At 62.2% G+C, this 55,165-nt stretch carries 54 protein-coding genes, 1 tRNA gene, 1 other RNA gene and 1 pseudogene (2 of these 57 running past the window's edge); 32 read left to right on the forward strand and 25 right to left on the reverse strand.

The window, feature by feature from the left end; all coding sequences use genetic code 11:
- Both D3M59_RS08800 and D3M59_RS08805 read right to left on the reverse strand, forming a co-directional pair.
- A protein-coding gene (locus D3M59_RS08800; RefSeq protein WP_119533266.1) for an NUDIX hydrolase crosses the window boundary here: on the reverse strand, positions 1-60 show its 5' end (the start). The gene continues 696 nt to the left of window position 1, outside the view; the window shows 60 of its 756 coding nt (coding positions 1-60); its start codon is at positions 58-60; its stop codon lies off the left edge, out of view.
- A gap of 100 nt (positions 61-160) precedes the next feature.
- Complete coding sequence (locus D3M59_RS08805; protein WP_119533267.1) at positions 161-430, reverse strand: hypothetical protein; 270 nt, start codon at positions 428-430, stop codon at positions 161-163.
- Between the two features lie 106 nt (positions 431-536).
- On the opposite strand from D3M59_RS08805, the gene ssrA reads away from it, so the two are divergent.
- The 3 genes from ssrA (at position 537) to D3M59_RS08825 (ending at position 3,973) form a co-directional block, all read left to right on the forward strand.
- Positions 537-888: a transfer-messenger RNA gene (ssrA, locus tag D3M59_RS08810) on the forward strand.
- 124 nt (positions 889-1,012) lie between these two features.
- Positions 1,013-3,094 carry an amidohydrolase family protein gene (locus D3M59_RS08815; protein ID WP_233543204.1) on the forward strand — a complete coding sequence of 694 codons (2,082 nt, stop codon included), beginning with the start codon at positions 1,013-1,015 and terminating at the stop codon, positions 3,092-3,094.
- Positions 3,095-3,400: 306 nt separating this feature from the next.
- Complete coding sequence (locus tag D3M59_RS08825; RefSeq protein WP_147416732.1) at positions 3,401-3,973, forward strand: hypothetical protein; 573 nt, start codon at positions 3,401-3,403, stop codon at positions 3,971-3,973.
- A 36-nt stretch (positions 3,974-4,009) separates the two neighbouring features.
- Here the strand turns inward: D3M59_RS08825 and mscL are convergent, their stop codons facing one another.
- Positions 4,010-4,435 (reverse strand): large conductance mechanosensitive channel protein MscL, encoded by a 426-nt coding sequence (gene mscL, locus D3M59_RS08830; RefSeq protein ID WP_119533270.1) that lies wholly within the window; start codon positions 4,433-4,435, stop codon positions 4,010-4,012.
- Between the two features lie 123 nt (positions 4,436-4,558).
- Between mscL and D3M59_RS08835 the strand changes: the two genes are divergently transcribed.
- From D3M59_RS08835 to D3M59_RS08855, 5 genes are all read left to right on the forward strand, one after another.
- Positions 4,559-5,158, forward strand: coding sequence for a LemA family protein (locus tag D3M59_RS08835; RefSeq protein ID WP_119533368.1), 600 nt, complete (start codon positions 4,559-4,561; stop codon positions 5,156-5,158).
- A gap of 1 nt (position 5,159) precedes the next feature.
- Positions 5,160-5,978 (forward strand): TPM domain-containing protein, encoded by an 819-nt coding sequence (locus D3M59_RS08840; RefSeq protein WP_119533271.1) that lies wholly within the window; start codon positions 5,160-5,162, stop codon positions 5,976-5,978.
- Positions 5,972-6,649 carry a TPM domain-containing protein gene (locus D3M59_RS08845; protein ID WP_119533272.1) on the forward strand — a complete coding sequence of 226 codons (678 nt, stop codon included), beginning with the start codon at positions 5,972-5,974 and terminating at the stop codon, positions 6,647-6,649. Before D3M59_RS08840 ends, D3M59_RS08845 begins: the two co-directional genes overlap by 7 nt.
- Positions 6,646-7,161: an NUDIX hydrolase gene (locus D3M59_RS08850; protein ID WP_119533273.1), complete on the forward strand. Its 516-nt coding sequence runs from the start codon at positions 6,646-6,648 to the stop codon at positions 7,159-7,161. The genes D3M59_RS08845 and D3M59_RS08850 overlap by 4 nt, the downstream gene beginning before the upstream one ends.
- An 82-nt stretch (positions 7,162-7,243) precedes the next feature.
- Entirely contained in the window at positions 7,244-9,376 is a 2,133-nt protein-coding gene (locus D3M59_RS08855; protein WP_325048611.1) for a M3 family metallopeptidase, read from the forward strand.
- On the opposite strand, the gene D3M59_RS08860 is transcribed toward D3M59_RS08855, so the two are convergent.
- From D3M59_RS08860 to D3M59_RS08875, 4 genes are all read right to left on the reverse strand, one after another.
- Complete coding sequence (locus D3M59_RS08860; RefSeq protein ID WP_119533275.1) at positions 9,369-10,028, reverse strand: cyclic nucleotide-binding domain-containing protein; 660 nt, start codon at positions 10,026-10,028, stop codon at positions 9,369-9,371. The genes D3M59_RS08855 and D3M59_RS08860 overlap by 8 nt on opposite strands.
- 10 nt (positions 10,029-10,038) lie before the next feature.
- Positions 10,039-10,725 (reverse strand): hypothetical protein, encoded by a 687-nt coding sequence (locus D3M59_RS08865; RefSeq protein WP_119533276.1) that lies wholly within the window; start codon positions 10,723-10,725, stop codon positions 10,039-10,041.
- A gap of 2 nt (positions 10,726-10,727) precedes the next feature.
- On the reverse strand, positions 10,728-12,854 hold the full coding sequence (locus D3M59_RS08870) for an adenylate/guanylate cyclase domain-containing protein (protein ID WP_147416733.1): 2,127 nt from the start codon (positions 12,852-12,854) through the stop codon (positions 10,728-10,730).
- A gap of 125 nt (positions 12,855-12,979) precedes the next feature.
- Positions 12,980-14,050, reverse strand: a complete 1,071-nt coding sequence (locus D3M59_RS08875) for a phosphotransferase family protein (protein WP_119533369.1) — start codon at positions 14,048-14,050, stop codon at positions 12,980-12,982.
- 57 nt (positions 14,051-14,107) lie between these two features.
- Here D3M59_RS08875 and D3M59_RS08880 point away from each other — a divergent pair, with 57 nt between their 5' ends.
- The 5 genes and pseudogenes from D3M59_RS08880 to D3M59_RS12280 all read left to right on the forward strand — a co-directional run.
- Entirely contained in the window at positions 14,108-14,959 is an 852-nt protein-coding gene (locus tag D3M59_RS08880) for a metallophosphoesterase family protein (RefSeq protein ID WP_119533370.1), read from the forward strand.
- Positions 14,960-15,004: 45 nt separating this feature from the next.
- Positions 15,005-15,850, forward strand: coding sequence for a carboxylating nicotinate-nucleotide diphosphorylase (nadC, locus tag D3M59_RS08885; protein WP_119533278.1), 846 nt, complete (start codon positions 15,005-15,007; stop codon positions 15,848-15,850).
- A gap of 68 nt (positions 15,851-15,918) precedes the next feature.
- Complete coding sequence (locus D3M59_RS08890; RefSeq protein WP_119533279.1) at positions 15,919-17,325, forward strand: NAD(P)H-dependent flavin oxidoreductase; 1,407 nt, start codon at positions 15,919-15,921, stop codon at positions 17,323-17,325.
- Between the two features lie 3 nt (positions 17,326-17,328).
- Positions 17,329-17,802, forward strand: a complete 474-nt coding sequence (locus D3M59_RS08895) for an SH3 domain-containing protein (RefSeq protein WP_119533280.1) — start codon at positions 17,329-17,331, stop codon at positions 17,800-17,802.
- A 71-nt stretch (positions 17,803-17,873) separates the two neighbouring features.
- Positions 17,874-17,945: pseudogene (locus D3M59_RS12280) on the forward strand (RidA family protein); the annotation flags it as partial.
- A gap of 11 nt (positions 17,946-17,956) precedes the next feature.
- Here D3M59_RS12280 and D3M59_RS08905 read toward each other — a convergent pair.
- Positions 17,957-18,724 carry a MauE/DoxX family redox-associated membrane protein gene (locus tag D3M59_RS08905; RefSeq protein WP_233543205.1) on the reverse strand — a complete coding sequence of 256 codons (768 nt, stop codon included), beginning with the start codon at positions 18,722-18,724 and terminating at the stop codon, positions 17,957-17,959.
- Positions 18,725-18,795: 71 nt separating this feature from the next.
- Here D3M59_RS08905 and D3M59_RS08910 point away from each other — a divergent pair, with 71 nt between their 5' ends.
- Entirely contained in the window at positions 18,796-19,179 is a 384-nt protein-coding gene (locus tag D3M59_RS08910; RefSeq protein WP_119533281.1) for a MerR family transcriptional regulator, read from the forward strand.
- Positions 19,180-19,219: 40 nt separating this feature from the next.
- On the opposite strand, the gene D3M59_RS08915 is transcribed toward D3M59_RS08910, so the two are convergent.
- Together D3M59_RS08915 and D3M59_RS08920 are read right to left on the reverse strand one after the other, a co-directional pair.
- The gene (locus D3M59_RS08915; protein WP_147416734.1) at positions 19,220-19,669 is read right to left on the reverse strand and encodes a hypothetical protein; all 450 of its coding nucleotides are present in this window, start codon (positions 19,667-19,669) and stop codon (positions 19,220-19,222) included.
- Positions 19,670-19,737: 68 nt separating this feature from the next.
- Positions 19,738-20,922 carry an acetyl-CoA C-acyltransferase gene (locus D3M59_RS08920; protein WP_119533283.1) on the reverse strand — a complete coding sequence of 395 codons (1,185 nt, stop codon included), beginning with the start codon at positions 20,920-20,922 and terminating at the stop codon, positions 19,738-19,740.
- 112 nt (positions 20,923-21,034) lie between these two features.
- Here D3M59_RS08920 and D3M59_RS08925 point away from each other — a divergent pair, with 112 nt between their 5' ends.
- A complete protein-coding gene (locus D3M59_RS08925) occupies positions 21,035-22,180 on the forward strand; it encodes an isovaleryl-CoA dehydrogenase (RefSeq protein WP_119533372.1) in 1,146 nt (381 codons plus the stop codon).
- Between the two features lie 50 nt (positions 22,181-22,230).
- Positions 22,231-23,082: a cytochrome c gene (locus D3M59_RS08930; protein ID WP_119533284.1), complete on the forward strand. Its 852-nt coding sequence runs from the start codon at positions 22,231-22,233 to the stop codon at positions 23,080-23,082.
- Positions 23,083-23,084: 2 nt separating this feature from the next.
- Here D3M59_RS08930 and D3M59_RS08935 read toward each other — a convergent pair whose 3' ends face one another.
- Positions 23,085-25,166 (reverse strand): M13 family metallopeptidase, encoded by a 2,082-nt coding sequence (locus D3M59_RS08935; protein WP_119533285.1) that lies wholly within the window; start codon positions 25,164-25,166, stop codon positions 23,085-23,087.
- 109 nt (positions 25,167-25,275) lie between these two features.
- Here D3M59_RS08935 and D3M59_RS08940 point away from each other — a divergent pair, with 109 nt between their 5' ends.
- The 6 genes from D3M59_RS08940 to cysQ are packed head-to-tail and all read left to right on the forward strand — an operon-like array spanning position 25,276 to position 31,810.
- Positions 25,276-26,877 (forward strand): carboxyl transferase domain-containing protein, encoded by a 1,602-nt coding sequence (locus tag D3M59_RS08940; RefSeq protein WP_119533373.1) that lies wholly within the window; start codon positions 25,276-25,278, stop codon positions 26,875-26,877.
- Complete coding sequence (locus tag D3M59_RS08945) at positions 26,877-27,353, forward strand: nuclear transport factor 2 family protein (protein WP_158581985.1); 477 nt, start codon at positions 26,877-26,879, stop codon at positions 27,351-27,353. Before D3M59_RS08940 ends, D3M59_RS08945 begins: the two co-directional genes overlap by 1 nt.
- Entirely contained in the window at positions 27,350-28,339 is a 990-nt protein-coding gene (gene bioB / locus D3M59_RS08950; RefSeq protein WP_233543206.1) for a biotin synthase BioB, read from the forward strand. Before D3M59_RS08945 ends, bioB begins: the two co-directional genes overlap by 4 nt.
- Complete coding sequence (locus D3M59_RS08955) at positions 28,336-30,207, forward strand: acetyl/propionyl/methylcrotonyl-CoA carboxylase subunit alpha (RefSeq protein WP_119533288.1); 1,872 nt, start codon at positions 28,336-28,338, stop codon at positions 30,205-30,207. Before bioB ends, D3M59_RS08955 begins: the two co-directional genes overlap by 4 nt.
- Entirely contained in the window at positions 30,204-30,983 is a 780-nt protein-coding gene (locus D3M59_RS08960; RefSeq protein ID WP_119533289.1) for an SDR family NAD(P)-dependent oxidoreductase, read from the forward strand. The genes D3M59_RS08955 and D3M59_RS08960 overlap by 4 nt, the downstream gene beginning before the upstream one ends.
- Positions 30,980-31,810, forward strand: a complete 831-nt coding sequence (gene cysQ, locus D3M59_RS08965; RefSeq protein ID WP_119533290.1) for a 3'(2'),5'-bisphosphate nucleotidase CysQ — start codon at positions 30,980-30,982, stop codon at positions 31,808-31,810. The genes D3M59_RS08960 and cysQ overlap by 4 nt, the downstream gene beginning before the upstream one ends.
- 72 nt (positions 31,811-31,882) lie before the next feature.
- Here cysQ and D3M59_RS08970 read toward each other — a convergent pair.
- Both D3M59_RS08970 and D3M59_RS08975 read right to left on the reverse strand, forming a co-directional pair.
- Positions 31,883-31,958: transfer RNA gene (locus D3M59_RS08970), tRNA-Val, on the reverse strand.
- Between the two features lie 69 nt (positions 31,959-32,027).
- Entirely contained in the window at positions 32,028-32,591 is a 564-nt protein-coding gene (locus D3M59_RS08975; protein ID WP_119533291.1) for a helix-turn-helix domain-containing protein, read from the reverse strand.
- Between the two features lie 287 nt (positions 32,592-32,878).
- On the opposite strand from D3M59_RS08975, the gene D3M59_RS08985 reads away from it, so the two are divergent.
- Entirely contained in the window at positions 32,879-33,517 is a 639-nt protein-coding gene (locus tag D3M59_RS08985) for a glutathione S-transferase family protein (RefSeq protein ID WP_119533374.1), read from the forward strand.
- 61 nt (positions 33,518-33,578) lie between these two features.
- On the opposite strand, the gene D3M59_RS08990 is transcribed toward D3M59_RS08985, so the two are convergent.
- The 4 genes from D3M59_RS08990 to rpsF all read right to left on the reverse strand — a co-directional run bounded on the left by D3M59_RS08990 (position 33,579) and on the right by rpsF (position 35,483).
- Entirely contained in the window at positions 33,579-33,962 is a 384-nt protein-coding gene (locus D3M59_RS08990; protein WP_119533293.1) for a hypothetical protein, read from the reverse strand.
- 255 nt (positions 33,963-34,217) lie between these two features.
- On the reverse strand, positions 34,218-34,835 hold the full coding sequence (gene rplI, locus D3M59_RS08995; protein ID WP_119533294.1) for a 50S ribosomal protein L9: 618 nt from the start codon (positions 34,833-34,835) through the stop codon (positions 34,218-34,220).
- A 12-nt stretch (positions 34,836-34,847) separates the two neighbouring features.
- On the reverse strand, positions 34,848-35,072 hold the full coding sequence (gene rpsR / locus D3M59_RS09000) for a 30S ribosomal protein S18 (protein WP_119533295.1): 225 nt from the start codon (positions 35,070-35,072) through the stop codon (positions 34,848-34,850).
- A gap of 3 nt (positions 35,073-35,075) precedes the next feature.
- Positions 35,076-35,483, reverse strand: a complete 408-nt coding sequence (rpsF, locus tag D3M59_RS09005) for a 30S ribosomal protein S6 (RefSeq protein ID WP_119533296.1) — start codon at positions 35,481-35,483, stop codon at positions 35,076-35,078.
- A 188-nt stretch (positions 35,484-35,671) separates the two neighbouring features.
- Here rpsF and D3M59_RS09010 point away from each other — a divergent pair, with 188 nt between their 5' ends.
- A complete protein-coding gene (locus D3M59_RS09010) occupies positions 35,672-36,787 on the forward strand; it encodes an acyl-CoA dehydrogenase family protein (protein WP_119533297.1) in 1,116 nt (371 codons plus the stop codon).
- 4 nt (positions 36,788-36,791) lie between these two features.
- On the opposite strand, the gene D3M59_RS09015 is transcribed toward D3M59_RS09010, so the two are convergent.
- Positions 36,792-37,622 (reverse strand): nickel-binding protein, encoded by an 831-nt coding sequence (locus tag D3M59_RS09015; RefSeq protein ID WP_119533298.1) that lies wholly within the window; start codon positions 37,620-37,622, stop codon positions 36,792-36,794.
- Positions 37,623-37,715: 93 nt separating this feature from the next.
- Between D3M59_RS09015 and D3M59_RS09020 the strand changes: the two genes are divergently transcribed.
- On the forward strand, positions 37,716-38,885 hold the full coding sequence (locus tag D3M59_RS09020; RefSeq protein WP_119533299.1) for an aromatic ring-hydroxylating oxygenase subunit alpha: 1,170 nt from the start codon (positions 37,716-37,718) through the stop codon (positions 38,883-38,885).
- Here the strand turns inward: D3M59_RS09020 and D3M59_RS09025 are convergent.
- On the reverse strand, positions 38,827-40,170 hold the full coding sequence (locus D3M59_RS09025; RefSeq protein ID WP_119533300.1) for an APC family permease: 1,344 nt from the start codon (positions 40,168-40,170) through the stop codon (positions 38,827-38,829). The two genes, D3M59_RS09020 and D3M59_RS09025, sit on opposite strands and share 59 nt — an antisense overlap.
- Positions 40,171-40,252: 82 nt before the next feature.
- Between D3M59_RS09025 and fabD the strand changes: the two genes are divergently transcribed.
- The 4 genes from fabD (at position 40,253) to dnaJ (ending at position 45,160) form a co-directional block, all read left to right on the forward strand.
- A complete protein-coding gene (gene fabD / locus D3M59_RS09030) occupies positions 40,253-41,191 on the forward strand; it encodes an ACP S-malonyltransferase (RefSeq protein WP_119533375.1) in 939 nt (312 codons plus the stop codon).
- Positions 41,191-41,928, forward strand: a complete 738-nt coding sequence (fabG, locus tag D3M59_RS09035; RefSeq protein WP_119533301.1) for a 3-oxoacyl-[acyl-carrier-protein] reductase — start codon at positions 41,191-41,193, stop codon at positions 41,926-41,928. The genes fabD and fabG overlap by 1 nt, the downstream gene beginning before the upstream one ends.
- Before the next feature lie 110 nt (positions 41,929-42,038).
- Positions 42,039-43,979: a molecular chaperone DnaK gene (gene dnaK, locus D3M59_RS09040; protein WP_119533302.1), complete on the forward strand. Its 1,941-nt coding sequence runs from the start codon at positions 42,039-42,041 to the stop codon at positions 43,977-43,979.
- Positions 43,980-44,044: 65 nt separating this feature from the next.
- A complete protein-coding gene (gene dnaJ, locus D3M59_RS09045; protein ID WP_119533303.1) occupies positions 44,045-45,160 on the forward strand; it encodes a molecular chaperone DnaJ in 1,116 nt (371 codons plus the stop codon).
- Here the strand turns inward: dnaJ and D3M59_RS09050 are convergent.
- From D3M59_RS09050 to D3M59_RS11955, 5 genes are all read right to left on the reverse strand, one after another.
- On the reverse strand, positions 45,157-47,745 hold the full coding sequence (locus D3M59_RS09050) for an HWE histidine kinase domain-containing protein (protein WP_119533304.1): 2,589 nt from the start codon (positions 47,743-47,745) through the stop codon (positions 45,157-45,159). The two genes, dnaJ and D3M59_RS09050, sit on opposite strands and share 4 nt — an antisense overlap.
- Entirely contained in the window at positions 47,742-48,278 is a 537-nt protein-coding gene (locus D3M59_RS09055; protein ID WP_119533305.1) for a biliverdin-producing heme oxygenase, read from the reverse strand. The genes D3M59_RS09050 and D3M59_RS09055 overlap by 4 nt, the downstream gene beginning before the upstream one ends.
- Entirely contained in the window at positions 48,275-49,600 is a 1,326-nt protein-coding gene (gene purB, locus D3M59_RS09060) for an adenylosuccinate lyase (protein ID WP_119533306.1), read from the reverse strand. Before purB ends, D3M59_RS09055 begins: the two co-directional genes overlap by 4 nt.
- 94 nt (positions 49,601-49,694) lie before the next feature.
- Positions 49,695-50,168 carry a ferritin-like domain-containing protein gene (locus D3M59_RS09065; protein ID WP_158581986.1) on the reverse strand — a complete coding sequence of 158 codons (474 nt, stop codon included), beginning with the start codon at positions 50,166-50,168 and terminating at the stop codon, positions 49,695-49,697.
- A 93-nt stretch (positions 50,169-50,261) separates the two neighbouring features.
- Positions 50,262-50,456, reverse strand: coding sequence for a hypothetical protein (locus tag D3M59_RS11955; protein ID WP_147416735.1), 195 nt, complete (start codon positions 50,454-50,456; stop codon positions 50,262-50,264).
- A gap of 78 nt (positions 50,457-50,534) precedes the next feature.
- On the opposite strand from D3M59_RS11955, the gene D3M59_RS09075 reads away from it, so the two are divergent.
- The 3 genes from D3M59_RS09075 to D3M59_RS09085 are packed head-to-tail and all read left to right on the forward strand — an operon-like array spanning position 50,535 to position 54,474.
- Positions 50,535-53,867, forward strand: coding sequence for an intermembrane phospholipid transport protein YdbH family protein (locus tag D3M59_RS09075; protein WP_119533309.1), 3,333 nt, complete (start codon positions 50,535-50,537; stop codon positions 53,865-53,867).
- A 53-nt stretch (positions 53,868-53,920) separates the two neighbouring features.
- Positions 53,921-54,100: a YnbE family lipoprotein gene (locus D3M59_RS09080; protein WP_407695444.1), complete on the forward strand. Its 180-nt coding sequence runs from the start codon at positions 53,921-53,923 to the stop codon at positions 54,098-54,100.
- Positions 54,097-54,474 (forward strand): YdbL family protein, encoded by a 378-nt coding sequence (locus tag D3M59_RS09085; RefSeq protein ID WP_119533310.1) that lies wholly within the window; start codon positions 54,097-54,099, stop codon positions 54,472-54,474. Before D3M59_RS09080 ends, D3M59_RS09085 begins: the two co-directional genes overlap by 4 nt.
- Here D3M59_RS09085 and D3M59_RS09090 read toward each other — a convergent pair.
- Positions 54,462-55,165, reverse strand: the 3' portion of a protein-coding gene (locus D3M59_RS09090; RefSeq protein ID WP_119533311.1) for a PdaC/SigV domain-containing protein. 103 nt of this gene lie beyond the right edge of the window; 704 of the gene's 807 nt are visible here — the last part of the coding sequence; its start codon lies off the right edge, out of view; its stop codon occupies positions 54,462-54,464. The two genes, D3M59_RS09085 and D3M59_RS09090, sit on opposite strands and share 13 nt — an antisense overlap.

A 55,165-nucleotide genomic window follows, 5' to 3' on the forward strand; every position in this document is an offset into this window, starting at 1 on the left:
ACCCGCCGGCGGATCGCGCCAGACGACCAGTGTTGCGGCGGGAATCGCATCGTCGCTCATCGCCCAACGGCCCTATCATTCTTCTGCGCATAAAAAAGGGCCGGCAGCCCGAAGGCGCCGGCCCTTTCCGTTCCACCCCCGGGAAGGGAGCGGAAACGGATTACATCGCGTTGACAGCAGCCGCGTTGACGTCGGCTTCGTCGACTGCTTCTTCCTTGGCATCGCCTTCGGCTTCGAGCGCGTCGGCCTGGTTTTCCAGGGCAGCGGCTTCGGCGCCATTGGCGGTGTTGTCGGCCATCGCTTCCAGGTTGTCGGCGGCAGCGTCGTAGTTGTCCTCGATGTTGTCGCCGAGGGCATCGTCACCCTTGCCACCACAGGCGGCGAGAGCAAGCGCGGCGGCGCCGACGATGGCAAACGAAAGCTTCTTCATCAAAAATCCCCTTTTTCCAGTGTGCTGGCGTTCTTGCAGCCTTCACATAGGCCGTTCCAACGCAACCACATCCGTAACGGTTCCGCGCTGCACCGCATTTTGTCAATCACTTGCTTGGGAAAGGCGGAAACCCTATCTTGGGGGCGCCGGGCAACCGGCTATGTCGGTAGAGTATCGGGTGGAATAGGCATTTCGGACCCGGGGGGCAGTACCCCGGCGCCTCCACCACCAGCAGCGACCCTCGCGGTTTTCGATGCTGCTGATGGGGGCGAAACAGGATCGACGAGTGCAATAAAGGCCTGGTTGCCGATCGGTATGAGACCACCGTGACGGCTCGTTCACACAAGTGCCAACGATAACGAGGCTCTTGCTATTGCTGCCTAACTGAGGGCCTAACGGTCTGAAGTTAAGTGGACAAAAGCGCGGTCGGACCCCACCGGGCAACAGAAGGGGATTCCAGCGGCTTGGAGAGCGCCGGGCAACAGAAGCTCTCCACTTTTTCTTCCCCGTTATTGTCCGGCTTGCCGTGCGGCTCGTCCCGTCGCAGGTTCGCGCCTGCAAATATTCCGGGGGAGTCGCATTATGACCGTTCGCCGCCTTGTCCTTGCTCTTGGCCTCGCCGCCGCGCCGCTGGCCATCACGCCCGCCGCCGCACATGAGACGATGGTCGCCTTGGCGGCGGCTGCCGCACCCGTCCCCAAGGACCAGTTGATGAAGCCGCCCGCGGACGCGGCGCACTATGTCGTGGTCTCTGACGCCGGAAAGCATGGCGACCAATGGCGATGGCAGCTCCCGGACGGCAGCACCGCATATCGCTGGTCGCAGGAGCTTCGTGGCTGGATCAGCGAGGTCGACCAGGTAGTGAGGCTCGGCTCCGACGGGATGCCGGAGGCGGTGACCATTCGCGGCGTGACGATCAGCGGCGATGCGGCGGAGACCTTCGCGGTCAAGGACGGAAAGGCCAGCTGGACCAGCACCAGTGACAGCGGCTCTGCGCCGGCTGGAGGCTATTATTTGCCCGCCGGTGGTATCGGGCTTGCGAACAGCGCTCTGATTGAGCGGCTGGTCGCGGCTGGTGCAGCCGGTGTGAATCTGCTGCCCAGTGGCAAGGCGACTTTGGCCTTGGGGCCGACGCAATCGATTACGGGACCGGGTGGGCCGAAGACGGTCCAGCTTGCCTTCGTTCGCGGCGTGCTTGCATCCCCGTTTCCCGTCTGGCTAGACGAGAACAAGCGTTACTTTGCCGACATCGGCGGTATGTCGCTGGTGCCCGCCGGCTATGAAGGCGCCGTCAAGGCGATGCGCGACGTTCAGGAAGCCGCCACAGCCGCGGAAGTTAAGGCGATTGCCGCCCGTTTCCTGACCGCAGAGGCGAAGCGCCCAGTTCTGTTCGACAATGTCCAGCTGTTCGATGCCGACAAGGGTCAGTTCCTCGCGAACCAGTCCGTCCTTGCACAGGACGGGAAAATCGCCCGGATTGGTGTCGCAGGTTCGATCGAGGCGCCCGCAGGCGCGCAGCTGATCGACGGACGCGGCAAGACACTGGTTCCAGGCATTTGGGACAGCCACATGCACATCGGCGACGACTGGGATGTGCTGGCCAACATGGCCAACGGGATGACCAGCTTCCGTAGTCCCGGGACGGAAATCGACCGCGCCAAGTCGACCACGGCGCGCCGGAAGAGCGGTGAGCTTCTGATGGGCGAGCCATTCATTTCGGCGATTGTAGACAAGAAGGACCCCCTCGCGGCGCAAGGAGCCGAAGTAGTCAGCAGCGAGGCGGAAGCGATTGCCGCGGTCCGTAAGATCAAGAATGCGGGATTGTGGGGTGTGAAGTTCTACACTTCGATGAATCCAGCGTGGATCAAGCCCGCCGCGGCTGAAGCTCACCGTCTGGGCCTGCACGTCCATGGCCATGTGCCGGCCTCGATGCGGCCGAGCGAGGCGGTTGCGGCTGGCTATGACGAACTGACCCACCTGAATTTCGTCGTCATGGAATCGATGCCGCAAGAAGTGGTCGACAAAGCGAACACCCGGCAGCGGATGGAAGGGCCGGCCAAATTCTTCAAGAACGTCGACCTGGACGCGGAACCGATAAAAAGCTTCATCGCCGGTTTGGCTGCGAAGAAGACCGTGGTCGACCCGACCATCGTCATCTTCGAAAGCATGCTTACCCAGGACGGCGGCAAACCGGCGCCGGCTTATGCGCCCTACATGAACATCATTTCGCCGGTTCTGGACCGCAGTTTCAAGAGCGGTGGCTATCCGCTGGTGGAGGGCTACACGCGCGATGACTATCGCAAGAGCTTCGCCAACATGGTCAAGCTAGTGGGCAAGCTTCATCAGGCTGGCGTTCCCATCGTCGCCGGAACGGACGGCTGGGGCATCGAACTGGTCCGCGAGCTGGAAATCTATCGCCAGGCCGGAATGTCTCCAGCCGCCGCACTGCAAAGCGCCACGATCGTCCCCGCCCGGGTCGTTGGCGCGGACCAGCGGATCGGCTCAATCGCCGTCGGCAAGGAGGCAGACATGGTACTGGTCGATGGCGACCCATCAAAGGAAATCGGCGCATTGCGGCGCGTCGTGACGGTGGTCAGCGACGGCTATGTGATGGACGGGGACGCATTGCGTAAGGCCGCGGGATACAGCGGCCGGCCGAAATAAGGGGAAAGAGATGAGCGCGTGGGGGAAATTCTTCGTCGCGGCAGCGGCGCCATTGCTGCTGGGCGGATGCCTGTGGGGGCCGGGTAAGTTCACGTCGGACCTGGCGCTGCGCAAGAACGGCACATTCGTGCTGGATTATCGGGGCGAGATCCTGCTGCAGATGCCGGACTATAAGGGTCCGGCGCCGCTGCCGTGGGAAAATGACATGGCGCGCTGCTATGCCGACGGCCGGGCCGAAATTGTGGATACGGAAGTCAGGACTGACCCGGTCGATGGCTCAGATGAAAAAGAGGTGGAAAAGCGCGCTTGCACCGCTGCAGAACTGCGAAGCTCAAGGCGCAGCATGAAAAAGAAAGCGCGGAAAAGGTCGAGCAGCGCCGTAAGGAAGGCGAAAACGTGGCCAAGGTGCTGGGCTTGCCGAGCTCTGATGATGCGTCCAACCGCCGCTTTGCCGCGAACTTGATGAAATACCAAGGTTGGCGCTCGGTGATCTATAAGGGCAAGGGCATGTTCGACGTCGACTATCATTTCGAAGGCCGTGTCGGACAGGACTATGCATTTCCGATGATGCCGGAATCCGACATCGTCATTCCCTTCGTCATGATCCGTCGCAGGCAAGATCGGACCGTTATGGTCACCGCACCGGCGCTGAATGGCGGCTTGGGACCTCTCAGCGGTCGCGCCAAGATGCTGAATCTGCCTGACAAAGGCGACGGCCCGCCCTCGCTCGCCGAAGGTCGGTTCACCATTACAACCGACGGGGAAATACTGACCAACAATAGCGAGGATGGACCGATTGCTGGCACTGCCGGGAAACAGGTCCGCTGGGATGTCAGCTCGGAAACGACAAAAGTGCCGGAGATGCTGTTGAGGTTGTAACGGCCGCTCCCGCTTCGCAGCGGGAGCAAACCGGGGTTACGGACGCTTTTTTAGTTCGTCCCTGATCTCGGTAAGCAGGTCGACTTCGGTCGGACCGGCGGGAGCTTCTTCCCCGCGCTTCATGATCTTGTTCGCATAACGCACGAGCAGGAAGATGATGAAAGCGAGGATCAGGAAGTTAATCAGTACGGTCAGAAACTGGCCCCACCCAAGGACGGGAACGCCAGCGGCTTTCAACTCGGCATAGTTTGCGGGATTCCCCGCGAAGGTGTCGGGGATGGGGCCCAGCGTCACAAAGTGACTGCTGAAATCCAGACCACCGAAAATCGCGCCGACGATTGGCATGATGATGTCACCAGTCAGGCTAGTTGCGATCGTGCCAAATGCTGCGCCGATGATGACGGCGACGGCAAGGTCCAGCACGTTGCCCTTGGCAATGAAGGCCTTGAATTCGGAAAGCATGACTTTTCCCCCGAAGTCGATGGAAGGGACGTCTATCCTGTGTCTGTTCGCCGACAATTGAAAGGGGCGAGACATCGCCTTACCTATCGCCAAGGCACTTTTGCCCGCATGGGGGTTTTTTTCATGACCGCACTTCGCCGCTTTGGACTTCTCGCTCCGGCCGCCGCGCTCAGCGTTGCGGGCTGCGGCCTCAACTCGGTCCCGACGGCCGAGGAAAACGTCAACGCGAAATGGGCGGACGTGCAGAGCGAATATCAGCGCCGCTCTGACCTTATTCCCAACTTGGTCGCGACCGTGAAGGGCTATGCCCAGCAGGAGAGCAAGGTTCTGATCGAAGTAACGCAGGCCCGCGCCGATGCGGGGCGCGTCCAGCTTAGCGCCGCGGATCTCGACGATCCCGAAAAGGTTCGCGCCTTCAATGACGCGCAGAATCGCCTGACGCAGGCGATTATTCCGCTGCAGCGCCTCCAGGAAGCCTATCCCGACCTGAAGTCGAACACGAATTTCCTGACCCTGCAGTCACAGATCGAAGGCACGGAAAATTCGATCCTCGTTGCTCGCCGCGATTATAATGAGGCGGTACAGGCCTATAATACCCGAATCCGCACTTTCCCCGACGCGATCGGCGCGAAGATTTTCTACGGAGCAAAGCCGAAGGTTCCGTTCGAAGCGGCGGCCGGGGCGCAGGAAGCGCCAAAGGTCGATTTCAACACCGCGGGCTAAGATGGCTCGCATTTTTGTCGCGCTGTGGCTGGCGGTCCTTGTGGTCGTCAGCCCCGCCCATGCGCAGACCTTTCCCAAGCTTACGGGCCGGGTCGTGGACCAGGCTCAGTTGCTGACCCCAGCCCAGGTCATCGACATCACCTCAAAGTCCGAAGCGCTCGAAGCTGCGTCGGGGCGGCAATTTGTCGTTGCGACCGTGAACAGCCTCGAAGGACGGACTATCGAAGACTATGGCTACCGGCTGGGTCGTGAATGGGGGATCGGTCAGAAGGAGGAGGACGACGGCGTCATCCTCCTCGTCGCACCCAACGAGCGCAAGGTGCGGATCGAGACCGGATATGGAGCGCGCGTGTTCCTGACCGATGCGGTTTCTAGCGTCATCATCCGCGAAAGCATCCTGCCGCGCTTCAAGCAGGGTGACATGGGGGGCGGGATTGTCGCCGGCGCGGACAAGATCATCGAAATGATGCAGCTTCCGCCTGAAGAGGCAGCCCGCCGCGCCGAACAGATCGGTGCCACAGAAGTGAAGCGGGAGCGCAGCGGCGTCGGCTTCATCCCGGTCATTTTCATAGTCGTCTTTTTCTTCATCATCATTGGTTCGATCGCCAGCAGGGCCGGCGGGAAACGCTATCGCCGACGTAAGGGAGGAATCGATCCTTGGGTGGTTCTGTGGGGCCTCAACGAAATTAGTCGCGCATCACGTGGTGGCGGCGGCTGGGGCGGAGGCGGCGGTAGCTGGGGCGGGGGAGGCGGCGGCTTCGGCGGCTTCTCCGGCGGCGGCGGATCGTTTGGCGGCGGCGGCGCTTCAGGGGGATGGTAATGCTGAAATTGACCGAGGCCGATCACGCCCGGGTGAGTGCTGCCATTGCCGAGGCGGAAGCGAAAAGCGATGGCGAGATTATCGCCATTTCGGCCGATCAGTCCGATGCCTATCACGATGTCGGCCTGCATTATGCAGTGCTCGTGCTCTTTATCGTTCTGGCCTTTTTCGCCGCTTGGCCGCACCAGCTGGAGCTGTGGTGGAGCTGGTTGATGGGCTGGAGCGCAGAGCCTGGTCTCCGCCAGCTGTTGACGCTCCTGCTCGGCATTGCGTTGCTCAAATTCCTGGTCGCGCTGTTCTTGATGAAGTGGCGTCCGCTCCGCCTGTTCCTGACGCCGGCAACCACCAAGACGCGTCGCGTCAGGCGCCGCGCCATCATGCTGTTCAAGACCGGTGCGGAACGTCGGACGGTCGGGCGTACCGGTATCCTGATCTATCTTTCGATGGGGGAGCACCGCGCGGAAATAGTCGGCGATGAAGCGATCACCGCGGTCACGACTCCCGAGACTTGGGGAGAGGCGATGGCAACGCTGATTACCCATGTGAAGGATGGACGACCGGCCGATGGAATTGTCGCCGCGGTGGAACTGATAGGAGAAGTGCTAGCTGAGCATTTTCCGAAAAGCCACGAAGACACCAACGAGATTCCCGACAAGCTGATCGAGCTGTGAGCGGCATCGTCGAGTGGGAAGGCAAGTGGATCCGCATCGTCCGCGATGGACGGTGGGAGTTTGTCGAACGCTGTGGCGGTGTCCATGCGGTCGTCATCCTCGCGGAACATGAGGGCAAGGTGATCCTGGTCGAACAGGCGCGAGTCCCCCTCGGAAACCGAAAATGCCTCGAATTGCCGGCAGGCCTGGTCGGCGACGAGGATCCGGGCGCGACAGTCGAGGACACCGCGATCAAGGAATTGGAGGAAGAAACGGGCTTCACAGCGACGCATGTTGAGCGCCTGGGCGAATTTTTCAGTTCGCCCGGCATGGTGGCCGAGGGATTTACCTTGGTCCGCGCGAATGGGCTGACACGCATCGGCGATGGCGGAGGCACGGAGCATGAAGAGATCGAAGTTCACTTGGTCCCTCGCCCTGACGTTGCCGCCTTTGTCGAGCAAAAGCGCGCTGAAGACTGCGCTATCGACGTAAAGCTACTGCTGCTGCTTGGGAGTGAATTTGGTCGACCCTGACAGCCGCTTGTCGAAACGGTTGCCCTGAGTTCAGCCGCTTCCCGCTAGGCCCTCGCGCGAGAGTCCATTCGGGGAGAATATCTTGAAAACGATCCTTTTGAGCAGCGCTGCTGCTTTTGCCATGCTTGCAGCCGTGCCGGCGTTCGCGCAGCCTGCTGCCGTACCGACCGCTGCCGTTTCGACCAATGTTCTGCTCCAGGATTGGACCGGGCCCTATGATGGGGTTCCGCCGTGGGACAAGGTGAAGCCGGAGCAATTCCCCGAAGCGCTCCAGGCCGGCATCGACGAAATGCTGCGCGAGATCGAGGCGATTGCATCCAACAAGGATACGCCCACCTTCGCAAACACGATCGAGGCGATGGAAAAGTCGGGACAGAAACTCGACCGGGTGACATCCGTGTTCGGCGTCATGACCGACAATATGTCGACGCCGGCCTACCAGGCGCTCGACAAGGAATGGTCGCCTAAGCTGTCGGCGGCCTATGACAAGATCAACCTCAACGGCGCACTTTTCGAGCGCATCCAGGATCTCTACAACAAGAAGGGCGAGCTGGGCCTCGACGCCAAGCAGGATCGCCTTCTGACGCGGACCTATGAGGGCTTCGTGCGGCGGGGTGCGAAGCTCAATGCGGAACAGAAGTCGCAGCTCACTGCCTACAACCAGCAGCTCGCGTCGGCATTTTCCGAGTTCAATTCGCGCCTGCTTGCCGACGAAGGGACCTTTACCCAAGCGACCGCGGCCGAGCTGGCCGGCGTCCCGCAAGACGTGAAGGACGCTGCGGCGGCAGCGGCGAAGGAAGCCGGTCTTCCCGCTGGCAGCTTTGCCATTCGCAACACACGCTCCGCGGTGGAACCGGTACTGAGCTTTGCCACCAACCGCGCTCTTCGCCAGAAGGTGTGGACTGCTTTCGCCAATCGCGGCGACAACGGCAACGCCAGCGACAACAATGCGCTCATCGCGAAGATCGTTAAACTTCGCGCCGATCGCGCGCACCTTCTCGGCTACAAGACCCACGCCGACTGGCGGATGCAGGACACGATGGCCAAATCACCCGCCAAGGCGATGGAGCTGATGATGCGCGTCTGGCCCGCCGCCGTTGCTCGCGTAAAGGAAGAGGTCGCGGACCAGATGACCTTCGCGAAGAAGGACGGGCTTCAGCATATCGAGCCGTGGGATTATCGGTTCTATCAGGAGAAGGTCCGCAAGGCGAAGTACGACCTCAGCCAGGACGAGATCAAACCCTACTTCCAGTTGGATAATCTGGTGAAGGGAATGTTCTGGTCGGCGGAGCAGCTCTACGACCTGAGGTTCACGGAAAACACCGGCAAGGTCCCGGTATTCCAGCCCGACGTTCGTACCTTCGAAGTGACAAATGCGAAGACGGGCGACGTCATCGGGCTATTTTACTTCGACACCTACGCTCGGACCGGCAAGCGATCAGGTGCTTGGGCAACGACCTATCGCAGTCGCGCGCGCCTTCTGGATGACAATATCGTCCTGGGTTCAAACAACAATAACTTCACCAAGCCCGCTGCCGGACAGCCCGTGCTCATCAGCCTCGATGATGCATCGACGCTGTGGCACGAATTCGGCCACGCAATTCACTACTACCTCAGTGACGTGAAATACCCGTCACTGGGCGGCTCGCCCCGTGACTTCGTGGAATATCCGAGCCAGGTGAACGAGAATTGGCTGCTGACCCGTCCTGTGCTCGACAAGTTTGCGCGCCACTACAAGACCGGTGAAGCGATGCCCGACGCGCTTGTGAAGAAGATTGAGGCATCGGATAGCTTCAACCAGGGCTTTGCCACGGTCGAGTATCTATCGTCTGCGCTGGTCGACATGAAGCTGCACACCAAGGAAGATGGCGTGGTTGATCCTGACGCGTTCGAAAAGGCGACACTGGCCGAACTGGGCATGCCCAAGGAAATGGTCATGCGCCATCGCCTTCCGCAGTTCGGGCACCTCTTCTCGTCCGACAGCTATTCGGCCGGCTATTACAGCTACCTTTGGTCGGAAACGATGGACGCTGATACCTGGGCGGCGTTCGACGCGGCGGGGAACCCCTACGACCGCAAGATCGCCGACGGGTTCCGCACCTTCCTCCTGTCCACGGGCAACGAGACCGACCGGGCGGAAGCCTATCGCCAGTTCCGCGGCCGCGATCCGGACGTGAAGGCTCTGCTGAAGCGGCGCGGCTTCCCGACTAACTAGTTGGGGCCGCGGCCCGGTTCATGGCCTCCAGCTTTTCGCGGAGGCTGATGGTGAAGCCATGTTCAAGGGCGTGGCGCGCGTCGGGGTTGGCAGCCAGATAGGCGTTCAACGCCTGCCCCTGCGCGCACCAGAACCGGCTCGGCGCGGTCAGGGTGACGGTCGCGGTTGCCGGCGCATCGCCCAGCACCGTGGCCTCCCCGATCAATTGGCCGGCCCCGACCCGCCCGACGAGGTGGCCGTGGGCACGTACCTCCGCCTCGCCGGTTACCAAATAAAAAAGTTGCGTGGCGTGCTGTCCCTCGCGGGTCAGCACGTCGCCCGGCCGACCGTCGATCCAGTAGCCTTGGTCCAGCAAGCGGCGGGCCTGTGCCCGGCCAAGTCCCTCAAGCGGACCATACAGCATCGCTTCCTCATCCTTGGAAAAACGGGCAGCCCGGTCAGCCCCAAGGACGCTCGCGACCTGCACTGCGGCCACAACGAGGATGATCAGGGGAACGATGCCGCCCATCATTCCGTGCGCCTCAAGCCCGTAGGCAAGGCCGAACGCCCCCGCCAGACCGATCATCAGGTGACTACTCAGCCGGGAACGGCCGAGCAGGCTGGCCAGCGCGGCAATGAAGATGACGATGTACAGGAACAGCATCACCGTCATGGCTTGCGGTCTATCCTTCCGAGCGGGCGCTGAACGTGTCGATCAGCACGTCGAGTTGGGCCTGGCAGTCAGCGCGGATCAAGCTCTGCGCCATTCCCTCAAGGCCGGAAGGAACCGGCGACAGCACCTTTAGCGTCAGCGTCGCCGGGGTCGACAATCCCGAAACCGTGATTCTTGCGCCCGACGTCGCGGGCAGCGCCGCCGGCCATGCAGCGATCGACTGGCCCGCCGCGAAATGAATCTCGGACTTGGCGCCGCTGGCCGCGTCGGTAAGCGTTACGTGAGCTTCAGATCCGCTGTTGGCGCGATACAATCCAAGATCGGCTGGATTGGCAACGCAAACATTTCCGGACCGGTCGAGGTCAGCCTGCCAAACGCTCCGCGTGTTGGTTCCGCGGACTGCCCCGAGCCGCACACGCCGTACGCTGGTACCGGCGGTCGTCGCCGTCTTCACCGGCGCAGCGCTGGCCGATGCGCTGAAACTACCCGGACCCTGGAGCGAGCGTGTTCCCCGCGAATCAAGCAGCACAATCGTGTCATTCGCCTTTAGCTTGAGCATGTGCGTATCGGGCAGAGCCTTTCCTGGAGGATAGGCGCCGGCGGACGGACCGGATGATCGAACCACCAAAACGGCGGCGGCAGCCGATGTGGAAACGAGAAGCGCGGCAGCGGCCGCAACCAAAGCCAAGCGAGCCATTGTCATTTCTCCGTCAGTGCGACCCCACCGCCAGGCCCTGCCTCCCGCAGGCGGCAGGCAAAGGCCGATAATGCGGCATCCTTATCATGGGTTAAGCAAATTTGCTCGATTTCGTCGAGCGCGGTGCGGTCACCGGAATCGAACCTGTCCCATAGTTGGCCGAGCCGGGCCCGAAGCGTTGGGTCGAAGTTCGGCACGGGTTCCCACACGACCACGGGTGTTGAGCGGCCTGACAAAATGATGCGGCCCATAGGGCGAAACACATCGAGGGTCGTGCGGCTTTTTGCGTCGTCACTGACCAGCGCAACGGTCTTTAAATATTTGTTGGCGCCCTCCAGCCGCGCAGCGCAGTTCATTGCATCGCCCAGCGCGGTATAGCTCAGCCGGCCTTCGCCACCGAAGTTGCCAACGACCGCATCTCCGAAATGAAGCCCGGCGCGCGTCCGGCCTAGTGGCGCACCGGCCTCATGATGCGTCTCGGAAAACGTCTGCGTGAAGCGGTTCATGGCAAGCAGCGCATTGGCGGCGCGGTCGGCATCGTCGTCCCGTGCAATCGGCGCTCCCCAGAAAGCAACCACGGCATCGCCGACAAACTTGTCGATCGTGCCGCCATGATCGAGAACAATTTCACTCATCCCGTCGAGATAAGCGTTGAGCAGGGTCGCTACCTTTTCCGGCGGCAGCCGGTGGCTCAACGCAGTGAATCCCTCGATGTCGGTAAACAAGGTGTAGATTGCCCGTTTTTCCCCAGTAAGCGACAGCTTGGCCGGATCGCGAAGGATTTGTGCCGCGATGTCACGCGGCAGATATTTGCCGAGCGCCGATTGCGCATACCGCCGCTGCTCGGACCCGATCGCGCGTACCGCCGCCCCCGTCGCGGCGTAGGCCAGCGTCCAACCGCCAAGCCAACCGAACGCTGGAAGGCCATAGGTGTCGATGCCGCGCCATTCGAGCAGGAACGGCGTCCCAGCGAAGAAGATAAGTTGACCAAGCACCGCAAGGGCAACGACCCATGGCCTCACGTCCAGCATTGCGGTGAACGCGCCGCACAGCACTACCAGCAATGCCAATGCCCACAGCGACACAGATCCGGCAGGGCGGGGCAAGCGGCCGTCGAGCAACTGGGCCAACAAAGTTGCGTGAATTTCAAGGCCACTCATCGTCGGACCGTCGAGCCGCGTCGATGGAATCTCGAACTGGTCACGGTCGGGCAAGTCGCCGCCAATCAGGACCACGCGACCGCGTACCTGGTCAGCCAACAGCGACGCCATTTCAGGGGAAGAGAATAAGTCGATAGGAAGCTTGGCAAAGACGGGCCTTTCCGGGTTTGCCGGAACCCGGAAATCTACGCTTCCATCATATTCGAACCCCTCGCGCGCACCCGCCAGGGCGAGCGGCATAAACTGGGGCAGGTCGTTCCGCATTGCCGGCCAGCGACGAAGGACGTTATCGCCATCCGCTTCGAATCGGACCGAAGTTCGCCGCACCTGGCTGCCCGCCAACTGCTTCGTCCATTCATCCATGAACTGCTGCTGCCATTGCTCGATCTCGGCGGGTGCAGAGGCGCGGGTTGCATACGCAAGCCAAACCGGCGTTCGCATCGATTGTAGCGCGGAAAGGAGTTGGTCGTCCTCGGGCTGTGGCTGGTCGATCAAAATATCGATCCCGATGGCCTTCGCCCCCATCGCGTCGATGCTGGTCAGCGCACGGGCAAGGATGGCCCGGTCAAGCGGCGAGCGCTTGGCCGTCGCCCGCAACGTATCCTGCGTATAGGGTACCAAGACGATGCGATCGTCCTGAACAATCTTCCGTCCGCGTTCACCGACGGCTTGACGTAGGTCGAACAGCGCGCGCTCCGCGTCCGTCGCTATGGGAATAGTTTGCCTCGGCTCGCCTGCGCGGGCCGGAAAGTGCCACTCAGCAGTGCCGTCGTCATCCGGTCCGACACTGACCGGGAGTTCCCAGCTGAACCGAGCGAAGAGTACTGCCCAGGCAATAATCAGCGTCGTGGCCAAGAGTCGCGCCATCGGTACGCGGCGCAACTCACGCATCACGCCTTCCAGCGTCGGCCGATCTTCGTCCTGAAGCGGATCGGGGCCTGCAGCCCATAGGCGGCGCGGCTGGTCCACGCTCAGCGGTTTTCCCAAGACTTGCTGTCTCGCACGACCCTGACCCCCGACGTCCGCGCCGCTCACGACTCGTCGTGATGATCGCGGTTAACTTTCCGATAAAATCTTTTGCGTCGTGGCGCGAGTCAGAGCTGCGCGGCTTGCGCCTGTGTAAGGGCGAGATCGGCCAACAGCTCCAGCTGTCCGACCATCTGCGCGGCATGGGCGGAGGATGCGTTGCCGCGCGCCAACCGGCCCTTGATGCCATGCAGGATGGCCGCCAGCCGAAACATGACGAAGACCATCAGATAGTCGACATGGGGCAGTTGGTCGCGGCCGGTCCGACGGCAATAGGCCGTGACATAATCTTCTTCCGATGGAATGCCGAGCGCAGTGAGGTCGAGCCCAGCTAGGCCAGTGAAAATCCCGGCTGGCATCCGATACATCAATAGGTGGTAGACGAAGTCCGCGGTCGGATCGCCGACCGTGGACAGTTCCCAGTCGAGGACCGCGATCACTCGCGGCTCCGCGGGTGCAAAAATCATATTGTCGCAGCGGAAGTCGCCGTGAACGACCCGGGCATCCCCGCTGTCAGCCGGCAGATGCTTCTGCAGCCAGTCTACCAGTGCATCCATCTGCGGCAGGCGGCCGGCATCATTGTCCTGTACGTACTGCTTCGACCAGCGAGCGACTTGCCGCTCGACGAAGCCGCTGGCCCGGCCGTAATCCCCCAGTCCGATTTTGTCGGGATCGTAGCTGTGCAATTGGGCAATGGTTGCGTTCATGGCGTCGAAGTGGGCGGCGCGGGCCTCGCGGGACAATCCGGGAAAGGACGCTTCCCACACAATGCGCCCATCAACCATGTCCATGACGAAAAAGGGTGTGCCGATGACGTTCTCGTCCTCGCACAGGCCGTGGACGTGCGGCACGGGGAACGCCTGTCTGCCGAGCGCGGCCATGACGCGCGCCTCGCGGTCGATGGCATGGGCGCCAGGAAGTAGCTTGCCCGGCGGCTTGCGTCGGAGGACGAATGAGCGACCTGACGGCGTATCTAGGCGGTATGTCGGGTTGGACTGGCCACCCTTGAACTGGCTGACACTCAGTGGTCCTTCGAAGCCCTCGACATGTTCCGCCATCCAGTCTTCAAGAGGGGCCAAGTCGAAGCGCAGCCGTTCGCTTACGTCGCGTGTTCCGCTATTCGCTTCGGTACGGTCCATGTGCCAAAGCATGGAAGCGGTTCGGAGCGAATGCAATCAACCCGCGTTCTCGTCTCCATGGCCAGACTAATCCATCTCTCCGACCTGCATTTTGGAGCGCATGACGACCGCCTTGTTCGGGCGGTCGAGGATCGCATCGACGAAGTAAAACCCGATCTCGTCGTCATCTCAGGTGACTTTACCCAGCGTGCTCGAACCGAGCAGTTCGAGCAGGCATGCCAGTTTCTCGAGCGCCTTAAAGCCGCGGGGCATGAGGTGCTCGGCGTACCGGGGAATCATGACGTTCCGTTATACGATGTCCTGCGACGTTTCCTGTCGCCGCTGACGCGTTATCGTCGCTACATCGACGAGACGCTTTGCCCATTCCACGAACTGCCCGACGCCGCCGTTCTCGGCATCAATACAGCGCGGTCGCTCACTTTCAAGGATGGGCGCATTAACAATGAGCAGGTCGCCTACATCAATCAGACCTTCGCCAAAACCCGTGATGCAGCGACCCGCATTCTCGTGACCCATCACCCCATGTTCGCGCTTCCGGTCGGCGATGGGCCGGAACTGGGCAAAGCCATTGGGCGGCAGGAGCTTGCGCTGGGCGCGGTAGCGGATGCCGGGGTCGACCTGCTGCTGGCCGGTCACAACCATCGCGCATCGGCCCATCATGCCAAAGATCTGGTAACCGACGCAGGGTCCGCGCTGGTCGTGCAGGCCGGGACAGCGACTTCGACCAGACTTCGTGACGAGGAGCAGAGCTTCAACCTGATCGAAACGGGACAAGGCGAGGTGACTGTCGCGGTCCAGGCATGGGACGGCAAAGGATATGCGAGTCAGGATGCTACGCGTTTCGTGCGACGCGGTGAGCATTGGGAGACGGCAGGCGGCGAGCAGTTAGCCGAGGCGCCGGAGGGTTGAGTCCGCTCTCCAATCCCGACTAATGCCGCGAAAACAGGAGAGACGATGGACCTGCCTCACTTCGACCTCGGTGACTTCGTCCGCCGGGTGCTTGCCGAAGACCTAGGATCGGGCGGCGATGTGACCTCAAAGGCAACTATCGACCCGACCGCCCGTTTCACTGCCGAAATGAAATGCCGCGAGCCAATCGTGGTCGCGGGTCTCGACATCGCTCTTGCTTTCTTCAAGGCACTCGACGGCGAGGTGCTGATCGAGCGTCTAGTCAAGGATGGCGACGCGGTGGTGGCCGGGACGGTTCTCTTGCGCCTGGAGGGCAACGCGAGGGCGATGCTCGCCGCCGAGCGATCGGCGCTTAACACGCTGCAGCATCTCTCAGGGATCGCGACCATGGCGCGGCGCTACGCCGATGAAATCGCGGGGACTGGTGCAACTTTGCTTGACACTCGCAAGACCATTCCTGGTCTTCGCCTCTTGGAAAAATATGCGGCACGTATGGGCGGGGCTGAGAACCACCGGATGCGGATGGATGACGGCCTGCTCATCAAGGACAATCATGTAGGCGTGCGCGGTGGCGTGGCCGAAGCAGTGCGCGCGGCGAAAGCTTATGACAGCGGATTGCAGATCCAGGTCGAGGTCGACCGAATAGAGCAGATAGAACCGGCTCTCGAAGCCGGTGCGCAGCGGCTGCTCCTCGATAATATGAAGCCCGAAACATTGCGGGAGGCCGTCGCGCTGGTTGCTGGTCGAGTTCCGCTCGAGGCATCGGGCGGCGTCAACCTTGATACGATCCGAGCAATTGCCGAAACCGGCGTCGATTATATCTCGGTCGGGCGCATTACCCAGTCGGCCCCTGCAGTGGACATTGGGCTGGATTATGTGCTGAGCGCCTGACGCATTTTTTCCGCGCCAAGCGGGCCCTTGCGGCTTATAGGGGCCTCAAACGACATGTGGAGAGGCAATTGTTCAAAGGGTTGAAGCCCATCCTGTATGGCGGCCGTGAAGTCTGGCCGCTGGTTGAGGGCGGAAAAGGCGTTTCGGCGACCAACCATGCCAGCAGCGGCGCTTGGGCCGCAGCAGGTGGCATCGGCACCGTGTCCGCGGTCAACGCCGACAGCTATGACCCCGAAGGCCGCATCATCCCGCAGGTCTACAAGTCTTTGACGCGGCGCGAGCGTCACGAGGAACTGATCCAATATGCGATCGACGGCGCCGTAGCGCAGGTCCAGCGCGCGCATGACATTGCCGGTGGTAAGGGCGCGATTAACATCAACGTCCTCTGGGAAATGGGCGGTGCGCAGCGCGTCCTCGAAGGCGTCCTGGAACGCACCAAGGGCCTGGTCGCCGGCGTTACCTGCGGCGCGGGCATGCCCTACAAGCTGAGTGAGATCGCTGCGCACCACGGCGTTACCTACCTACCGATCATTTCGTCGGGCCGCGCATTTCGTGCATTGTGGAAGCGGGCCTATTCGAAGGCCGCCGAATGGCTGAGCGCTGTTGTTTACGAAGACCCGTGGCTGGCGGGCGGTCATAACGGCCTGTCGAACGCCGAAGATCCGCGCAAGCCGCAGGACCCCTATCCCCGCGTCGCTGAGCTTCGTGCCGTAATGCGCGAGGGTGGCATTTCCGACGACGTGCCGATCGTCATGGCGGGCGGCGTGTGGCGGCTGGACGAGTGGAACAACTGGATCGACAACCCCGAACTTGGGCAGATCATGTTCCAGTTCGGAACCCGGCCGCTGCTGACGCAGGAAAGCCCGATCCCGCCGGACTGGAAGGCGCGGTTGATGACGCTCGAGGAAGGCGACGTCCTGCTCCATCGTTTCTCGCCGACCGGCTTTTATTCGTCCGCCGTACGCAACCCGTTCCTTCGCAACCTGGAAGCGCGCAGCGAGCGGCAGATCGCTTTCACCAAGGAAGCGATCGGTGACCATGCGTTTGAGCTGGACGTAGGCATTGGCACTAAGAAGAATTATTGGGTGACCAAGGGTGACCTCCAGCACGCCCGCGAGTGGTATGGTGCCGGGTTTACCAACGCGATGAAGACGCCGGACGACACGCTGGTGTTCGTCACGCCGGAGGAAGAAAAGATCATCCGCAAGGATCAGGCGGACTGTATGGGCTGTCTTTCGCAATGCAGCTTTTCCAGCTGGGCGGACAACGAGAAGAATAGCACCGGGCGCTTGGCTGACCCGCGCAGCTTCTGCATCCAGAAGACGCTGCAGGACATCGCGCACGGCGGACCAGTCGAGGAAAACCTGATGTTCGCAGGTCACGCCGCGTTCCGGTTCAAGTCGGACCCCTTCTATTCGAACGGGTTCGTTCCGACCGTGAAGCAGCTCGTCGATCGTATCCTGACCGGGGCCTAGGCCGTGAAGCGGGGGCTTTTCATCGCCGGCTTGCTGACCCTCGCCACCGTGGCGAGCGCACAGGACAAGACGCCACCCTATTGGGCGTCGATTGCATCGGGCGAGGCGATGATGCGCACAGGGCCGGGGCGCAACTACCCTGGCGTCTGGCTTTACCAGCGACGCGACCTGCCTATCCGCGTGATTCAGGTCTATCCCAACTGGCGCAAGATCGAGGATCCCGACGGTCAGCAGGGATGGATGCTGGTTACCCTGCTGAGCGACCGCCGCACGGGCATTATCAAGCCTGGCGAACCGCGTGACATCCGGGTACGCGCCGACGGATCAGCTCCCGTGCGTTACCGAGCCGAGGCGGGCGTCGTCGGCCGCATCGACAATTGCGACGGAAGCTGGTGTCACATCCAGATCGGGAAGCGCGAAGGCTATATCGCGCAGACCGATATCTGGGGCGTCGACGCAGGCGAACAACTCGATTGAGGCAAAGGGCCCTTGGCGTCTCTGGCTGGCGTTGACCAAAGTCTACGTCAGCTATTTCGGTGACGCCCAAGCCGGCACGGAGCGCGTTCGGCGCTGACGGCTTGGCATTGGACGCATTGCCGGAGGTCGAATGCATAGCTTGAGCGGGCATGCGCTAGAACAGCATCCGTCCCATCCACATTGCCATCGCGACCATCATCACATTTTCGGTCAGCGAGACGAAGCCGAGCGGGACGTTGGAAGATCCCCCGACGCAGGCGCATTTCAATTCGCGCTTGTCAACATAGACCGCCTTGAACACGGACACCGCGCCCTCCAGTCCGATGAACAGTGCAATCGGCACCGACAGCCAAGTTAGCCGGTCAGCGACCATGAGTACGCCTGCTGCGCCTTCGAGGAATGGGTAGAGGCTTGCGTAGGGCACCCAGCGGCGCGACAGCAGGTCATAGTTGAGGAACATAGACGAGAATTTCTCAACGTCCTGCAACTTCAGCAAGGCAAGCACGGTCATCGAAAGGCCGATGAACCATTCGCCGGCCCGCACGGTCAGCGGTGTCCCGAAGACCGATGCGCTGAGCGCCAACGCCGCTAACGCAGTCATCGAGAAGAGCGCGATCACGGGTACATAACTGGTCGTGCCGGTCGGCCGCACGGCCTTGCCAAAAAATCGGTTTAGCTCGTCGAAGCCGCCGACCCTTTCTCCGCCGATGAAGATTTGCGGCGTTGTGGCCACGCCATGCGTCGCCTTGAATGCATCGACAGCTTCGCGGGTGGTCAAGTGGCGGTCCTCGACCTGGTAGCCGCGACTTTCGAGCAGGTGCTTCGCTTTCAGGCCGAACGGGCAGATATGCCCGGGCATTACCATTCGATACAGCGTGGCCTTCCTCACCATTTGGGATTCGACATATTCAAGCTTGGTCATCGGGGGTCGTCCTTCCCTGTTCAACGAGTCGGACATGGCTTTAGCTCCCGTACCATGGTACGGAGTCAAGTATGGTAGATTTGACCATCGGAACGCTGGCAGCCCAAGCAGGCGTTGGGGTGGAGACGGTGCGGTTCTACCAGCGAAAGGGGCTGCTAGCCGTCCCGGCGCGCGCGGGGGGCATCAGGCGTTATTCGACGGCGGATGTCGAACGCATTCGATTTATCAAGCGGGCGCAAGCCGCCGGGTTTACCTTGTCGGAAATCGCCGAACTGATCGCGCTGGATGCCGGTGAGGACCGGGCGCGGGCTCGCGAACTCGCAGGCTCAAGGATCGCCGCGCTTGACGAAAAAATTGAAGAACTGAAGCAGGCGCGCGCATCACTGGCCCGACTTGCCCGCGAATGCAGCGAGGCCGGGCAGGGGCCGTGCCCGATCATCGCGTCGTTCGAGTGAGGGTTTGGCAGCGCTCTCCGAAGCGCCGCCCGAATGCGTTTTACTTGGCCTTCACCGCGTCCGGCGCAGCCATATAGGCGACGCGCTTCACGGTCAGTTTTTCGCCCTTGTCACTGGTGGTTTCCATCGATTGGCCGATCTCGACCGGCGAGGTCGTCCAGCAGGTCTCGCCTTCCTTGTCCATCGCGCTGGTGAAGCAGGCCTTGCCGTCCTTCATAACCGACGTGCCATGGTCGACATGCTCGGTGCCTGACCAAGCAATGTAGTTTCCACTGGCGTCGACCGTTTCCATCATCGGCTTGCCGTCCTGAGTGAACTCCCAGGTCGTTTCGTTGAGTTGGAAAGCTGCGGGCGTCGCCAAGTTGGCGTCCATCACATTTTCATCCATCGCCATATTTTCTTCGGCGATGATTTCGTTGGTGGTGTCTGCGGGCTTGCTGCACGCGATGAGCGCCAGCACGGCCAGTGAGGTCATCACTATCCGCATCATCTCTCTCCCTGTTGTGACGAGGGGAGTCGCGTTAGCAGTTTTCGGCGCCTAGCGCACGAGCCGAGCGGTCAGGCCAGTTCGACCGCGATCGCCGTAGCCTCGCCGCCGCCGATGCACAGGCTGGCCACGCCGCGCTTCAGCCCCTTGGCCTGCAGCGCACCGATCAGCGTGACGAGGATGCGCGTGCCGCTGGCACCGATCGGATGGCCTAGCGCGGTTGCGCCGCCGTGGACGTTGATCTTTTCGTGCGGGATGCCGAGGTCCTTCATCGCAAACATGGCGACGCAGGCGAAGGCTTCGTTGACTTCCCACAGATCAACGTCGGCGACGGTCCAGCCGGCCTTCTTCAGCACCTTCTCGATCGCACCGGCGGGAGCGACGGTAAATTCGCTGGGTTCGCGCGCATGGGCGGCGCTGGCGACGATAGTTGCGATCGGCTTCAGGCCTTTCGCCTCCGCATCCGCCTGACGGGCGAGCACAACGGCCGCCGCGCCGTCGCTTATTGACGAGCTGGTCGCGGCGGTGATGGTGCCATCCTTGGCAAATGCAGGCTTTAGCGTCGGAATCTTGTCGGGACGGCCACGGCCCGGCGCTTCGTCGGTGTCGACGACAGCCTCGCCACCACGTCCTTGAATGGTGACGGGGGCGATTTCTTTCGCAAATGCGCCGCTTTCGATTGCGGCCTTGGCGCGCGACAGGCTTTCGATGGAATAATTGTCCATCTCCTCCCGGGTCAGCTGATATTCGTCGGCGGTGCATTGGGCAAAGGTGCCCATGGCGCGGCCCGCTTCGTACGCATCCTCGAGGCCGTCGAGGAACATATGGTCATAGGCCGTGTCATGGCCGATGCGCGCGCCCGAACGATGCTTCTTCAACAGGTAGGGAGCGTTGGTCATCGATTCCATGCCGCCGGCGACGATGAGGTCGGCATTGCCGGCCTTAAGCGCTTCCTCACCCATGATGACGGTCTGCATGCCTGAACCGCACACCTTGTTGACGGTGGTCGCCTGCACCGATTTGGGCAGGCCGGCCTTGATCGCCGCCTGGCGGGCCGGCGCCTGGCCGAGGCCGGCGGGCAGAACGCAGCCCATGTAGATGCGGTCGATCTCGTCGCCCTTCACGCCCGCGCGCTCGACCGCCGCCTTGACGGCGGTGGCGCCGAGGTCGGTCGCGGACACGTCCGCTAGCGCGCCTTGCATAGACCCCATAGGCGTGCGCGCGATGGACAGGATGACGATGGGATCGGTGGCCATGTGAAATCGACTCCGTGAAATTTGTTGCACTGCACATAGGCCTGCGGGCTGCCTTGTCCAAGACCTTGCGCCGCGCTAGTCGCCCGTCCGACAGGAGAGACAGATGAGCGACATGCCCGGCCTCGATTTCGACCTTGGCGAATTGGCGGATACGATCCGCGACACGACGCAGCGCTTCGCGGCCGACCGCATCGCGCCGATTGCCGCCGAAATCGACGAGAAGGACGAATTTCCCAAGCAGCTTTGGCCGGAAATGGGCGAGCTTGGTCTGCACGGGATCACTGTCGAGGAGGAGTGGGGCGGGCTTGGCCTTGGCTACCTTGAGCATGTCGTGGCACAGGAGGAAGTAGCGCGCGCGTCGGCGTCGGTCGGCCTCAGCTATGGTGCCCATTCCAACCTGTGCATCAATCAAATCCGCCGCTGGGCGAACGAGGAGCAGAAGCGCAAATATCTTCCCAAGCTGATCAGCGGCGAACATGTCGGTGCGCTGGCGATGAGCGAGGCGGGAGCGGGCAGCGACGTCGTCTCGATGAAGCTGAAGGCGGAAAAGTCGGGCAACGGATATCGTCTTAACGGCACGAAGTTTTGGATCACCAACGGCGCCTATGCCGACACGCTGGTTGTCTATGCCAAGACCGGCGAAGGATCGCGCGGCATCACCACCTTTCTGATCGAGAAAGGGATGGAGGGCTTTTCCATCGGCCAGAAGATCGACAAGTGCGGCATGCGCGGGTCGCCCACTTGCGAACTGGTGTTCGACGACTGCTTCGTTCCGGCCGAAAACGTGATGGGCCCCGAAAACGGCGGCGTAGGGGTGCTGATGAGCGGCCTTGATTATGAGCGCACCGTGTTGGCCGGTATCCAGCTGGGCATCATGCAGGCCTGCCTCGACGTGGTCATTCCTTATGTCCGCGAGCGCAAACAGTTCGGGACGGCGATTGGTTCTTTCCAGCTGATGCAGGCAAAAGTCGCCGACATGTATGTCGCGCTGAATTCGGCGCGCGCCTATGTCTATGCGGTGGCGAAGAATTGCGACGCCGGGCGGACGACGCGCTTCGACGCGGCGGGCGCGATCCTTCTGGCGAGCGAAAGTGCCTTTAAGGTGGCGGGTGAGGCGGTGCAGGCACTAGGCGGCGCGGGTTACACGAAGGACTGGCCGGTCGAACGTTACATGCGCGACGCCAAGCTGCTCGACATCGGCGCGGGGACCAACGAGATCCGCCGCATGCTGATTGGGCGTGAGCTGATCGGGGCTTAGTTTCGCAGGCGTTCCGTGGTAGATGCCCCTTCGCAACGAAGGGGGCTTCAATGCGACCGATCATGTTCGTCCTGGCGGTGGCCGGCTTGGCTGCCTGTGACCGCAACTCAAACACGACCGACGGACCCGGCGTGCCCCTGACGCCTGCGTCGATTAGTTACGATGGCGCGGATTATAGGGATGATGCCGCGAAAGTGGCGCATGGCGAGCGGCTGAGCGTGCTGCTCGGTTGCAAGGGCTGTCACGGTGATGATTTGCGCGGCCGAAACGTAACGGCGGAAGACAAGGCGATGGGCGACTGGTGGGCGCCAAACGTCACGCTCGCAATGGCTAGTTACGACGATGCCGCGCTCGACAAGCTGATCCGCCATGGCCAGCCGAAAGATGGCCGCGCCTTTTACTTCATGCCAGCCGAGAGCCTGCAATATGTGAGCGATGCGGACTATGCGGCGCTGGTGGCCTATCTGCGAACGCTGGAGGCAGGGGGCGATAAGATGCCGCCGGTCAAGAAGGGTCCGCTTTTTATCGAACTGGAAAAGAAGGGCGAATTCGCGCCGTCGACCGAAATGATCCGCCGCTTCCGTGCGCAAGAGCCGGAGGACCTGGGCCAACAGCACAAACTGGGCCGCTACATCGCGATGACCGTTTGCAGTGAATGTCACAACGGCAAGCTGCAAGGCTACGAAGGCTTTTCACCAAGCCTTAATATAGTCGGTACCTACAATGACGCGGAGTTGGCGCGGCTGCTGACGACCGGCGAAGGCAAGGTCAAAAAAGACCTCGGCCTCATGTCGATCACCGGGAAGCATCGCTTTTCAAAGTTCACCGACCATGAGCGGACTGCGGTCGTACGTTACCTGAAGGCCCGCGCCGACCAGCCACAGCCGGCGCAGGCCCAGTAAGTTCACCAGACCCTTACGCGCTGTTCGGGCGCGAGGTAGAGCTTGTCGCCCGGCTTCACGTTGAATGCCGTGTACCAGGCGTCGACGTTACGGACAGTCAACGCACGGAAGTTGCCGGGGGAGTGGCCGTCGGTGGCGACCCGGGCCCGGAGTGTTTCGTCCCGCATCTTGGTCGCCCAAGTCTGGGCGTAAGCGATGAAGAAGCGCTGGTCGCCAGTAAGGCCGTCGATCACTGGCGCTTCCTTCCCGCCCAGCGACGCCTTGTAGGCATCATAGGCGGCGGCGAGACCCGCCACGTCGGCGATGTTTTCAGCCAGCGTCTGGCGCCCATTGAGCTTGAGGCCCGGCAGGGCTTCATAGCCGTTATATTGCGCGACCAGCGCTTGGCCCGACTGGTTGAATTTCTGTAGGTCTGCCGGAGTCCACCAGTTACGCAAGCGGCCTTGGGAATCGAAGGTCGACCCTAGATTGTCGAAGCTGTGACTGATTTCGTGGCCGATCACCGCGCCGATCGCTCCGTAATTGGCAGCAGCGTCCGCGCCGGGGTGATAGAAGGGCGATTCCAAGATGCCAGCGGGAAAGTTCAGTGCATTCTGCAGCGGGATGTTCAGCGCGTTGACGATCTGCGGCACCATCCACCATTCGCCCTTGTCCGGCGCCTTACCCAACTTCGCCAACTGGTGCTGATACTCCGTTAGCTCGGCGCGGCGGTAATTGCCGTAGGCATCGTCGGGCCGGATTTCGAGCGCGCCATAGTCGCGCCATTTGTCAGGATAACCGATGCCGACCTTCATGGTCGTAACCTTTGCCTGCGCTTCCTTCTTTGTGTCCGGTGCCATCCACGGCAGCGCGGCGATCCGCTTGTCGAAGGCAGATTTGATCCCCGCGACCATCGTGTCGATTTCTGCCTTGGACGAAGCCGGGAAATATTTAGCGACATAGGCCTGGCCCATCGCGTCGCCGAGTTGGCCGTTGATCGCATTCTGCAACTGCTTGTCGCGGGGCCGTTCCTGTGGCGTGCCATTCAGGGTCGTGCCGAAGAATGCAAAGTCGTCTTTGTGCATCTGCGTCGGAAGGACGGGACCGACCTGGATAATCTGGTGGAAAGCTAGCCAATCCTTCCAGGCGTCGAGCGGCTCGCTGCCGACTAGCGCCGCGAGTTTGCGCGTTGGCGCCGCGTGCCAGACTGCAATTTCAGGAACAGTCGACAACTGCGCTGCCTGGAAGAAAGCGCCCCAATCCATGCCTGGCGCCCGCGAGGCAAAATCGGACTGCTTCCAGGTCTGGACCTTCGTAGAGTCCTCAGTCTCGACGATGGTCGAGTGCGCCGCCGCGATCTTTGCTTCAAGGTCATAAACCCGCTTTGCACGCGCTTCGGCATTGTCGAGCCCCGCACTGGCCAGCATTTTCGCGATAAACGGGCGATAGGCGTCGCGGAGCTTGGCCATCGCCGGGTCGGCGGACAGATAATAGTCGCGGTCCGGAAGGCTGATCCCGCCCTGCAGGAGGTAGGGGACGTTCTTCGACGGGTTGGCCATCGACTGGGTGACGAAAATGCCGAACAGGTTTTCGGTGTTGAGGTCGGTCGCGTTCAGCGGATCGACGTCGGCGCGGATCGTTCCGCCAATCGCCCCTGCCAATGCCCGCTTGTCGGGGATCGCCTGAAATTTGGCGATGTCAGCCTTCAGCGCCGGAAGAGTTCGCGCATCGATGCCGGCTTGGTCCATGAAAGCAGTGCGATAGTCCGCAAGCTTGCGCTCATTCGACCCGGCGGCGGCCTCGGTCTTGCCAAGGTCGGCCATCAAACCGTCCATCCGCTTTTCGAGTTCTTGCTGAGTGACGAAGAAAGCGCCGATCGATCCTCGATCCGCAGGGATCTCGCTATTCTTCATCCAGCCGCCGTTGGCATAAGCGTAAAAGTCGTCGCCCGGCTTCACGCTCTTATCCATCGCGGCAAGGTTGATGCCCGACGCACTGCCGACCGCCGCTTCGACCTGGTTGTCGGTGGTTGCATTCTTGCAGGCCGCGGCGGTGAGCGCGAGGCTCGCGCTGCCGATCAGCAGGGCCAGTGTCTTGTTGCGCATTTAAGTCTCCCCAAGCCGGGCAGCCTTGGAAGCCGCCGCTTTGCAAGTCGCTTTGGGGACGCTACGCGCGATGCACAGCAAGGTTTCGACGAACGGGGATTTGTCAGGGATGAGCGCACCGCGCCTCGACAGCAAGCTCGACCTCAACAGCGACGAATCGCGCGCCCGGGCTGCGCATAATCGCGCGCTTGCGGAGCAGCTACGTGCCGACGTTGCGGCGGCCGCACTGGGTGGCAATGAGAAAAGCCGGGAACGTCATGTGTCCCGTGGCAAGCTGCTTCCCCGCGACAGGGTGGAGCGGCTGCTCGATCCCGGCTCTCCCTTTCTCGAGATCGGTCAGCTGGCAGCCTGCGACCTATATAATGGCGAAGTACCCGGCGCGGGGATGATCGCGGGGATCGGACGGGTGGCCGGGCGGCAGGCGATGATCGTCGCCAACGACGCCACGGTGAAAGGTGGCACCTATTATCCGATGACGGTCAAGAAGCACCTGCGCGCGCAGGAGATTGCGGAGGCGAACCGGCTTCCGTGCATCTATCTGGTTGATAGCGGGGGCGCGAACCTGCCGCATCAGTCAGAGGTATTTCCTGACCGCGACCATTTTGGCCGCATCTTCTACAATCAGGCGCAGATGAGTTCGAAAGGCATCGCCCAGATCGCCTGCGTCATGGGCAGTTGCACTGCCGGCGGGGCCTACGTCCCGGCGATGAGCGACGAGAGTGTCATCGTCCGTAACCAAGGCACCATCTTCCTTGCCGGGCCGCCGCTTGTGAAGGCCGCAACGGGCGAGGAGATCAGTGCCGAGGAACTGGGCGGCGGCGACCTTCATGCGCGCAAGAGCGGCGTGGTCGATCATCTGGCGGAAAATGATGAGCATGCGCTGACCATCGTCCGCGATATTGTTAGCCATCTGGGGGACGAGACCGGGGCGGGCATCGAACCGCGCGAGCCGCGCCCACCGCTTTACGATACGGAAGAGCTTTACTCGATCATTCCCGAGGACGTCCGCGCGCCTTATGACGTGCATGAAATCATCGCTCGGATCGTCGACGGATCGGAATTCCACGAGTTCAAGCCGCTGTTTGGAAGCAGCCTGGTGTGCGGCTTTGCCCACATCTGGGGAATGCCGGTCGCGATCCTGGCTAACAATGGCGTGCTGTTCAGCGAGAGCGCCGTGAAGGGCGCACACTTCATTGAGCTCGCCTGCCAGCGGCGCATCCCGCTGCTGTTCCTGCAGAACATTTCTGGCTTCATGGTCGGCGGAAAATATGAAGCCGAGGGTATCGCCAAGCACGGCGCGAAGCTGGTCACCGCCGTCGCCACCGCGAGCGTGCCCAAGGTCACCATATTGATCGGCGGCAGTTTCGGTGCGGGCAATTACGGCATGTGCGGGCGGGCCTATTCGCCCCGCTTCCTGTTTACTTGGCCCAACAGCCGCATCAGCGTGATGGGCGGCGAGCAGGCCGCATCCGTGCTCGCCACCGTCCACCGTGACGCCGACAAGTGGACGCCGGACGAGGCAGAAGCCTTCAAGCAACCGATCCGCGACGATTATGAAGCACAGGGCAATCCCTGGCACGCGACCGCGCGGCTGTGGGATGACGGTATCATCGACCCGGCGCAAACACGCGACGTGCTGGGGCTGGCGTTTGCGGCATGCCTCAACGCTCCGATACCCGAACACCCGCAGTTCGGCGTGTTCAGGATGTGATGACCATGATTGACATGCTGTTGGCTATCGCCCTTCAATCCGTTGATCGACTTCCTCCGGCAGGACCGATGCCCGCGCCCGATTTCGATGAAGCCTCCGTGCTCGCGCCGATCAACGAGACATTTCGGGCGCTCGAGAAGCAGGACTCGGCAGCGCTACTTCGCCATGTCTATCCCGAAGGTCGAGTTACGGCTGTCGGTACGCTGCCGAGTGGCGCAACCGGCCTTCGCCTGTCGAGCTGGACCGAATATGCCGCGCGAATGAAGCCCGGCAATGGCTTCAAGGAGCGCATTACCAAACCGGCGATCGAAATGGACGGTGATATTGCGCTCGTCTGGGCGCCGTTCACGATCGAGCGGGACGGCAAGATCGTGAGCTGTGGCACCGACCATTTCGACATGGTGCGCCAAAACGACACGTGGAAAATTATGAATATTACCTTTTCGAGCCGAACCACGGGATGTCCCGGTCAATGACACGCACCGAATGGACCCGCGACGAGATCGCTTCGCTTTTCGACCTTCCGTTCACAGAGCTCGTTTTCCGCGCCTCCGAGATTCACCGCGCCAACCATGCGGCTGAAGAGGTGCAGCTTTGCACCCTGCTGTCGATCAAGACCGGCGGCTGTCCGGAGGACTGCGGTTACTGCTCGCAGTCAGCGCATGCCAATTCTGGGCTGAAGGCCGAGAAGCTGATGGATGTCGATGCCGTGCTCGCAGCGGCGGCGGAGGCCAAGTCGCATGGCTCCCAGCGCTTCTGCATGGGCGCGGCGTGGCGCGAGCCCAAGGACCGCGACATGGGCAAGGTCTGCGAGATGGTGGCAGGGGTGAAGGCGATGGGCCTGGAAACCTGCATGACCCTTGGCATGCTGACCGGCGAGCAGGCACGCAGCCTTAAGCAAGCGGGCCTCGACTATTACAATCACAACATCGACACCTCGCCAGAACATTATGGCGAAATCATCACCACCCGAACGTTTGGCGAGCGGTTGGACACGCTTGAAGAAGTGAGGGCTGCGGGCATCAGCGTGTGCTGCGGCGGTATCGTCGGGATGGGTGAGAGCCGTGAGGATCGCGTGGGGTTCATCCACGCACTCGCAACTTTGCCGCGCCATCCAGAAAGCGTGCCGATCAACGCGTTGGTACCAGTCAAGGGCACTGTGCTGGGCGACATGTTCGCTGGAGAGCGCATGATCGACGATATCGAGTTTGTTCGCACCGTGGCGGTTGCACGCATCGCTATGCCAAAATCCATGGTCCGCCTGTCGGCCGGGCGCGAAAGCATGAGTGAGTCGACACAGGCCCTCTGCTTCGTGGCCGGAGCGAACAGCATCTTCACCGGGGACAAGCTGCTGACCACCGCCAACGCAGGCGACAGCGCCGACGCCGCGATGTTCGCCAAGCTAGGGCTGAAGCCCATGGAGGCCGCGGAGCCGATGCGCGCGATGGAGGCCGCCGAGTGATCCAGTCGTTGCTCATCGCTAACCGGGGCGAGATCGCCTGCCGGATCATCCGCACCGCGCGAGAGATAGGGGTGCGCACGGTTGCGGTCTATTCGGATGCCGATGCCAAGGCACTGCACGTCCGCATGGCGGATGAAGCGATGCACATCGGACCGTCGCCGGCGCGTGAAAGCTACCTCGTCGGTCAGAAGATTATCGCTGCGGCTATGCAAAGCGGGGCGGACGCAATCCACCCGGGATACGGCTTCCTCAGCGAGAATGCTGATTTCGCCCAAGCGGTGATTGACGCGGGACTCATCTGGGTCGGTCCCAAACCGGACAGCATCCGCGCAATGGGCCTGAAGGATGCGGCCAAGTCGCTAATGGCGGAAGCGGGCGTTCCGGTAACGCCTGGGTACCTCGGCGAAAACCAGGACCCGGCATTCCTTGCCGAACAGGCCGCGACGATCGGCTACCCGATTCTAATCAAGGCGGTTGCGGGCGGCGGCGGCAAGGGCATGCGCCGCGTCGATCGGGCCGAGGATTTCATCGACGCGCTTGAAAGCTGCAAGCGCGAGGCAGCCAGCAGCTTCGGCAACGATGTGGTGTTGCTGGAGAAATACATCCTTTCGCCTCGCCATATCGAGGTGCAGGTGTTCGGCGACCGCCACGGCAACGTGGTCCACTTATTTGAGCGGGATTGCTCGCTGCAGCGGCGTCATCAAAAGGTGATCGAGGAAGCGCCGGCGCCCGGCATGGACAAGGCGACGCGCGAGGCCGTGTGCGGCGCAGCAGTGCGAGCGGCGCAGGCGGTGAACTATGAAGGTGCGGGAACGATAGAGTTCATCGCCGACGCGAGCGACGGCCTGCGCGCCGATCGTATCTGGTTCATGGAAATGAACACGCGCCTGCAGGTTGAGCATCCGGTGACCGAAGAGATCACCGGTCAAGACTTGGTCGAATGGCAGTTGCGCGTCGCCAGCGGTGAGAAACTGCCGAAGGCGCAAGACGAGCTGTCGATCAATGGCTGGGCGATCGAGGCACGGCTCTACGCCGAAGATCCGGCGAAAGGCTTCTTGCCAAGCGTCGGGCGACTCGAGCATTTCGACCTGGGTGTCGGTGGCCGCATCGAGACTGGCGTTGGGGAAGGTGACGCGATCTCGTCCTTCTATGATCCGATGATCGCCAAGCTGATTGCAACCGGGGACGACCGCGCAGAAGCGATCGCCGAGCTTGCGGGGATTCTGGACGAGGTCGAGGTCTGGCCGGTCCGGACCAATGCCGGTTTCCTGTTCAACGCCTTGCTGGACGAGGATTTTGGGGCCGCCCGGATCGATACCGCCTTCATTGAGCGCAAGCTAGTCGAGTTGGTGCCTGATCCGGAGCCGGACGAGGACATCCTGCGAGGCGCCGCGGCCATTTCTGTTGCTGTAGGCAACGAGGAATCGTTTGGAGAAATGGCCGGCTTCCGCCTCAATGCCGCCCCCAACCGCAGCGTCGCGTTGGGGAGCGGTGGGACATTTCGAACAATCGCGCTCGACGATGGAAAGCCGTTGGCGGCAGTATCGGGCTTTCGTGACGAGGAGCGCGTCGTCGCCTTTTACGAAGGCCAGGCCTATGAATTCGACCGCGCATCGCGTGGCAGCGTTGGGCATGGCGTTGCAGACGGAGCGATCCTTGCACCGATGCCGGGGAAAGTGACCAGTGTCGACGTCTCGCAGGGCGAAAAGGTTGCAAAAGGGCAACGTTTGTTGACCCTTGAAGCGATGAAAATGGAACATGGGCTGATAGCGCCGTTCGACGGCGTGGTCGCAGAACTGAACGCAAACGCAGGCGGACAGGTGCAGGTGGATGCACTGCTGGCCAGGATCGAGAAGGAAGACGCATGAAGATCGACGGAACTCCCGCAGTCGTCACGGGCGGCGCATCGGGCTTGGGCGAAGCAACCGCGCGAGCGCTTGCCGCCAAGGGTGCCAAGGTCGCTATCTTCGATCGAGACATCGAGAAAGGTGAGAAGGTTGCGGCCGAGATTGGCGGCATTTTTTGCGAGGTCGACGTGACGAGCGACGAGAAGGTTGCGGCGGCTTTCGAGAAGGCACGGACCGCGCACGGACAGGAGCGAATCCTGGTGAACTGCGCGGGTGTCGCCAATGCGGTGAAGACTGTCGGCAAGGACAAGGCGACGGGCGAGCTGAAGCGTTACCCGATGCACCAGTTTGAGCTGGCGATTGGCATCAATTTGGTCGGCACGTTCCGTTGCATCGCCAATTCGGCCTACGGGATGGTGTCGGCCGAGCCGATGGAAGACGGCGAGCGCGGCGTTATCATCAACACCGCCAGCGTGGCGGCGCAGGACGGCCAAATCGGCCAGGCGGCCTATTCGGCGTCCAAGGGTGGCGTGTTGGGTATGGCGCTGCCAATCGCTCGTGACTTGATGAATGATGGGGTGCGGGTGAATACGATCCTGCCGGGCGTGTTCAAGACACCAATGGTCGCGATGATGCCGCCTAATGTGCAGGACGCGCTGGGCGCCCAGGTGCCGTTCCCCAAGCGGCTCGGCATGCCCGAAGAATATGCGCGGCTCGCCTGTTTCATCGTCGAGAATGTCTACCTCAATGCGGAAGCGATCCGCCTTGACGGCGGCATTAGGATGGCGCCGCGTTGATCGAGGACGAAGCAGCTCTTCTCAATGCCTGCGTCGACGCCGCCCGGGCCGCCGGGGCGGAAATACTGAAGCTGGTCGAACGCGGTTTCGAGGTGGAAACCAAGATGGACGAATCTCCCGTCACGGTCTGCGACCGGGCGGCGGAGTCGATCATTTTGAAGGCGCTCGCCAAAGCGGCGCCGGGCGTGCCGGTGATCGCTGAGGAAGAGGTCGCGGCCGGGCGAATTCCGCAGCATGACGATATCTATTTCCTCGTTGACCCGCTCGATGGAACCAAGGAATTCGTGCGCGGCGGGGACGACTATACCGTGAACATCGGCCTGATCGTCGATGGGGAGCCGCGGTTGGGCGTCGTCTACCAGCCGGCATGCGACAAGCTTTGGGCAGGCATAGCGGGAGAAGACGCGTTCCTCGAGGATGGCTCGGGCCGCGTGGCTATCCGGACGAGGGAACTTCGCGAGGAACGGGCGGCCGTTGCCTCCAAGTCCCATTTTACGCAGGCGACGGCGGACTATCTGGCGGAGGCGATCGGGCTTTGCGATCATGTCTCCGTCGGCTCGTCGCTGAAATTCTGCATCGTCGCCGAAGGACGGGCGGACATTTATCCGCGGCTGTCGCCCACGAGCGAGTGGGACACGGCGGCGGGACATGCCGTGCTTCTAGGCGCAGGAGGCCGTGTCGACGGGCTGGACGGCAAGCCGCTGCGTTATGGAAAGACGGCCTTCCTTAACCGCGGATTCTGCGCCACCGCCGGATGGGAAGCACCAGCGATCGGGCCATATATGGAACCGTTCGCTGGCGGCGGCGAATTGCCGCAGGGCGTCTGATCTTAAGGCGCTGAGGCTGCATTACTTAGGGATTGGCGCCGACTACGATGCCGGCTTGGCTCACGACGTTAATGGTGGGCGCTGACGGGCTCGAACCGCCGACCCTCTCGGTGTAAACGAGATGCTCTACCAACTGAGCTAAGCGCCCGCACATGCGGAGGCGCGCCGATGCCACGCAAAGTGCAGTTGGGCAAGAGCTGCCGCACAAATGTCGCCGTTATAACGCCCGGACTAACTTCACCGTGACCGCGATCCAAGGCGGGTCGGTGACGACTTGTTGGCGGCCGCCGGCACCCAGAGGCAGGAGGTGGAGCTTGCCGTCTTCGCGGCCGATCAGGCGGCCGAAAAGAAAGCGGCCGGCCGGGCGGGGCAGGACGACGTCGCGATTCAGCGCGCGGCCGTAATCTTCCGCTTCAAGCCGTTCGCACCAGATTTCGTCGCCGGCGCGGTAATCGCCGATGCTGGCCGACACGGTCATGGCGATCTGACCCGGGCCGACCTTGGGCGGAACGACCAGGGCATGGCGCTTCGGGGCTGTAGTGCCATTGGCTCCGAGGACAGCAACGACAGGAAGCTCTGCCCGGTCCGGGTGGTCCACGAGATCCGCGGCATCGACGCCAAGCGCCGATGCGATTCGGTTCAGCCAGCCCACCGATACGGTGCGCGTGCCGGTTTCCAGGCGGCCGATAGTTTGTGGCGTCGTCGGCGGGCTGCACGCCTTTGCGACATCGTCGAGCGTCATTCCGCGCGCGCGGCGCACTTCCCGGATGCGAGTGATCATGAACGGGGTTCCTTTAGTACGCGAACCAATGTGGTTTCATCCTCTCCTACAGTTTTGCTGCTGTGCCAAGCCAATCTGACTCAAAAGCCGGATGGAGAGAGCAGGGCGGAGGGTGAACCCGACAATTGTTGCAGCCGAACCGGGAACGGGGCGGGCGGCGAGGGCATACGCGACGCGGAAATGACCCTCGCGGGCCAGTGCGGGGAACAGCTGCTACGCGGCCTCGCCCTCGACCGCGTCGCAGACTATTATCGGATTCGTTAATGCTCCACGAAAGGCAATCGGCCATGATCCTCTACGGTTCGACCATGTCGCCCTATGTCCGCAAGGTTGCTGCCTATGCCGCCGAGAAGGGCATCGAGCTGGAAATGAAGCCCGTAGGCATGGGCGATCCCGACCCCGCGTTTCGCGCTGCCAGCCCGTTCGGGAAAATGCCGGCACTGGTCGACGGCGATTATGGTTTGGCCGATTCCAGCGCGATCATCCACTATCTGGAAGCGCGCTTTCCGGAGCCGCAACTGGTCCCCGCTGACCCGCGCGAGCGGGGGCGGGTCATCTGGTTTGACGAATGGGCCGACACTATCCTGTTTGCTTGCGGCGCGAAGATGTTCTTCAATCGCGTTGTTGCGCCGCGTTTCCTGGGGCGGGAAGGAGACTTGGCGGCGGCCGATGCCGCCGAATGCAACGAGCTCCCGCCCTTGCTCGATTATCTGGAGGGCGTCATCCCGGACAGCGGGTATTTGGTCGGCGGCCGATTGACGCTGGCCGACCTGGCGGTGGCTAGCCCCTTTGCCAACCTGCGCCTGATGAAGGTCGACATCGACGAGGCAAGGCATCCCAAAGTGGCGGCCTATACCAAGGCCATTCTCGCGCGCCCGAGCTTCGCGCGGTTCGTGGAGCGCGAGATGGCGTTCCTCGCTAGGTAACGGGCAAAGAAAAGGCCGCGCCCGGCTAACCGGACGCGGCCCAACTTTCAGCGGTTAAGACTTACTTCCCGTCGGGAGCGCCCTGGCCGTCCTTGCGGAATGATTGGTCGTCATCCTTATTAACGAGTTCGCTGCTCGTGTCCTGCGAGCCCTGCGAGCCGACAAAGCCGCTTCCTGCTTCGCCCGTCGATTGTTTGCCGAGCGAGGAGCCTTCCACGTCGCTACGCTGCTGCGTAGCGGTTTCACCGAAGCCCGACTGGGCCGTGCTCGACTGGTCCGACTGACCGGCCGGCGATTGCTGCGACTTGTCGAATTCAGCCTGGCTGCCCTCGCCCGATTCCGGCTGGCGATCCGAGTGCGTAGAGGAAGGCTGTTGCTGCTGCTGCGACTTGCTGATGTCGGAGTGACTGGCGGTGTTGGGGTTCTGGTTGTCGCGATTTTCCATGCTGCATTTCCTCCGTATCTGACCCCACGCTCCTGCCCTGATAAACCAAGGAGTCGGGGCGGCCGTTCCCCTCGTCACGGAGGCGTTGCGACCAGTCGAGGACCATGTCGGGAAGCCGACAATCGCAACGGCGGAATTGCGCCATCGGGCGCGGTGAGGTCCAAGCGGCCTTTGCGACGAGCCGATTAGGCGGACACGAAAAAAGCCGCCGGGCACCGGGCCCGACGGCTGATTTCTTGGTCGAAGGAAAGGGCCTTAGGCCTCTTCGCCCTCTGCGGCAGCTTCAGCCGGAACGGCTTCCGCTTCGTCAGCCTCGGCAATGGTGCCAGGCTCCGCATTTGGATCATAGGCTTCGGTGAAGCCAGCCTCGTCGCGTTCGAACATGGACGCCATCACGTCGACGCCCTGCGCCTGCAGCTCGGCCTCTTCGGGCGAGCGGGCGACGTTGACCTTGACGGTCACGCTGACTTCCGGGTGAAGAGCGACCTTCACCTCGTGCATGCCGATAGCCTTGATCGGCGCCTTGAGCACGACCTGGCTTTTAGCGACCTTGGCGCCTTCAGCTTCCAGCGCCTCGACGATGTCGCGGGCCGAAACCGAACCGTAAAGCTGGCCGGTGTTGGACGCCTGACGGATCAGCTGCACGGTCTTGCCGTCGACGTCCTTCGACGCCTTTTCGGCATCCGAACGCTTGGACGCATTGTCGGCTTCGATCTTGGCACGGTTGGCTTCGAAGACCTTCTTGTTCGCCTCATTGGCGCGCAGGGCCTTCTTGTTCGGCAGCAGATAGTTCCGCGCGAAACCGTTCTTGACGGTGACGACGTCGCCGATCTGACCGAGCTTCTCGACACGTTCGAGCAGGATGACTTCCATCTCTAGCTCTCCTTACTTCACGACATAGGGAAGCAGGCCGATGTGGCGGGCGCGCTTGATCGCCTTCGCCAGCTCACGCTGCTTCTTGGTCGACACCGCGGTGATGCGGCTCGGGACGATCTTGCCACGCTCGGACACGAAGCCCTGCAGCAGACGAACGTCCTTATAGTCGATGCGGGGGGCGTCCTTGCCCGAGAAGGGGCAGGACTTGCGGCGGCGGAAAAACGGACGTGCCATGGATTAAGCCTCCACTTCTTCGCGCTCACGGCGCGGGCCGCGCGGGCCACGGTCGCCCCGATCGCCACGCTCACCACGTTCGCCGCGGTCTGACTTGCGCATCATGGCCGAAGGGCCATTCTCGTGCTCGTCTACGCGGATCGTCATGAAGCGGATGATATCTTCGTTGATGCCGGTCTGGCGTTCCAGTTCGGCAAGCGCCGGAGCCGGGGCATCAATGTCGAGCATGACATAATGCGCCTTGCGGTTCTTGGCGATCTTGTAAGCGAGGCCGCGCAGGCCCCAGGTTTCGGTCTTGACCACCTTGCCGCCGTTGTCGGCGATAATCTTGGTGGCGTTTTCCGCGAGCGCATCGACCTGTGCCTGGGCAAGGTCCTGGCGCGCGAGGAAAACATGCTCGTAAAGCGGCATGTTTATGCACCTATGTTGGCCGATCGCTGACGCCCGCACCATGCGAGACGCCCCTCCGGCTGTCGTTCAAACATTAAGGCCGCGCGAAGACTGGCTCCGGCGGCTGGCGGCCCTATGCCGGAAAGTGGTTCCAAAGGCAAGCCGCGCGGGGACTTGACCGGCGAGGGCAATCGGCGGCCAATGCGGCTATGACGACTCCGATCGACTGGGCGGAGCGTGCCCGGGATGTAGCCGGGATTGTCCGCGGCCATGCCACGGCCCACGACGAGGACGACAGCTTTGTCTCCGAAGGCTATGCGGCGATTAAGGAAGCCAGCTTGCTGAAAGCGATGGTGCCGGTAAGCCTCGGCGGGCACGGCGCCTCGATCGGCGAAATCTGCGAGGCGATCCGGATTATCGGGCAGGTCTGCGGTTCGACCGCGCTGGCGTTTTCCATGCACAGCCACCTCGTTGGGACGGCCGCGTGGCGCCTAACTCACCAAGGTGCGCTTACGGAGCCGCTGCTGCGCAAAGTCGCCGAGGGCTGTGTGCTGGTATCGAGCGGGGGCTCCGATTGGCTGCAAAGCGGCGGTACAGCCACCAAGACCGAGGGCGGCTTCCTGGTCACTGCGCGCAAACCCTTTTCCAGCGGATCGCCCGCGGCCGACCTGCTGGTGACCAGCGCTGTTTACGACGACCCCGAGGTGGGGCCGACGGTTCTCCATTTCGCCGTTCCGCTGAAGGGCGAGGGTGTCGAATATGTCGAGACGTGGCGGGTTATGGGGATGCGCGGTACGGGATCGAACGACATCGTGCTGAAAGACGTGTTCGTGCCCGACGCTGCGATTTCGGGCCGGCGGCCGAAGGGCAAATGGCACATGCTGTTCCACGCCATCAGCATGATCGCGCTACCGTTGATCTACTCCGCCTATGTCGGTGTCGCCGAAAGCGCGCGGGACAAGGCGGTCGAGACTGCTAGGAAGCGACCGCCCGACCGGCACTTGCCGATTCTGGTCGGCGAGATGGACAATGCGCTTCGGGGCGCGCGGCTGGCGCACGGACGGATGGTTGAGTTAGCCGATCATGGGTCGCCGGGTCCCGATACGACCAATGAAGTCACTAGCCTTAGGACCTTGGTTGGTAATGGAGCGATCCGGACGGTCGAGCGGGCGATGATGGTCGCGGGCGGATCGGCCTTTTACCGGTCGTCGGACATCGAGCGGGCGTTCAGGGATGTACAGGCTGCCCGCTATCATCCGCTGCAGGAGAAGGTTCAGCTGGAATATTCCGGGCGAATGGCGCTCGGCTGGGATATCGACGGCTAGCGGATTAGCAGAGGATGCGCACCGAGTGGGTGTGCACGGGCGCCTCGAACCCCTTGATGTCGCGCGGTCCTGCATTGTCGAATTTTAGGCCCTTCCCGATGCACAGGTCGGCGATCACGTTCGAGACAAGCACCTGACCCGGGTCGGCCTGCGCGCACAGGCGTGCGGCGAGCTGGACTGTGGAGCCGAAAAGATCGTCGTTCTGTTCTACCGGCTCGCCCGCGCTAATGCCGATGCGGACCGTCACCGGGTGATCGACCTCTTCATTGTGATCGCGCAGCGCGGCCTGGATCTGGCAGGCGGCACGTACGGCGCTGGCAGCGGAGAAGAAGGACGCCATGATGCCGTCGCCGGTGTGCTTTACCTCCTTGCCGGCATTGGCCTCGAGAGCATCGCGAACAATCTTGTCGTGAGCATTGAGCACGGCGAGCGCAACATCGTCACCGAAACGCGACGTGATTTCAGTTGAGCCGACGATGTCGGTGAACATGACAGTCCGTACACCAGGATCACGTGGGCCCGTCGCAGCGCCGGGGATTAAGGCGGCGCCACCGGCGTCGAGGGCGGAATGCCCCATGAAGCTGTCGACTAGTTCCGGATCAACCTCGATCAGCTTTTCAGCGACCATGCCGTGCGCCTGTTCATGGACGCAGCGGGCGGCTTCCGCCGACGGCGCCTCGACAAGGCAGAACAGTTTTCCGCAATCCTGGTTGAACCAGTATTTCAAATATTCGACATCGTAACGGTCCTGGATTTCCAGATCGGAGATATGCGCTTTGGCAACGTCCTCCGCGTTGGCCCCGCTGACCGTGTGGATGTCCATGTAGAGCGGCATGGGAATTGGCCTCCCCCGTTACGCTAGATTGCATACATTTATTTGCGCAGCGGGCCAATTGCCGTGAGCGGCGTCCGGTGGCATTTTCTGGCGATGGCAACCTCATTGAAGTCCGTCGCCCCGACGCTCGATCCGCTCGACGGCGTCAGCCTGCCAGGCTGGCTTTACCACGACCCCGAGTTTTTCGAGGCCGAGAGGAAGGCCTTCCTTCGCGCGTCGCCTCAGGTCGTGTGCCATGAAAGCGAGATCGCCAGTGCCGGCGAATGGCGATCGATCGATTATCTCGGCGAAAGCGTCATCGTCATTCGCGGAGACGATGGCGAGGTGCGGGCCTTTACCAACGTTTGCCGCCACCGAGGATCACGCCTTGTCGACGGGGAAGGCGGGTGCGCGAAGGTGCTGACCTGCCCCTATCACGCGTGGAGCTACGGCCGCGACGGGCGGCTGGTCGGAGTCATGCACCGGCATGAGTATCCCGGGCTGCAAACGGATAAGCTTGGGCTCGTGCCAGTCGCGCTGGAAAGTTGGCGGGGATTCCTGTTTGTTAGGCTGGAAGAGGGCCTGCCGAGCGTCGCAGAGATGATGGCGCCGTACGACGAGGAAGTGGCGCCTTACCGGTTCGAGGAACTGCGGGCGATCGGGCGAGTGACGCTTCGGCCCCGGGCGCTCAACTGGAAGACCATCGCCGACAATTATTCCGACCATTTACACATTCCGGTCGGCCATCCCGGGCTGACCCGTCTATTCGGCAGAAGCTATGGTGTAGAGGCCGGCGAATGGGTCGACCGGATGCAGGGCGACCTTCGTGAGGACGAGTCCGGTAACCCGTCGGAGCGCGCCTATCAGCGGCTGCTGCCAGACACTCCGCACCTGCCGGAGAGCCATCGACGCAAGTGGCTTTATTACAAGCTGTTCCCCTGTATCGCGTTCGACATTTATCCGGACCAGGTCGACTTCATGCAGTGGCTTCCAGTTACGGCCACCACGAGCGTGATCCGCGAGATCAGCTATGCGCTGCCCGACCACCGCCGCGAGATGAAGGCGGCGCGCTACCTCAACTGGCGGATCAACCGGCGGGTGAATGCCGAGGACACCGAGCTGATCGCTCGCGTGCAAGAAGGCATGGGTAGCCCCAGCTATGTCCCGGGCCCCTTGGGCGTATCGGAAGTATCGCTTCGAAGCTTCGCGCAGAAGCTGCGGCGGCTTATTCCCGAGGCGCGGCTGGAGCGTCCGCCATCGCCGGGCTGGGCCCGGTCGAACTGAAGCGGCGCGACAGCCAACGGATCGGCAGGCCCACGAGCGCTAGCGCAACGCCCCACAGCGTTGCTTCCAAACCGGCGCCGACGAACATCGCCAGAGAGTAGATAAGGGCAATAACTGTGATCCCAGCCCAGCGGCCGGTGGCGCCCAGCTTCAGCGCGGCGGCGGAGCAAACGGCGTAGAGGACAAGCGACGCAACGGTCGAAATCAGCGCAATGAAAACATAGACTGAGACGAAACTCTCCGACGTGCTCGCCAGAACCAGGATGGCAGCCACTACGGCGCCGACCAGCAGGGAGCCGACCGGAACTCCGGCCGCATTTGTCTTGCGGAACAGAGCGGGAAGGTCGTTAGCGCCGGCAATTGATTGCCCGACCTCGGCCGAGAGCAGCAGCAGCGCGTTGCACGTCCCGAATGCGCTGATCGCGGCAATGACGGCGACGATAATGCCGGCGGTAGAACCCATGATCGGCGCAATGGCATCCGCGAAGGGAGCGCTGCTCTTTTCGGCCAGTACGCTGGGCAACAGCATCAAGGTAGCGACCGTCGCGGTGAGGTAGATAATGCCTGTAAAACCCGTGCCTAAAATTGTCGCGCGTGGCACGGTGTGGCTGGCATCCTCAGTCACATTCGCGGTCACGGTCGCTGCTTCGAAGCCGGTCAGCGAGAAGAGCATCAGGGCAGCGGCGGCCGCAATGCCCCCTAGCGTGACGGGTACGTTCTGCAGTGGCTCGACCGGCGTGCCGCTGCCGAACCGCGCCGCGACCAGCAGCACCACCGCGAACAAAGGGATGACCTTGATGAGCGTCGCAGCAAGCTGGACCCAGCCGGCCGAGCGCGCGCCGGTGAGGTTGATGAGGGTCAGGATAGCGATCGAACCCAATCCAACGATCGTCAGGCCGGTGCCGGACGCTGCCCCCGGAACGACGTGGCCCATGGCGCCGGCAACGGCAACCGCCACGGCCGCGACCCCGGTCCATTGGGAGATGAGGTAGCTCCACAAAGTAAGAAACGCTGATGTTTCGCCGAACGCCTGTTGCACATAGGCGAATGGACCGCCCGGGATTTTTGCCGACAGCTTGGCGAAGGCAACGGCCAAGCACATTGTGCCGCCAATGGTGATTAGGAAGGCGATCACCAGGTTGGGGCCATAAGGCGCCAGCGTGGTCGGCAGCAGGTAAATGCCCGATCCGATCATCGTTCCTATGACCATCGCCATGCTCATCCAGCTGCCAAGGCGCTTGGAGGGAGGAGGTGCTGGCGGCAGAATGTCGGGCTGGTCGGTCATTCCGGCGGGCTTTGCACTGTTGGGCGGGGTTGGCAATCTACGATCCCGGGCCTAACCGCGCCACGACGCAAAGGGGAGAATGATGCGAGCATTTCTATTTCCCGGCCAGGGTAGCCAGTCGGTCGGCATGGGCGCGGCGCTGGCCGAAGCAAGCGCCACCGCGCGCGAGGTTTTCGGCGAAGTCGATGAGGCGCTGGGTCAGCACCTGTTCAAGCTAATGCGCGAAGGTCCGGAGGACGACCTCAAGTTAACCGAAAACGCGCAGCCGGCGATCATGGCGCACGCACTTGCTGTCTATACCGTACTAACGCGCGAAGGTGGGTTGTCCCTTGAGAAGGCAGCGCATTTCGTCGCGGGGCACAGTTTGGGGGAATATTCTGCGCTGGCGGCGGCGGGCTCGTTTGACCTCGCCACAACCGCGAAACTGCTGAAACTCCGCGGGCAAGCGATGCAGGCGGCGGTACCCGTCGGTGAAGGTGCGATGGCCGCTCTGCTTGGTGCCGACCTTGAATTGGCGCAGCGGATTGCTGCCACTGCGGCCGAGGGCGAAATCTGCACGGTCGCAAATGACAATGATCCCAGCCAGGTCGTGCTTTCGGGGCACAAGGGTGCAATCGACAGGGCCATTGCGCTGGCCAAGGACATGGGCGCCAAGCGCGCCGTGCCGCTGCCGGTATCGGCGCCGTTCCACTGCCCCCTGATGCAGCCGGCTGCGGATGCAATGGCGGACGCGCTGGCGAAGACCGAGATCGGTGCTCCTATTGTCCCGCTCTACGCCAATGTCACTGCGCAGCCGGTGGCCGATCCCGCTACCATCCGCGACCAGCTGGTCGAGCAGGTGACGGGCATGGTTCGGTGGCGGGAGAGCATCGCCAACATGGCTGCTGCCGGCGTCGAGGAATTCGTCGAGCTTGGCGGCAAGGTGCTCGGCCCAATGGTTAAGCGCATCGCGCCGGATGCAAAGGTGACCAGCGTGGTCACGATTGAAGATATTGAAGCGATTGCGAAGGAGCTCGCCTGATGTTCGATCTTACCGGAATGACGGCGCTGGTGACCGGTGCGAGCGGTGGCCTTGGCAGCGCCATCGCAAAGTCGCTGGCGGTCCAAGGTGCGCGACTTGCGCTATCTGGCTCGAATGAAGCGAAGCTGCAGGCGTTCGCGAAGGAACTGGGCGGCGACCATGCGACGCTGGTCTGCAACCTGTCCGACCCGGGTGAGGTCGATCAACTCGTCCCGCGCGCGGTGGAGGCGCTCGGCAGGATCGACATCCTCGTCAACAATGCCGGAATCACGCGTGATAATTTGGCCATGCGCATGAAGGACGAGGAGTTTTCCGACGTTCTGAAGGTGAATCTCGAAGCCGCGTTCCGCCTAATGCGTGCGGCTATGAAACCGATGATGAAGGCCCGCCACGGCCGCATCATCAACATTACCTCGGTGGTCGGCGTGACCGGTAACCCGGGACAAGCCAATTATGTTGCCTCCAAGGCGGGGCTCATCGGCATGTCGAAATCCTTCGCACAGGAGGTCGCCAGTCGCGGAATCACGGTCAACTGCGTCGCGCCGGGTTTCATGACGTCTGCGATGACCGACGCACTGACTGATGCGCAGAAAGAAGCCATCCTGTCCAAGATTCCGACGGGCGCGATGGGAACGGGTGACGACATTGGAGCGGCTGTCGTTTATCTCGCGTCGAAGGAAGCCGGATATGTTACCGGCCAGACACTCCACGTGAATGGTGGGATGGCAATGCCGTAAGGGCAAGCTATCGCCCTTGTCGCTTGAAAACACGTCCCTATATCGCCGGCAAGTTCAATACGCGGGCGCACCGAAAGTCGCGTCCAAGGGGCAAGTAAGAGGGTAAGAATATGGCGAAAGTGATCGGGATCGATCTTGGTACGACCAACAGCTGCGTTGCGGTCATGGAAGGCGGCAAGCCAAAGGTCATCGAGAACAGCGAAGGTGCGCGCACGACGCCGTCGGTCGTTGCTTTCACAAAGGACGGCGAGCGCCTGATCGGGCAGCCGGCGAAGCGCCAGGCGGTGACCAATCCCGACAATACGATTTTTGCCGTAAAGCGTCTGATCGGACGCCGGTTCGATGATCCGATCACCAAGAAAGACACCGAGCTGGTGCCCTACAAGATCGTCAAGGGATCGAATGGCGATGCTTGGGTGCAGGCGGGCGGCAAGGATTATTCGCCTTCACAGATTTCGGCCTTCACGCTGCAAAAGATGAAGGAAACCGCCGAGGCTTATCTCGGCGAGACGGTCACGCAGGCAGTCATCACAGTCCCGGCCTATTTCAACGACGCACAGCGCCAGGCAACTAAGGACGCCGGCCAGATCGCGGGCCTTGAGGTCCTGCGTATCATCAACGAGCCGACAGCGGCCGCGCTTGCGTATGGTTTGGAGAAGAACGACGGCAAGACCATCGCGGTCTACGACTTGGGCGGCGGCACGTTCGACGTTTCGATTCTGGAAATTGGCGACGGCGTGTTCGAGGTGAAGTCGACCAACGGCGACACCTTCTTGGGCGGCGAGGACTTTGACGCGAAGATCGTCGAATATCTGGCTGACAAGTTCAAAGCGAAGGAGGGCATCGACCTCCGCACTGACCGCCTCGCGCTCCAGCGCCTCAAGGAAGCCGCGGAAAAGGCGAAAATCGAACTGTCGTCGGCCCAGTCGACGGAGATCAACCAGCCCTTCATCACCGCACGCATGGAAGGCGGAGCGACGACCCCGCTCCACCTCGTCGAAACCATCACTCGTGCCGACCTGGAAAAGCTGGTCGCTGACCTGATCAACCGCACGCTCGAGCCCTGCAAGAAGGCGATGAAGGATGCCGGCATCGACGCCAAGGGCATCGACGATGTTGTGCTGGTCGGCGGTATGACCCGCATGCCGCGCGTTCGGGAAGTCGTGAAGGAATTCTTTGGCAAGGAACCTCACACCGGCGTCAATCCGGACGAAGTCGTCGCGATGGGCGCTGCCATCCAGGCTGGCGTGCTCCAGGGCGACGTCAAGGACGTTCTGCTGCTCGACGTGACCCCGCTGTCGCTGGGCATCGAGACTCTGGGCGGCGTGTTCACCCGGATGATCGACCGCAACACGACAATTCCGACGAAGAAGTCGCAGACCTTTTCGACCGCGGACGACAACCAGAATGCGGTGACCATCCGCGTCTTCCAGGGCGAACGCGAAATGGCGGCGGACAACAAAATGCTCGGCCAGTTCGACCTGGTCGGCATTCCCCCGGCGCCGCGCGGCGTTCCGCAGATCGAAGTGACGTTCGACATCGACGCGAACGGCATCGTTAACGTTCATGCCAAGGACAAGGGCACGGGCAAGGAACAGCAGATCAAAATCCAGGCTTCCGGCGGCCTGTCCGATGCCGACATCGAAAAGATGGTCAAGGAAGCCGAGCAGTTCGCCGATGAGGACAAGAAGCGCAAGGAAGCGGCAGAGTCGAAAAACCAGGCCGAAAGCCTGATCCACTCGACCGAGCAGCAGCTCAAGGAGCATGGCGACAAGGTGGACGCGTCGTTGAAGGGCGAAATCGAAACCGCCGTTGCCGAAGCCAAGACCGCAGTCGAAGGCGGCGACGCGGAAGCGATGAAGACCAAGACCGAAGCGCTTGCCCAGGCGGCGATGAAGCTTGGTCAGGCGATCTACGAAAAGACGCAGGCCGAAGGGGCAGACGCGACGGACTCTGCGGGTTCTGCCGACGCCACCGCCGAAGCAGCTCCGGCTGAGGAAGAAGTGGTCGACGCCGAATTTTCGGAAGTCGACGACGACAAGAAGGCCTAAGGGGTCATGACAATGGCGGCGCCGGCGAGTGAACGGTCGGCGCCGCTCGTCATGGGTGGGGACTGATGGCCACGGATTATTACGAACTGCTAGGCGTTCCGCGCAACGCGGACGACAAGGCGATCAAGGCGGCCTTTCGCAAGGCGGCGATGGATTGTCATCCCGATCGCCACGGCGGCTGCACCGACAAAGAAGCGCATTTCAAGGCGCTCAACGAGGCTTACGACTGCCTGAAGGATCCGCAGAAGCGGGCGGCGTACGACCGCTTTGGTCATGCGGCGTTCCAAAACGGCGGGGCTGGCGGTCCGTTCGGCGGCGGCCAAGGCTTTGATGGCTTTTCGGATATTTTTTCTTCGATTTTTGGCGAATTCATGGACCCGCACGCGCAGCGGGCGAGTGCCGCGCGCGGATCTGACCTGCGCTACGATCTCGAACTGACGTTGGAAGAAGCGTTCGGCGGGACCGAAAAGACCATCGCCATTCAAGCGCTGGCCGGTTGCGAAGCTTGCAATGCTTCGGGATCGAAAGGTCATACCTCACCAGCCCGCTGCGGAACCTGTGGCGGCGCGGGCAAGGTTCGTGCCCAGCAAGGCTTCTTCGTAGTCGAGCGGGGCTGCCCAACTTGCATGGGTTCGGGCGAAACGGTTGCCGATCCGTGCGGCGCATGTGATGGCGAGGGTCGGACGCTGAAATCGCGCAAGCTCAACGTTAATATTCCCGCCGGGGTCGATGAAGGCACGCGAATACGCGTTGCAGGTGAAGGCGAGGCTGGCGTGCGAGGTGCGGCGTCAGGCGACCTCTACCTGTTCGTTCACATGAAGCGGCACGCCATTTTCAGCCGCGAAGGAACGACGTTGATCGCCGAAGCGCCGATCAGCTTTACGACCGCAGCGCTTGGCGGCTCGATCGCCATTCCGGGCATCGACGGCGAAAAGATCGAGATAAAGATTCCGGCCGGCGTCCAGTCTGGCGAAACCCTTCGCCAGCGGGGTGCGGGAATGAGCGTGATCAACGGGCGCGGACGGGGCGATCTGATGACCCGCATCCTTGTCGAAACGCCGACCCGGCTCAGCAAGGAGCAAAAAGCGATTCTTGAGCAATTTCGGACCACGGAGACGGGCGACGAGTGTCCGGCCAGCAAGGGCTTCTTCAGCCGGATACGCGAGGCACTCGGCGGCTAAGTCGTCTCGTCAGTTTCGACACCCAGCAACTCGGACAGCCTGCGGCTAACTGCGCCCAAGGTATAAGGCTTCTGCACAACCATTCGGGCCATGTGGTTCGATGGCAGCTGCGCCTGCTCACCGTAGCCGGTGGCGAACATGAAAGGCACACCAAGGGTTTCCAAGCGATCCGCGATGGGGAAGCTGTTATGATCGCCGAGATTTATGTCGAGTACCGCGAGGTCGGGCTGCTCTGTCTCAATCGAGGCGATGGCTCCCGCGACCGTGCCATCCGTATTGACGTCGTCCGCGCCCAACCGACGTAGAATGTCTTCGGCGTCGAGGGCGATAATCAGGCTGTCCTCAACCAAGAGGACACGCTTTCCATTCAGTAAGTCGCTGCGGACCGGCTCGTCGGCGGCCGGCGCGTCGGGATAGTCGATGTGGGGCCCCTTCACATCGGCGGAATCGACGACGTGTTTACCCGGGATGACGAAGCGGGCGCGAAATCCCTCTGGATCGTAATTCAGTTCGGCCCGTCCACCAAGGTCGTAGGGCACGCTATGTTCGATAATAGTAGTCCCGAAGCCTTTACGGGTTGGCTCTTTAACTGTCGGGCCGCCGCTCTCAGTCCAGTCGATTACCAGGTTGCCAATATTATCGTGCTCCCAGCGGATGTCGACGCGGCCGTTGTCACTGAGGCCGCCATATTTGGCCGAATTGGTAACCAGTTCATGCATCACAAGTGCGATTGTCGAATAGGCCTGCGGATTCAGTAGGACTGGTTCGCCCTGAGTGGCGACGCGGTCTTTCTTGGTGGTCAGGAAGGCGGCGGCCTCGGCTTGGATGAGCGCCTTCAAGGGGGCGGGGCCCCAGTGGTCATCCGTGATCTGGTTGTGCGCCCGGGCCAGTGCGTGGACGCGACCGTCGATCATCGACACGAAATCCTCGATTGAGGTCTCGTCGGACGGCTTAGACTGCCGGATTAGGCCTCGGATCAACGAGAGGATGTTGCGGACCCGGTGGTTCAGTTCGGCGATCAACAATTCCTGTCGTTCGTTAGCGGCCTGCCGCTCAACGCTCGCCTCGTCTGACAGGCGCAGGACGACCTCAATCAGCGTGGCGCGAAGCGTCTCGGCAACGCGAAGTTCGGATGCGGTGAAGGGTAGCGACCGTCCTTCGACCAGCTCCTTCCATTCTGCGAAACTCTCGCGTGGCGTCAGGCGCGGGCCATTGGGGCCATATTCCACTGGCTTGTGCGGATCGCCCGCCCATCGGACCGAGCGCGTCCGTTCTTGCCGAAACAACACGACATAGTCGCGTGGGGCCCTGCTGATGGGGATCGACAGCATGCCCGCTGCGATCGAACTGAAGCTGGCTGCCTCCGGCACTAGACCGGCGATATGGTCGGTCGCGAAAACCTTGCCCGCCGAGGCGCCGTTCAGCGCCTTGATAATGCGCGCGAATCCTGCCGTGTCGGGAGTAAGGCCGGAAAACGCGTAGTTCCCGTTGATCCACACGCCGACCCCGTCCGCCGGAATTGTCCGGGTCAGAATTTGCGATAGCCAGTCGGGATCGTTGAGCAGCGTGTCGTCCGATGCCACGGCGCCGAGGAGCTGGTCCGAAATGTCACGCGCGCGCCGCTCATATTCGACCGTTTCCTGCCGCAGGCGGCTTTCGATCCGCATCGCGAACATCTGCGCGAACAGTTCCGCGACGGAGCGGCGTTCGAAGCTAGGACAGCGGGGATTATAATGATGGCAGGCGATCAAACCCCACAATTCGCCGTCGACAATAATGGAAATCGACATGGACGCGCGGACGCCCATGTTTCGCAGATATTCGATATGGATCGGGGAAACGGAGCGAAGCACCGCCAGCGAAAGGTCGACCGGCCGCTTATGCTCGTCGAGCGCTGGGACAATCGGCACCGGTAAGGAATCGATGTCAGTGATGACCCGTAGCAGAGAGCGCTTGTATAGTTCGCGCGCCTGGCGCGGAATGTCGCTAGCGGGATAGTGGAGGCCCATGAAACTGCCAATGCCGGGCTTAGCGCTCTCGGCGACGACTTCCCCTGAACCATCGTTATCGAAGCGGTAAACCATCACGCGATCAAAGCCGGTCAGCGCGCGGATTTGGCGCGCTCCTTCCGCGAACAGGCCGTTGAGATTGGGCGTCTGGTCGAGGCGCCCGACCATGCCGCGCACGGTTCCGGTGGCGTCTCCGTAATTGCGCTCGGTAGAAGGCTCGACCTCAATGATGACTTGGCCACCGATCATGTGCAGCGCAATGTCGAAGTCCGGTCCACCTGCGACGAGAGGGCAACGAAATACGCGCTCGACGGCATCAGGACCACGGACAAGTGCCAGCCGATTGCGCAGGCCGTGTATGGCCTCCCCGCTGAATAGCGAGCTCAGCGGCTGGCCGATTAACTGTTCCGGCGTGGTGTCGAAAAACTCACCAATGTTGGCAGACGTCCGCGATACGATCCAGTCGGAGGACAAAACAATCAGCGCGCCGATCGGCTGGATCGCGCCCAGGAGGTGGATTGGCTCGCGGTCGCAGTTGGTGAGATCAACTGGCTCGGAAGGATCGAGCTGCTTCACTTCGTTAGAACCCTTCCGGCAGCACGCTCGAAACACTCGAATGTCCGTACGGCTGTTGCGCCGGCTGTTGCGCGATCCCCATCCGAGTAGAGCATCTCTTCCAGCATCGCAACGAACGACCTCCAGTGGCCAACGGGTGCCCGGCTTGCAAGAAAACGCGTCGGAAAACCGCTGCCGACGGCCTTATAAAGTATCTTTCCGCCGAGTCGTGAACCTTCCAGAACGTAAAGGCCGCCCAGAAGCTCCGCCCGTTGTTCAAAATCTGGTGCATTCTCCGGCGTCGGGCTGGCGACACCCAGGGCGTGGAGGTCGCTTTTCAGCGCATTCCCCCGCTTGATGTCGTGCCAGCCGGCGATCAGCGCCGCTGCGCCACTGCGCTCCAGCGCGTGCTCGACAGGGAGGAATGCCGCAGCATGGGCGCGAAGGAAATCTCCATAGTCGACGATGGAGGCTAGGTTGAGCGCCGAGAAGCGCCGGTCGAGCCGATCATGGGCCTGCCGTGTAGCGTCGCGAAGAGCAGCGTGTGCCGTCAATCCTGCTTCCCAAAAACGCGGTCGAAGATCATGTCCACACGCTTCAAATGATAACCAAGATCGAACAGTTCCTCGAGCTGGCGCTCGCTGAGCTTGCCCGTCACCTCGGGATCGGCCTTCAGCAAGTCGAGCAGCTGGAGCTGGCCGTCGCTTTCCCACACCTTCATCGCGTTTCGCTGGACCAGCGCATAGCTGTCTTCCCGGCTGAGGCCCGCCTGAGTGAGGGCGAGCAGGACACGCTGCGAATGAATAAGGCCGCCCATCCGGTCCATATTGCGCTGCATCCGGTCGGGGTAGACGAGAAGCTTGTCGATAACGCCGGTCAGGCGGGCGAGGGCGAAATCGAGCGTGATGCAGGCGTCGGGACCGATGAACCGCTCGACTGACGAATGGCTGATGTCGCGCTCATGCCACAACGCGACATTTTCCATCGCCGGGACGACTGCGGAGCGGACGACGCGAGCAAGACCGGTCAAATTCTCGGTCAGCACCGGGTTGCGCTTGTGCGGCATGGCTGAGCTGCCCTTTTGGCCGGGCGAGAAATATTCCTCCGCTTCCAGCACTTCGGTGCGCTGCAGGTGCCGTACCTCAACGGCGAGCCGCTCAATGGACGAAGCGATTACGCCGAGCACCGCAAAGAACGCGGCGTGGCGATCGCGCGGGATGACCTGTGTCGATGTAGGTTCGGGCGTCAGGCCGAGCTCCGCCGCGACATGCTCCTCGATCGCTGGGTCGATGTTGGCGAAGGTGCCAACCGCGCCAGAAATTGCGCAGGTCGCGATATCGGCGCGCGCGGCCTTCAGCCGGGCACGGTTGCGGTCGAATTCGGCATAGGCCTGCGCCAGCTTCAGGCCGAACGTTACCGGCTCGGCATGGATACCGTGGCTGCGGCCAATCGTCGGTGTGAGCTTATGTTCGAAGGCCCGGCGCTTGAGCACGTCGAGCAGCGCATCGAGGTCTTCGAGTAGCAGATCTGCGGATTGTTTGAGCTGCACGGCGAGGCTGGTGTCCAGCACGTCGCTGCTCGTCATTCCCTGGTGGAGCCAGCGGCGTTCCGGCCCCAGCTTTTCGCCCGCCCAGGTAAGGAAAGCGATCACGTCATGCTTGGTCACCGCTTCGATCGCGTCGATCGCCGGCACGTCAATCGGACCTAGCACGTTGGCGTCAAAGGCCTTTCGGATGGTCGCGGCGTCATCTGCCGGGATCATCCCGATCTTGCCCATCGCTTCGGCGGCGAAGACTTCGATCGCCCACCAGATGCGGTAGCGGTTTTCGGACGACCAGATGGCGGTCATGGCGGGGCGGGAATAGCGAGGAACCATGGCGGCGCGGCTAGCAGGGGCCGCGCGCGGGTTCAATCATCGCGCAAAATGTTCAAGAGCGGCGAGGACAGCGATATGTCCCCGCCGCATTGAGTTAGATGTTGGTCGGATGGCCTTCGAGCGAGTGCTTGAGCTGGCTGACGCGGTCATGGCCTTCTCGGACCGACCCGTAGGCGCGTTCGATCGGGGAACGGACATTGGCGTCGAGCGAGTCCGACGAGAGGGCAGCTTCGAACTTGCCCTTCAGATAATCTTCGCCGCGTTCGACTTCGTTGATCACCGCCTTGTCGTCGCGACCAGTGAGGCCCGCCTTAAAGTCCAGCCAGCGCTGGTGGAGGTGGCCAAGGGTGGTGCCGTCGCTGTCGACCGACCCGCCGAGGCGGCTGACTTCTGCCTGGAGGTCGCTCAATGTCCGGCTACGGTCTTCGGCAAGCTGCACGAACATCTGCCGGAATTCGTTCGAATCCACATGTTCGGCTGCGTCGCGATAGCCATTTATGCTGTCGGCCAGCGTGTCAGTCAGGGTCTTGAGAACGGTAACACCGTCATTGTCGTTTCCGAACATCATTGTCTCCATTCAAAGGGGGATGCCGGGACAACGCGGCTGACAGAAGAACGATGCGAACTATTCTTGCGATGGATCAAATAAGGCCAATCGACTTCATGTTCCTGCGCCACTGCCGCTGACCACGGGATGGTCATGAACCTGACCGGCCGATGCCGTCTGGCGTCGACGAACTTGAGTCAGGCGGATGTTCTTGTCGCTGGATATGACTTCGCGGACATGGGCCGCTGCTTCGTCAACGGTGCTGCGCCCATCGCGGTTGGTCCAAGCATCGCGTGCACCGTCGATCATGAGCTGGCAATGGCGGTTCAGATGCCCTGACGCGTTGGCCTGCTAAGCTGACCGGACGCTAGGCAAAGCGTGACATCCATGCAACGCAAGTTTGTGGCGGTGACGGAACGGTCGCTGCGAAGGAGGGTTTCACCCGGGATGACCGGTGGCGGCAAGGACGACGGAGTGCTCGAGGACGTGGCACAGGGCCTCGAGCAGGGAGGCCTCGTCGAGCATGTGCACGTCCGCGACCGGAGCGGCTGGCATATTGCCTGGCGTATTACGCGCTTCGGGCTGCTCGCCATCCTTATACTTTCCCTGCTCGTACTGGCGGCGGTGTGGATTTGGCGAAAGCCGATCGCTGACGATGCCATTCGCGATGAACTCGCCAGGCGCGGGGTAACCGCCAGTTACAAGCTCGACCGCGTCGGCTTTCGCACGCAACAGGTCAGCGACCTCGTTATTGGCGATCCCGCCAACCCCGACCTAGTCGCAAAGCGCGCCGTCATCCAGATTAGAATCAAGCTGAACGGCAGCGTTGAGGTCTATCGCGTCGTGGCGCGCGGTGTCCGGCTGAAAGGCCGGGTCGTCGGCAACAAGGTCAGCTGGGGCGAAATCGACAAGCTGCTGCCACCGCCGAGCGGCAAGCCTTTCACGCTTCCCGACCTCACCGTCGACCTCAAGGATACGACGATTGCGCTGGCGACGCCCTATGGTCCCATGGGTTTTGCGGTGCAGGGCCGGGGCAACTTATCCGGTGGGTTCAAGGGGCACCTAGCGGCGGTGGCTCACAAGCTCACACCCGGTGCCTGCACGCTTGACGAGCTTAGGACGGTTGTTCGGATCGGCGTTGTCGCCCGGCGGCCGCAGGTGCGGGGGCCGGTCGGCGCAGCCAATTTCGCCTGCCAGGCGAGCAATCTGGCGCTCAATCAGCTGCGCATGGAAATCGACAGCAGCTTTTCTGAAGCGTTTGGCAGCTTCGACGGCAAGGGCCGCCTGACTGTCGCGTCCCTGCAGGCCGGAGTGAACGGTTTGGCTGGCGTGACCAGCAACATCAGCTTCAAGGGCGAGCCAACCGACATTCTCGGTCGCATCGACTTGTCTGCACGCCAGGCCCGGCTGGCGCAGATATTGTCACAGCGCACCCGGTTCGACGGGCGCTACCGGCTCGATGCGTCGCGCGGCTCGCTGACACTAGTCGGCGATTATGCTGGCACCGCCGTTGCCTTGGCGCCCTCGCTCACCAGCGGGCTGACCGATCCGCTCAATTCCGCTGAGGAAACTCCTCTGGAGCCGATCGCGAAGGCGATTTCGGCCGCGGTCCGCAATTCGGTGCGCAAGTTCGACGTGTTCGGATCGCTCCGACTGGTGAACCGGCAGGGCGGCGGCGGAGTGCGAATTGAAACCGCCGAGGCGCAGGCGCCGGGCGGTGCGCGCATTGCCGTGTCGGGCGGTGATGGCGTGACTTATTATTGGCCGTCAAATCAGTTGCGGCTGGACGCAAATATTGAAACCTCCGGCGGCGGGCTGCCGAACGCCCGGGTCGCCGTTCGCCAGCCGCGGTCGGGCGGCCCGATGAGCGGGCAGGCCGAAGTTGCGCCATATGCGGCGGGTGGGGCGAGGCTGACATTGGCGACGGTGCGCTTCGCGGCGCGGCCCAGCGGTTGGACACAAGTGAATACGGTGGCTCTGGTTGACGGGCCATTCTCGGGCGGGCGGGTGACGGGGCTTCGGATCCCGATCGCCGGACGCTTCGGAACTGGCGGCGCCTTGCGCTTCGGCGAGGGCTGCATCGACGCGCGCTTCGCCAGCCTGACTGCGGGTTCGCTCCGGCTCGGTCCGACCCGGCTGCCGCTCTGCGCGATTAACGGTGCCATCCTGCAGCGACAGGCGAACGGGAAGCTCTCCATCGGCGTAGTGACTCAGCCGGTGCGCTTGCGCGGGACGCTTGGTAAGTCGCCATTCGCGCTGGATGCGGCGCGGGCACGGCTGATTAACGGCAACGACTTCAACGCCGCTAACGTCGCGGTGCGCATGGGTAAGCCGGATGCGCCGGTCCTCCTGAACGCGGCAACGCTCGCGGGCACCTTCTCGGGGAGTGGCGTGAGCGGAACGTTCGGCGGCGCGGATGCCAAGATTGGCAAGGTGCCCCTCGACCTGACGGACGTGGCAGGCAAGTGGCATGTGAAGGACGGCGATTTGACCGTGGACGGGCGGCTGACTCTGTCCGACCAGGCCGATCCGCCGAAATTCTATCCGCTTAAGAGCGACGACATGCACTTCACGCTGGCCGACGGGATGATCCGGGCTACCGGGACGCTGCGCCATCCGGTCAGCGGTACGCGAGTGACCGACGTTACCATCGCTCACAATCTGGGCAATGGTGAAGGGACCGCCCTGCTCGACGTGCCGGGAATCACCTTTGGAGCGGGCCTGCAGCCCGAGGAACTTACCCGCCTGACCGAAGGGGTGATCGCGCTAGTTCGGGGATCAATTAGTGGGCAGGGGCGCATCGCCTGGAACGGCAACGGTGAAGTCCGGTCGACCGGGCAGTTCACCACCACCAATACCGACCTAGCGGCCAGCTTCGGCCCAGTAACCGGGCTGAGCACGACCATCAACTTCACTGACTTGCTGGGCCTGCAGACGGCGCCGGGGCAGGTGCTGACCGCCACGAGCATCAACCCAGGCATCCTCGTCGAAAACGGCGTGATCCGGTACCAGCTGCTGCCCGACCAGCTGGTGAAGATCGAGCGAGGCGAGTGGCCGTTCATGGGTGGGCGCCTCATCCTCCAAGAAACCATCCTGAATTTCGGCCGGCCGAGCCCGAAGCGGCTGACGTTCGAGGTCGTCGGTCTGGATGCGAAGACCTTCGTTGACTCGATGGGCTTCAAGGAGATTTCGGCGACGGGGACGTTCGACGGCGTGCTGCCGATGATCTTTGACGATGAAGGCGGCCGGATCGTTGGCGGACGCCTGGACAGCCGACCGGGCGGCGGCACGCTTGCCTACAACGGCGTCGTCAATCGCGCCAATTTGGGCATGATCGGCGGGCTGGCCTTTGACGCGTTGCGCGACCTTCGCTTCAAGTCAATGATCATCCGGCTGGACGGCTATCTGGACGGCGAGTTCGCGACCCGCCTGAACATCGAGGGCGTTGGTCTGGGCAATACCAGCACGCAGCGCTTCATCCGCTCGATCAACAAGATTCCGCTGAATTTCAATGTGACGATCAAGGGGCCGTTCCGTGCGCTTATCGCCACCGCCAAGAGCTTCCGTGACCCGACTCAGGTCATCGAACCCGCGCTGCCGCGCCCGCTAGACGAGGTGCCGGGCATCGTGGTCGAGACCCGGCGGCGTGAGGAAAGCCAGCAGCAGACCCAGACCCCGGTCGAAGAGACGATCACTCCAACTCCGACGAACCAGCCATGAGGACCGATGCGATGAAACCATCCCGACTGTTGCCCGCAGCTTGCGGGTTAGCGATGATGCTGCCTCTGGGCGGGTGCATCACCGTGGACACACCGGATAAGCCGATCGAGATCAACCTCAACGTCACGATCCGCCAGGAAGTGCTCGTTAGGCTTCAACGCGATGTCGAGCAGCTGATCGACCAGAATCCCGACGCGTTCCCACAGAACCAGCCGCAGAGCCCGCAGCAGTGACACGCATCGCATTGCCGCTGATCTTCGTAGCGTCGGCGCTCGCATTGAAACCGGCTCTGGCCCAGCGATCACCGGTCGTGGCGCAGGCGCGTGCTGCCGGGCAGGTCGGGGAGAGGTACGACGGTTATTTAGGAGTCGTGGGAGCGGTGCCTGACGAGGTCAGGCGTCAGGTCGGGGCGGTCAACATCAAGCGGCGGTCCCTCTACGCCAGCCTTGCCGCGCGCAAGCGAGTCACGACCGAGGAGGTCGGCATAACCGCCGCCTGCTCGCTGCTGCGCCGCGTGGCGGTAGGGGAAGTCTATTTCGCTGCCGAAGGCGGTTGGAAGCGCCGCATCGCGGAGCAGCCCGCTCCGGTCCCGGCCTACTGCGGCTGAGCGGCCTCGAACCCGTTACGATAAACGCTCTTCAGGCCGGCGATGAGGTCGGGCGTTACCGGCAAATCGATTTCGTAGCTGCCTTCCGCGTAGGAGCCGGCGACATAGGGCGAGGCAACCAGCATTAACCGCTCGAAGCGGCCATTGTCGTCCTTGTCCATCGGTATGAGCGCGATGTCGTCTAGGTTGGGGCATTCGTCGAACATGCCGCCCCCACCAACGGGCTCCCCGCGCTTTTTCTCGCGTGCCAAGTTGAGGGCATCGCACCAGCGCTGGGTGAGTAGCCGGTCGCGGTTCTCGGGCGCCATGAACAGATCCTTGTCCGAAATTTCTCGTCCGGCTTTGTGGTCCCATAGCAGCGCGCTCACGCCGGAATTGCCGTGCGCGCCGCCGGTATAGCTGCCAGTTTCATGACTGAGGCTGAGCAGACGGTCGAATTGGCCGGCCGTCTTGTAATCGACCGACAACATGAAGCCGTGGAAGTCGAGTCCCTCCTTGTCGCGCCATGCCTTGTCTTCCTTGGCGCTCGTGACGAGATCCATTTTCACCTTGTCCATCTCCGCGGTGAAACGACTGACCAGCGCGGGGACAGCGGCGGCTTCTGCCGACCAGCCGAAATGGAAGTCGATCAGGTCGTTCTTTTCTTCCGCCACGAATGGCTTCGCCGCTGGGGGCGCAGGGTTGGGTGCAG

Origin of the sequence: Sphingomonas edaphi, assembly GCF_003583725.1 — a bacterium.
Lineage (GTDB): Bacteria > Pseudomonadota > Alphaproteobacteria > Sphingomonadales > Sphingomonadaceae > Sphingomicrobium > Sphingomicrobium edaphi.

Excerpts from the sequence above, each read along its gene's own strand:
- D3M59_RS09020 (WP_119533299.1), top strand. The coding sequence starts at position 37,716 with ATGGCAACCTCATTGAAGTCCGTCGCCCCGACGCTCGATCCGCTCGAC.
- D3M59_RS08845 (WP_119533272.1), top strand. The coding sequence starts at position 5,972 with ATGGTAATGCTGAAATTGACCGAGGCCGATCACGCCCGGGTGAGTGCT.
- D3M59_RS08990 (WP_119533293.1), bottom strand. The coding sequence starts at position 33,962 with ATGGAAAATCGCGACAACCAGAACCCCAACACCGCCAGTCACTCCGAC.
- D3M59_RS08840 (WP_119533271.1), top strand. The coding sequence starts at position 5,160 with ATGGCTCGCATTTTTGTCGCGCTGTGGCTGGCGGTCCTTGTGGTCGTC.
- mscL (WP_119533270.1), bottom strand. The coding sequence starts at position 4,435 with ATGCTTTCCGAATTCAAGGCCTTCATTGCCAAGGGCAACGTGCTGGAC.
- fabD (WP_119533375.1), top strand. The coding sequence starts at position 40,253 with ATGCGAGCATTTCTATTTCCCGGCCAGGGTAGCCAGTCGGTCGGCATG.
- D3M59_RS08815 (WP_233543204.1), top strand. The coding sequence starts at position 1,013 with ATGACCGTTCGCCGCCTTGTCCTTGCTCTTGGCCTCGCCGCCGCGCCG.
- D3M59_RS08805 (WP_119533267.1), bottom strand. The coding sequence starts at position 430 with ATGAAGAAGCTTTCGTTTGCCATCGTCGGCGCCGCCGCGCTTGCTCTC.
- fabG (WP_119533301.1), top strand. The coding sequence starts at position 41,191 with ATGTTCGATCTTACCGGAATGACGGCGCTGGTGACCGGTGCGAGCGGT.
- D3M59_RS08975 (WP_119533291.1), bottom strand. The coding sequence starts at position 32,591 with ATGATCACTCGCATCCGGGAAGTGCGCCGCGCGCGCGGAATGACGCTC.
- D3M59_RS08915 (WP_147416734.1), bottom strand. The coding sequence starts at position 19,669 with ATGATGCGGATAGTGATGACCTCACTGGCCGTGCTGGCGCTCATCGCG.
- D3M59_RS09015 (WP_119533298.1), bottom strand. The coding sequence starts at position 37,622 with ATGCCGCTCTACATGGACATCCACACGGTCAGCGGGGCCAACGCGGAG.
- D3M59_RS08960 (WP_119533289.1), top strand. The coding sequence starts at position 30,204 with ATGAAGATCGACGGAACTCCCGCAGTCGTCACGGGCGGCGCATCGGGC.
- D3M59_RS08880 (WP_119533370.1), top strand. The coding sequence starts at position 14,108 with ATGGCCAGACTAATCCATCTCTCCGACCTGCATTTTGGAGCGCATGAC.
- D3M59_RS08920 (WP_119533283.1), bottom strand. The coding sequence starts at position 20,922 with ATGGCCACCGATCCCATCGTCATCCTGTCCATCGCGCGCACGCCTATG.
- D3M59_RS08940 (WP_119533373.1), top strand. The coding sequence starts at position 25,276 with ATGAGCGCACCGCGCCTCGACAGCAAGCTCGACCTCAACAGCGACGAA.
- rplI (WP_119533294.1), bottom strand. The coding sequence starts at position 34,835 with ATGGAAGTCATCCTGCTCGAACGTGTCGAGAAGCTCGGTCAGATCGGC.
- dnaK (WP_119533302.1), top strand. The coding sequence starts at position 42,039 with ATGGCGAAAGTGATCGGGATCGATCTTGGTACGACCAACAGCTGCGTT.
- D3M59_RS08985 (WP_119533374.1), top strand. The coding sequence starts at position 32,879 with ATGATCCTCTACGGTTCGACCATGTCGCCCTATGTCCGCAAGGTTGCT.
- D3M59_RS08865 (WP_119533276.1), bottom strand. The coding sequence starts at position 10,725 with ATGGCTCGCTTGGCTTTGGTTGCGGCCGCTGCCGCGCTTCTCGTTTCC.
- rpsF (WP_119533296.1), bottom strand. The coding sequence starts at position 35,483 with ATGCCGCTTTACGAGCATGTTTTCCTCGCGCGCCAGGACCTTGCCCAG.
- D3M59_RS08905 (WP_233543205.1), bottom strand. The coding sequence starts at position 18,724 with ATGACCAAGCTTGAATATGTCGAATCCCAAATGGTGAGGAAGGCCACG.
- D3M59_RS08930 (WP_119533284.1), top strand. The coding sequence starts at position 22,231 with ATGCGACCGATCATGTTCGTCCTGGCGGTGGCCGGCTTGGCTGCCTGT.
- D3M59_RS08935 (WP_119533285.1), bottom strand. The coding sequence starts at position 25,166 with ATGCGCAACAAGACACTGGCCCTGCTGATCGGCAGCGCGAGCCTCGCG.
- D3M59_RS08945 (WP_158581985.1), top strand. The coding sequence starts at position 26,877 with ATGACCATGATTGACATGCTGTTGGCTATCGCCCTTCAATCCGTTGAT.
- D3M59_RS09065 (WP_158581986.1), bottom strand. The coding sequence starts at position 50,168 with ATGATGTTCGGAAACGACAATGACGGTGTTACCGTTCTCAAGACCCTG.
- D3M59_RS11955 (WP_147416735.1), bottom strand. The coding sequence starts at position 50,456 with ATGATCGACGGTGCACGCGATGCTTGGACCAACCGCGATGGGCGCAGC.
- purB (WP_119533306.1), bottom strand. The coding sequence starts at position 49,600 with ATGGTTCCTCGCTATTCCCGCCCCGCCATGACCGCCATCTGGTCGTCC.
- D3M59_RS08910 (WP_119533281.1), top strand. The coding sequence starts at position 18,796 with ATGGTAGATTTGACCATCGGAACGCTGGCAGCCCAAGCAGGCGTTGGG.
- D3M59_RS08835 (WP_119533368.1), top strand. The coding sequence starts at position 4,559 with ATGACCGCACTTCGCCGCTTTGGACTTCTCGCTCCGGCCGCCGCGCTC.
- D3M59_RS08860 (WP_119533275.1), bottom strand. The coding sequence starts at position 10,028 with ATGACGGTGATGCTGTTCCTGTACATCGTCATCTTCATTGCCGCGCTG.
- D3M59_RS08875 (WP_119533369.1), bottom strand. The coding sequence starts at position 14,050 with ATGGACCGTACCGAAGCGAATAGCGGAACACGCGACGTAAGCGAACGG.
- D3M59_RS09010 (WP_119533297.1), top strand. The coding sequence starts at position 35,672 with ATGACGACTCCGATCGACTGGGCGGAGCGTGCCCGGGATGTAGCCGGG.
- D3M59_RS09075 (WP_119533309.1), top strand. The coding sequence starts at position 50,535 with ATGCAACGCAAGTTTGTGGCGGTGACGGAACGGTCGCTGCGAAGGAGG.
- rpsR (WP_119533295.1), bottom strand. The coding sequence starts at position 35,072 with ATGGCACGTCCGTTTTTCCGCCGCCGCAAGTCCTGCCCCTTCTCGGGC.
- D3M59_RS09080 (WP_407695444.1), top strand. The coding sequence starts at position 53,921 with ATGATGCTGCCTCTGGGCGGGTGCATCACCGTGGACACACCGGATAAG.
- nadC (WP_119533278.1), top strand. The coding sequence starts at position 15,005 with ATGGACCTGCCTCACTTCGACCTCGGTGACTTCGTCCGCCGGGTGCTT.
- bioB (WP_233543206.1), top strand. The coding sequence starts at position 27,350 with ATGACACGCACCGAATGGACCCGCGACGAGATCGCTTCGCTTTTCGAC.
- D3M59_RS09025 (WP_119533300.1), bottom strand. The coding sequence starts at position 40,170 with ATGACCGACCAGCCCGACATTCTGCCGCCAGCACCTCCTCCCTCCAAG.
- D3M59_RS08925 (WP_119533372.1), top strand. The coding sequence starts at position 21,035 with ATGCCCGGCCTCGATTTCGACCTTGGCGAATTGGCGGATACGATCCGC.
- dnaJ (WP_119533303.1), top strand. The coding sequence starts at position 44,045 with ATGGCCACGGATTATTACGAACTGCTAGGCGTTCCGCGCAACGCGGAC.